Annotated in this window: 47 protein-coding genes (2 of these 47 only partly in view); 30 read left to right on the forward strand and 17 right to left on the reverse strand. The window is 58.7% G+C overall.

The window, feature by feature from the left end:
* Both MK208_RS07925 and MK208_RS07930 read right to left on the reverse strand, forming a co-directional pair.
* Positions 1 to 3,213, reverse strand: partial view of a translocation/assembly module TamB domain-containing protein gene (locus MK208_RS07925; RefSeq protein ID WP_294115667.1) — the 5' portion only. 216 nt of this gene lie to the left of the window's left edge; only the first 3,213 of its 3,429 coding nucleotides appear in the window; it begins with the start codon at positions 3,211 to 3,213; the stop codon falls past the left edge of the window.
* Complete coding sequence (locus MK208_RS07930) at positions 3,213 to 4,946, reverse strand: BamA/TamA family outer membrane protein (protein ID WP_294115669.1); 1,734 nt, start codon at positions 4,944 to 4,946, stop codon at positions 3,213 to 3,215. Before MK208_RS07930 ends, MK208_RS07925 begins: the two co-directional genes overlap by 1 nt.
* Before the next feature lie 275 nt (positions 4,947 to 5,221).
* On the opposite strand from MK208_RS07930, the gene MK208_RS07935 reads away from it, so the two are divergent.
* The 6 genes from MK208_RS07935 (at position 5,222) to MK208_RS07960 (ending at position 11,891) form a co-directional block, all read left to right on the forward strand.
* The gene (locus MK208_RS07935) at positions 5,222 to 5,923 is read left to right on the forward strand and encodes a lysophospholipid acyltransferase family protein (protein ID WP_294115670.1); all 702 of its coding nucleotides are present in this window, start codon (positions 5,222 to 5,224) and stop codon (positions 5,921 to 5,923) included.
* Between the two features lie 116 nt (positions 5,924 to 6,039).
* Complete coding sequence (locus MK208_RS07940) at positions 6,040 to 6,870, forward strand: flagellar motor protein MotB (RefSeq protein ID WP_294115672.1); 831 nt, start codon at positions 6,040 to 6,042, stop codon at positions 6,868 to 6,870.
* Positions 6,871 to 6,968: 98 nt separating this feature from the next.
* Complete coding sequence (locus MK208_RS07945; RefSeq protein WP_294115674.1) at positions 6,969 to 8,276, forward strand: flagellar hook-basal body complex protein; 1,308 nt, start codon at positions 6,969 to 6,971, stop codon at positions 8,274 to 8,276.
* 41 nt (positions 8,277 to 8,317) lie between these two features.
* On the forward strand, positions 8,318 to 9,775 hold the full coding sequence (flgK, locus tag MK208_RS07950; protein WP_294115676.1) for a flagellar hook-associated protein FlgK: 1,458 nt from the start codon (positions 8,318 to 8,320) through the stop codon (positions 9,773 to 9,775).
* Positions 9,772 to 10,782, forward strand: a complete 1,011-nt coding sequence (locus MK208_RS07955) for a flagellin (RefSeq protein ID WP_294115677.1) — start codon at positions 9,772 to 9,774, stop codon at positions 10,780 to 10,782. The genes flgK and MK208_RS07955 overlap by 4 nt, the downstream gene beginning before the upstream one ends.
* Before the next feature lie 8 nt (positions 10,783 to 10,790).
* Complete coding sequence (locus MK208_RS07960; protein WP_294115679.1) at positions 10,791 to 11,891, forward strand: flagellar basal body P-ring protein FlgI; 1,101 nt, start codon at positions 10,791 to 10,793, stop codon at positions 11,889 to 11,891.
* 306 nt (positions 11,892 to 12,197) lie between these two features.
* On the opposite strand, the gene MK208_RS07965 is transcribed toward MK208_RS07960, so the two are convergent.
* On the reverse strand, positions 12,198 to 14,477 hold the full coding sequence (locus MK208_RS07965; protein WP_294115683.1) for an ATP-binding protein: 2,280 nt from the start codon (positions 14,475 to 14,477) through the stop codon (positions 12,198 to 12,200).
* A 268-nt stretch (positions 14,478 to 14,745) separates the two neighbouring features.
* Here MK208_RS07965 and MK208_RS07970 point away from each other — a divergent pair, with 268 nt between their 5' ends.
* From MK208_RS07970 to MK208_RS07985, 4 genes are all read left to right on the forward strand, one after another.
* On the forward strand, positions 14,746 to 15,216 hold the full coding sequence (locus tag MK208_RS07970) for a MarR family transcriptional regulator (RefSeq protein WP_294115685.1): 471 nt from the start codon (positions 14,746 to 14,748) through the stop codon (positions 15,214 to 15,216).
* 32 nt (positions 15,217 to 15,248) lie between these two features.
* The gene (locus MK208_RS07975; protein WP_294115797.1) at positions 15,249 to 16,262 is read left to right on the forward strand and encodes an efflux RND transporter periplasmic adaptor subunit; all 1,014 of its coding nucleotides are present in this window, start codon (positions 15,249 to 15,251) and stop codon (positions 16,260 to 16,262) included.
* 11 nt (positions 16,263 to 16,273) lie between these two features.
* On the forward strand, positions 16,274 to 19,336 hold the full coding sequence (locus MK208_RS07980) for an efflux RND transporter permease subunit (protein WP_294115687.1): 3,063 nt from the start codon (positions 16,274 to 16,276) through the stop codon (positions 19,334 to 19,336).
* Positions 19,337 to 19,499: 163 nt separating this feature from the next.
* Positions 19,500 to 20,093, forward strand: coding sequence for a 3'-5' exonuclease (locus MK208_RS07985; protein WP_294115689.1), 594 nt, complete (start codon positions 19,500 to 19,502; stop codon positions 20,091 to 20,093).
* A 12-nt stretch (positions 20,094 to 20,105) separates the two neighbouring features.
* Here MK208_RS07985 and MK208_RS07990 read toward each other — a convergent pair whose 3' ends face one another.
* From MK208_RS07990 to pobA, 6 genes are read right to left on the reverse strand one after another with little or no spacing between them, the layout of a single operon-like run.
* Positions 20,106 to 21,173, reverse strand: a complete 1,068-nt coding sequence (locus MK208_RS07990) for a 3-carboxy-cis,cis-muconate cycloisomerase (RefSeq protein WP_294115691.1) — start codon at positions 21,171 to 21,173, stop codon at positions 20,106 to 20,108.
* 12 nt (positions 21,174 to 21,185) lie between these two features.
* The gene (locus MK208_RS07995) at positions 21,186 to 22,019 is read right to left on the reverse strand and encodes a 3-keto-5-aminohexanoate cleavage protein (RefSeq protein ID WP_294115693.1); all 834 of its coding nucleotides are present in this window, start codon (positions 22,017 to 22,019) and stop codon (positions 21,186 to 21,188) included.
* Positions 22,020 to 22,064: 45 nt separating this feature from the next.
* A complete protein-coding gene (pcaG, locus tag MK208_RS08000; protein WP_294115695.1) occupies positions 22,065 to 22,685 on the reverse strand; it encodes a protocatechuate 3,4-dioxygenase subunit alpha in 621 nt (206 codons plus the stop codon).
* 2 nt (positions 22,686 to 22,687) lie between these two features.
* Positions 22,688 to 23,416, reverse strand: coding sequence for a protocatechuate 3,4-dioxygenase subunit beta (gene pcaH, locus MK208_RS08005; RefSeq protein WP_294115696.1), 729 nt, complete (start codon positions 23,414 to 23,416; stop codon positions 22,688 to 22,690).
* A 36-nt stretch (positions 23,417 to 23,452) separates the two neighbouring features.
* Positions 23,453 to 23,824 (reverse strand): 4-carboxymuconolactone decarboxylase, encoded by a 372-nt coding sequence (gene pcaC / locus MK208_RS08010; protein WP_294115698.1) that lies wholly within the window; start codon positions 23,822 to 23,824, stop codon positions 23,453 to 23,455.
* A gap of 25 nt (positions 23,825 to 23,849) precedes the next feature.
* On the reverse strand, positions 23,850 to 25,019 hold the full coding sequence (gene pobA, locus MK208_RS08015) for a 4-hydroxybenzoate 3-monooxygenase (protein ID WP_294115700.1): 1,170 nt from the start codon (positions 25,017 to 25,019) through the stop codon (positions 23,850 to 23,852).
* 91 nt (positions 25,020 to 25,110) lie between these two features.
* Between pobA and pcaQ the strand changes: the two genes are divergently transcribed.
* Together pcaQ and MK208_RS08025 are read left to right on the forward strand one after the other, a co-directional pair.
* Positions 25,111 to 26,022: a pca operon transcription factor PcaQ gene (pcaQ, locus tag MK208_RS08020; protein ID WP_294115702.1), complete on the forward strand. Its 912-nt coding sequence runs from the start codon at positions 25,111 to 25,113 to the stop codon at positions 26,020 to 26,022.
* A 110-nt stretch (positions 26,023 to 26,132) separates the two neighbouring features.
* Entirely contained in the window at positions 26,133 to 26,360 is a 228-nt protein-coding gene (locus MK208_RS08025) for a hypothetical protein (RefSeq protein WP_294115704.1), read from the forward strand.
* A gap of 589 nt (positions 26,361 to 26,949) precedes the next feature.
* Here the strand turns inward: MK208_RS08025 and MK208_RS08030 are convergent.
* Positions 26,950 to 27,798, reverse strand: a complete 849-nt coding sequence (locus tag MK208_RS08030) for a LysR family transcriptional regulator (RefSeq protein ID WP_294115706.1) — start codon at positions 27,796 to 27,798, stop codon at positions 26,950 to 26,952.
* 99 nt (positions 27,799 to 27,897) lie between these two features.
* Here MK208_RS08030 and MK208_RS08035 point away from each other — a divergent pair, with 99 nt between their 5' ends.
* Genes MK208_RS08035 through MK208_RS08050 form a run of 4 tightly spaced genes read left to right on the forward strand, consistent with a single transcriptional unit; the run spans position 27,898 to position 30,704 of the window.
* Entirely contained in the window at positions 27,898 to 28,815 is a 918-nt protein-coding gene (locus MK208_RS08035; RefSeq protein ID WP_294115708.1) for a haloalkane dehalogenase, read from the forward strand.
* On the forward strand, positions 28,805 to 29,551 hold the full coding sequence (locus MK208_RS08040; protein ID WP_294115710.1) for a hypothetical protein: 747 nt from the start codon (positions 28,805 to 28,807) through the stop codon (positions 29,549 to 29,551). Before MK208_RS08035 ends, MK208_RS08040 begins: the two co-directional genes overlap by 11 nt.
* A 4-nt stretch (positions 29,552 to 29,555) precedes the next feature.
* On the forward strand, positions 29,556 to 30,155 hold the full coding sequence (locus tag MK208_RS08045) for a short chain dehydrogenase (protein ID WP_294115712.1): 600 nt from the start codon (positions 29,556 to 29,558) through the stop codon (positions 30,153 to 30,155).
* A gap of 21 nt (positions 30,156 to 30,176) precedes the next feature.
* Entirely contained in the window at positions 30,177 to 30,704 is a 528-nt protein-coding gene (locus MK208_RS08050) for a hypothetical protein (protein ID WP_294115714.1), read from the forward strand.
* Between the two features lie 1,152 nt (positions 30,705 to 31,856).
* Here the strand turns inward: MK208_RS08050 and gyrB are convergent.
* The 4 genes from gyrB to dnaA all read right to left on the reverse strand — a co-directional run bounded on the left by gyrB (position 31,857) and on the right by dnaA (position 38,208).
* Positions 31,857 to 34,274 (reverse strand): DNA topoisomerase (ATP-hydrolyzing) subunit B, encoded by a 2,418-nt coding sequence (gene gyrB / locus MK208_RS08055; RefSeq protein WP_294115716.1) that lies wholly within the window; start codon positions 34,272 to 34,274, stop codon positions 31,857 to 31,859.
* A gap of 94 nt (positions 34,275 to 34,368) precedes the next feature.
* Entirely contained in the window at positions 34,369 to 35,475 is a 1,107-nt protein-coding gene (gene recF / locus MK208_RS08060; RefSeq protein WP_294115718.1) for a DNA replication/repair protein RecF, read from the reverse strand.
* A gap of 56 nt (positions 35,476 to 35,531) precedes the next feature.
* Positions 35,532 to 36,650, reverse strand: a complete 1,119-nt coding sequence (gene dnaN / locus MK208_RS08065) for a DNA polymerase III subunit beta (protein ID WP_294115720.1) — start codon at positions 36,648 to 36,650, stop codon at positions 35,532 to 35,534.
* A 169-nt stretch (positions 36,651 to 36,819) separates the two neighbouring features.
* The gene (dnaA, locus tag MK208_RS08070; protein ID WP_294115722.1) at positions 36,820 to 38,208 is read right to left on the reverse strand and encodes a chromosomal replication initiator protein DnaA; all 1,389 of its coding nucleotides are present in this window, start codon (positions 38,206 to 38,208) and stop codon (positions 36,820 to 36,822) included.
* A 123-nt stretch (positions 38,209 to 38,331) separates the two neighbouring features.
* Here dnaA and MK208_RS08075 point away from each other — a divergent pair, with 123 nt between their 5' ends.
* The 3 genes from MK208_RS08075 to MK208_RS08085 all read left to right on the forward strand — a co-directional run bounded on the left by MK208_RS08075 (position 38,332) and on the right by MK208_RS08085 (position 40,568).
* Positions 38,332 to 38,454 (forward strand): hypothetical protein, encoded by a 123-nt coding sequence (locus tag MK208_RS08075; protein ID WP_294115724.1) that lies wholly within the window; start codon positions 38,332 to 38,334, stop codon positions 38,452 to 38,454.
* Between the two features lie 486 nt (positions 38,455 to 38,940).
* Positions 38,941 to 39,585: an endonuclease III gene (gene nth, locus MK208_RS08080; protein WP_294115726.1), complete on the forward strand. Its 645-nt coding sequence runs from the start codon at positions 38,941 to 38,943 to the stop codon at positions 39,583 to 39,585.
* Complete coding sequence (locus MK208_RS08085) at positions 39,582 to 40,568, forward strand: adenosine kinase (RefSeq protein WP_294115728.1); 987 nt, start codon at positions 39,582 to 39,584, stop codon at positions 40,566 to 40,568. The genes nth and MK208_RS08085 overlap by 4 nt, the downstream gene beginning before the upstream one ends.
* Before the next feature lie 279 nt (positions 40,569 to 40,847).
* Here the strand turns inward: MK208_RS08085 and MK208_RS08090 are convergent, their stop codons facing one another.
* Positions 40,848 to 41,468, reverse strand: coding sequence for a TetR/AcrR family transcriptional regulator (locus tag MK208_RS08090; RefSeq protein ID WP_294115730.1), 621 nt, complete (start codon positions 41,466 to 41,468; stop codon positions 40,848 to 40,850).
* A gap of 130 nt (positions 41,469 to 41,598) precedes the next feature.
* Here MK208_RS08090 and MK208_RS08095 point away from each other — a divergent pair, with 130 nt between their 5' ends.
* The 8 genes from MK208_RS08095 (at position 41,599) to MK208_RS08130 (ending at position 50,666) form a co-directional block, all read left to right on the forward strand.
* Positions 41,599 to 42,777 (forward strand): acyl-CoA dehydrogenase family protein, encoded by a 1,179-nt coding sequence (locus MK208_RS08095; protein ID WP_294115732.1) that lies wholly within the window; start codon positions 41,599 to 41,601, stop codon positions 42,775 to 42,777.
* A gap of 6 nt (positions 42,778 to 42,783) precedes the next feature.
* Positions 42,784 to 43,893 carry an acyl-CoA dehydrogenase family protein gene (locus MK208_RS08100; protein ID WP_294115734.1) on the forward strand — a complete coding sequence of 370 codons (1,110 nt, stop codon included), beginning with the start codon at positions 42,784 to 42,786 and terminating at the stop codon, positions 43,891 to 43,893.
* Between the two features lie 158 nt (positions 43,894 to 44,051).
* On the forward strand, positions 44,052 to 44,927 hold the full coding sequence (locus tag MK208_RS08105; RefSeq protein WP_294115736.1) for a branched-chain amino acid ABC transporter permease: 876 nt from the start codon (positions 44,052 to 44,054) through the stop codon (positions 44,925 to 44,927).
* 4 nt (positions 44,928 to 44,931) lie between these two features.
* On the forward strand, positions 44,932 to 46,017 hold the full coding sequence (locus MK208_RS08110) for a branched-chain amino acid ABC transporter permease (protein WP_294115738.1): 1,086 nt from the start codon (positions 44,932 to 44,934) through the stop codon (positions 46,015 to 46,017).
* The gene (locus MK208_RS08115) at positions 46,014 to 46,784 is read left to right on the forward strand and encodes an ABC transporter ATP-binding protein (protein ID WP_294115740.1); all 771 of its coding nucleotides are present in this window, start codon (positions 46,014 to 46,016) and stop codon (positions 46,782 to 46,784) included. Before MK208_RS08110 ends, MK208_RS08115 begins: the two co-directional genes overlap by 4 nt.
* Positions 46,784 to 47,557, forward strand: coding sequence for an ABC transporter ATP-binding protein (locus tag MK208_RS08120; protein ID WP_294115742.1), 774 nt, complete (start codon positions 46,784 to 46,786; stop codon positions 47,555 to 47,557). The genes MK208_RS08115 and MK208_RS08120 overlap by 1 nt, the downstream gene beginning before the upstream one ends.
* A gap of 14 nt (positions 47,558 to 47,571) precedes the next feature.
* Entirely contained in the window at positions 47,572 to 49,464 is a 1,893-nt protein-coding gene (locus MK208_RS08125) for a long-chain fatty acid--CoA ligase (protein ID WP_294115743.1), read from the forward strand.
* Between the two features lie 47 nt (positions 49,465 to 49,511).
* Positions 49,512 to 50,666, forward strand: a complete 1,155-nt coding sequence (locus tag MK208_RS08130; protein ID WP_294115745.1) for an ABC transporter substrate-binding protein — start codon at positions 49,512 to 49,514, stop codon at positions 50,664 to 50,666.
* Between the two features lie 901 nt (positions 50,667 to 51,567).
* On the opposite strand, the gene MK208_RS08135 is transcribed toward MK208_RS08130, so the two are convergent.
* A complete protein-coding gene (locus MK208_RS08135) occupies positions 51,568 to 52,272 on the reverse strand; it encodes a response regulator transcription factor (RefSeq protein WP_294115747.1) in 705 nt (234 codons plus the stop codon).
* Between the two features lie 8 nt (positions 52,273 to 52,280).
* On the reverse strand, positions 52,281 to 54,191 hold the full coding sequence (locus MK208_RS08140; RefSeq protein WP_294115749.1) for a PAS-domain containing protein: 1,911 nt from the start codon (positions 54,189 to 54,191) through the stop codon (positions 52,281 to 52,283).
* Between the two features lie 198 nt (positions 54,192 to 54,389).
* On the opposite strand from MK208_RS08140, the gene MK208_RS08145 reads away from it, so the two are divergent.
* The 3 genes in view from MK208_RS08145 to MK208_RS08155 are tightly spaced (at most 41 nt apart) and all read left to right on the forward strand, a layout consistent with a single transcriptional unit that may run on beyond the window.
* Entirely contained in the window at positions 54,390 to 56,546 is a 2,157-nt protein-coding gene (locus tag MK208_RS08145) for an AMP-binding protein (RefSeq protein WP_294115751.1), read from the forward strand.
* Positions 56,543 to 57,364: an ABC transporter ATP-binding protein gene (locus MK208_RS08150; RefSeq protein WP_168591110.1), complete on the forward strand. Its 822-nt coding sequence runs from the start codon at positions 56,543 to 56,545 to the stop codon at positions 57,362 to 57,364. Before MK208_RS08145 ends, MK208_RS08150 begins: the two co-directional genes overlap by 4 nt.
* A gap of 41 nt (positions 57,365 to 57,405) precedes the next feature.
* Positions 57,406 to 57,671, forward strand: partial view of a branched-chain amino acid ABC transporter permease gene (locus MK208_RS08155; protein ID WP_294115754.1) — the 5' portion only. It continues 739 nt past the right edge of the window; 266 of the gene's 1,005 nt are visible here — the first part of the coding sequence; its start codon is at positions 57,406 to 57,408; the stop codon falls past the right edge of the window.

Here is a 57,671-nt window from a genome sequence, read left to right on the forward strand (position 1 = left end):
CAAGCCTGAGTTTTCCCCCAAACGCGGGCCTTGTGGGCCTGCGCCGGAGAGTTGCGCCAAAGCGGCGGCCAGTTGCGCGGCCTGCAGCGCGGAGATGCTGGAGAGGTCGCGGCCAAACAGCAGTTGGGAGAGCACCTCGTCTTCGGGCAGGTCCGGATCGCTTTCCAGTTCAATCTTGGGGTCGTCGAGGCGGCCATCCAGAATCACGTAGATGGTGGCGTCGGGTTGCTCAGAAATTGCGACCACGCGCATTGTCGGGACCAAATCGCCCAACATAGAGATGCGGCCTTCGTCCAGTTCGAAGTTTTTGGACAGGAACGACAGACGGCCGCGGATCAGGTCGATCTCTCCATTGGGACGGATGTCATTGGTGGTGCCGCCAATTTGCATGCCGCCATTGAAGTCCGCATTCAGGCCAAGGCCACGCACAGCGATGCGTTCGCCGGTTTGAATGTTGATATCGAGCCCGAAGGGGGGGGCGGAAGAGCCGCCTTTTTCCTTGGCGATGAGGCCCGCGCGGTCGCGAGTCAGGCGCACTTTGGACGGCTCGTTGATGTGGCGGATGTCGGGGATCGGCCCTGCGCCTGCAAGTCCAACCGGCGTGACGTGGATGTCGGTTTTGCCGAGCACGATGTTACCCGCGATGTTGCCGCCACCGGTGAGGGGGCCGGAGAGGGTGATGGTGCCATCCACCTCGGTTTTCAGAAGTTGGCCTTGTTGGATGATGATGTCGGTCAGGGTGACCGGCAGGTTGGCGGAGAACGGCGGGGCGAGGGCGACGTTGCCATTCACGCCGATCTGGCCACCGCCCGAAAACTGCGTGGTGATGTTGAGGTCTGCCGCGCGGCCATTGAGGCCAACCGTGCCGCGAATGTCCTCAAAAGCGACCCGTAAATCCGGTAGCACAAACCGGGCGCCACCCAGAGTGACCGTACCGGTGACAGCTTGTGGTCCCAACGCGCCCCTGAGGCGCAGGTCATAGTTCGCGATGCCTTGAATGGAGTTGGGTTGTAGGAAGACGTTGGCGGCGGCGAGCGGCACGGTGCCACTTACTTCAAAATCGCTGGCGCTGCCTGCCGGATCAATCAGCCCCTTGCCTGTGCCGCGGGTGTCAAACGGGCCGGTGCCGTTGAAAGCAACTTGCCAGCCGTTGGAGGCTTGTTCCGCGGAGGCTTGGATGCGGGCTTTGCCCGGAAGTTCGGGCACAAACACCTGCACTTGGCCGATCTCCAGGTCCACGTCGGCTGCGCCATTGCCAGATTGCGGCAGGGTGGCGCGGATGGTGGCGGTGGTCTGAGCCGGGGCGGTGGCGGACAGGTCAAAGGCCCAGTCCGCACCAGTTTGCACGGCGCGGCCTTTGGCGGTGGCGGGGCCGTTCACGCCTTCGAGCAGCAGTGCGACCTCATTGAGTGAGGCCTCAAAGGTGAGGTCGCTGTTTTGGCTGGCAAGGGTGCCAGACCCGGACGCGGAGAGTTGGGCGGTTTTCACGTCTGCCTCGCGCAGGGTGATGCCAGTCTCGTCTCGTTTGGCCGAGATTTTCAGCGTGCTTTCACCCGCCAGCAAAGCGTCCGCGCGGTCGTCCGAAATGGCGAGGTCCTGTCCGGTGGCGCTGAGGGTCAGGTCGAAGCCTTGGGAAATTGGCAGTACCGCGCCGTTGAGCCCCGCGGACAGGCGGCCGCTGAGATCGCGCTTGGCGAAGGGGGAGAACAGCGAGATGTCGGCGACTTCCAGCGTGGCATCGGTGTCGATGGTCAGGTCCTGACCACTGCCGGTGACATGCACGTTGCCCTGCGATCCTAGACTGTTGGTGCGCAGGCTGTAGTTGGACAACTTGACCCCTTTGTCTTTTTCCCAGACCACGTCGCCTTGAAAGCCGCCGTTGGAGCCGACCACCGTTGCGAGATCCGGGTCAGACAGTTCCAATCCCCGCATGCCCATTTGAAGCTGCGCCTCAACATGTGGCGTGGGCTGTTCTTGAAGGGTGCCTTCGCCAAACAGGGCCACGCGGGCCAGCGTGAGCGTGTCGGTTTGCACCTCATCCATGGTGCCGCTGAGAGTCCAGCGATCACCGTCCGCATGGTTGAACTTCGCCGCCAGTTCGGCGCTTTGCACGTAATTCTTGGGGCCCTTGAGCGGCAGCAGCACGGGCTTGCCGGTATCGTCGCGCAGTTGGATGTCGAGATCAAAGCTGTCTGGCAGACCGTTTGCGTCTATCGCCATTTCGCCGTTCAGGTTTAGGGAGCGGGAGCTGAGCAGAAGCTGTTGCAGCGTGATGCGTCCATCCCCAAAGCGGCGCAGCAGGGTGCTGAAGCCGATGTTTTCCCCGAGGAAGTCTTTGTAGTCTGGCGCAAAGAGCGGCGCCATGTTGCCACCCAGATCGGCGCGCACCACTTGTGTAGCCGTATCTTCCGGTGTGGCACCGGGCTCGGTGGCCAGTTCCACAGAGCCTGCGAGGCGCTGTTCGCCGTCGCTGGTCAACAGAATGTCGGCGATGAAATCATCCAGTGGACCTTCGCCCAAAACAGTGAGCGCCATGGGCGGCTCGCCGGGGATTTTGGCCTGAGTCACCAGTAGTCCACCGGCGTCTTCGTGTACTTGCAGGTCTATGCGCAGTTGGCGCGTTTCATTGGAGAAGGCACCATCCAGAGCAAAGCGCGCGGCGGGGCCATCCAGCCGTGCGGCGGACAAGAGCGCCTCGCCGCTGCCGCCTTCGAGGATCAGGCGCGCGGTGAGGGAGAGGTTGAGCTCTTCGCCCAGAAAACTCTCACCCAGAGTGATGCGGTCAGCCTTCAGGGACTGAATGTTGATGCTTACAGGCAGTTCAGGCAGCGAAAAAGGTGTGGCTTCTGCCGTGGGTGGTGCGCTTGGATTTGGGGCCGGGGCGCGGGCGAGGATGATTTCGTTGGCGCTCAGCTCGTTGACGTTGATGTTGCCGCGCAGCACGGCGAGGCGGTTCCAGTTCAACGTCATGCCGCGCATGGTCAGCCAGGTGCCATCGGCGTCTGACATGCGAATCTCTTCGACCGTGGCGTTGGAGCTGATCGCGCCTTTGAGGCCGATCACCTCAACCGTGCGGCCTTCGCCGGACAGGGCATCCTCCAGGAAGTTGGTCAGCATGCCTTTGTCTTCGTCACTGGCCTCTTGCTGTTCCGCATCTTGAGCAGAAAGCGTCAGCGGCCAGATCAGGCAGAGGAGAAGCGCAAGATACCGCATCAGTAAGCGTGTCCAATCCCGATGTAGAGTTGCAGACCATCACCGGTGTCGCCTTCTACCGGCGCGGCAAGGTCAAGGCGCAGCGGGCCAAAGCCGGTGTTGTAGCGCACGCCCAGACCGGCACCCGAGTGCCATTTGCCGTCGCCGCTGAAGTCTGACTTCTCGCCGACAAACCCGGCGTCATAGAAGGCCACGGCGGAGAAGTGGTTGTTGATTTTCACCCGCATCTCGCCGGAGAGGCCCAAGAAGGACAGGCCGCCGCTATCGATGCCATTCACGGTCACAAAGTTGGACTGATAGGGCTGACCACGCACCGTGCCGCCGCCACCGGAGTAGAACAGCAGGTCGGGCGGGGTGTTGCGGATGGACGGCCCCAGGATGGTGCCAAATTGCAAACGGCCCGCGGCGATCACGCCGTTGTCGGCCCCAAAGCCACGATAGCCGCGCAGATCGCCTTTGAGGTAGAGGGCGCTGTCCGCTTCGGCGTAGCCATAATATGGGAAGGCGTTGCCTTCGATGTAGTAACCGCGTGTCGGGTTGGCGATGTTGTCGCGCCGGTCCATTTTGGTGGTCACCGGCACCCCAATCAGATGCAATTTGCGTTCGCCGTAGTTGTCGTCCACGTCAGAGAAATAAAGCCCCAGGCCAGCTGTGGTTTCAAAGCGGTCTGAGTGGATGGTTTTCACGCCAACGCCCAAAGACAGGCTGCGCAAGAAATAGAGGTCTTCGTCTTCTTGCTTGAGTTCGGCGCCCAATGTCAGCGCGGTGTTGGCGCCAAAAGTGGCCGGGCGGGAGTAGCGTGTGCCAAGGATGTAGTTCACGCCGCTGTTCTGCGCACCGAGATTTTCGATGGCAAAATCAAAACGCAGATTTTCCGCACCGCCATTGAGGTTGCGGTGCATCCAATAGGCCGAGAGGCTTAGGCCGTCGCGGCTTTCGAGTTCTGCACCAAAGCCAATTCGGCGTGGTGGGTTGTCCACCAGAGCGAGTTCCATATCCAGCGTGCCGTCTGGATTGGGCTCATCCGCTTCGCGCAGATCGATGGTGCGGAAGGTTTCGGTGCGGCGCAGACGCGATGTGACCTGGGCCACGGATTGCGGGCTGAAGGTTTCGCCTTCCGGCAGGTCGGCGATCTCACGCACCCGTTCCGGGCGCACGTTGGATTGATCGTCATAAATCAGTTTGCCAAAGGTTAGCTTGGGGCCGGGATCCATGGTCAGATCAACGTCCAGCGTGGCCTTGCGATGATCGGCGGTGATGCTCTGATCGCTGACTTTCGCTTTGGCGTGGCCTTCGTCGCGCCAGCCGTCTACCCCCGCGCGGGCGGCTTTTTCGATTTCCGGCAGGCTGGCGGGTTGGTTGGGGGCAAAGCCCTCTGGCAGCTCTGTGGCTGGAACTATCGGCGCGATTTTGGTGTTGCCAAACTTGAAGTTGGGACCGGGGTCGACCTGATACACCACCTGCGCAACCGAGGATTTGGTGGCGAAGGGGGAGATGTTGTGCGCCTCTTGCCCATCCACACGGATAGACACATTGGGGCTGAAGTGCCCCAAGGAATAGAGCGTGCTGACCAAGCGGCGATAATCGGATTGGGCGGCGGCAATAATGTCCTGCGGATCACTGCTGCCTTCTTCTTTGGCGGCAGAGGTCAGGGTCGCGGCCAGCAAGCGTTCTTGCAGAGCTTCGTCGCCGTTTGAGGTGGTCAGTTGGATGTCAAATGCCTGTGCAGGCATGGCCAGCCCGGCGCACAGGGTTGTGGCCAACAGCGTGGCCTTGCCCGAAAAAAGGACCCGTCGTGCGCCTGTCTGCAAAGCATCCCCCATGCGCGCCAAAAACTCTTCAAAATGCTCGGGCAACAGGCAGAACGTTGCCCCTTAGCGGTAGACTAGACCAAGCGTGACTCCGTGGCCAGACAGCATTCACATACTTCTCCGAGGATCGGCGAAGGGAAGCTATGCAAAGGCGATATCACCGCGTAAGACTGAGGCACATTGTCATGAGAATTCTTATGCCAGGGCTACAACAGTTTCTTCCCGTCGTCTTAGTACGAAGCCTTTTGTTTTATGTGCTTGCCGGTGTTGCGGCGGTGCCTTTTTTGTTGTGTTGGCCTGCGCTGCGCGGACCACGCAGGACCGTCTATGCCATTGTGGATCGCTATCTGCGGGTCCTGTTGTGGCTGCTGCGCAGAGTGTGCGGCATCCAGCTTCGGCTTGAGGGACGGGACAGCTTGCCCGAGGGACCTGTGTTGATCGCATCTCAGCATGAGAGCACGTGGGAGACGTTGTTTTTCCAAGTGCTGTTTGATCATCCGGTGATGTACGCCAAAGCGCCAATTTTTTCCTATCCGGTGTTTGGCCCGGTCGTGCGCAAGTTTGGTCATATTCCGGTGACGGCCGGGGCAAGCGCGGATGCAATGCGCGCGGGGTTTCGTGCGGGGGCAGCAGCGGCGAAAGATGGCCGGAGTTTGGTGATTTTTCCCAGTGGCACACGTCGTCAGGAAGCGCATGCCCTGCAAGCCGGGGTTGGGGTGCTGTATCAACTGGCCGGTGTGCCAGCAGTGCCGGTCCGGTTGAACTCTGGCGCGGTGTGGCCGCATGGCAGTTGGTTGAAGTTTCCAGGCACAGTCGAACTGCAGATTGGACCACCGATTGAGGCCGGTTTGGACCGGCGCGATTTTATGCAAATTTTGAGCGGATATTTGGCAGATTAGAGCGGTTTGCAGCCGTAGGAAAATCCCTAAAATTTCTCATGTATTCCATATGTTAAGGTGGGGGTAAGAGCTGGCGTTTAGGTGTCGTTGTCAGGGTGAGAAAAAGGGTGACGGCGATGGCTGATAGTTCCAACGGCGCTCCGGTGATCATTAAACGTAAGAAGGTCATCGCAGGCGACGGACACCACGGTGGGGCGTGGAAAATTGCATACGCGGATTTTGTGACCGCCATGATGGCATTCTTTTTGCTGATGTGGCTGATCAACGCGACAACCGAACAACAACGGCTGGGGATTGCAGAATTCTTCAGCCCAACGGTGCCATTGAACAAAGTGTCCGGTGGCGGCAACGCCATGTTTGGCGGTGACAGCGTGCAGGAGCATAATATCCTGTCGCAAACCGGCGTGGGTGGTTTGCCAACGGCGTTGAAAGAGAATCCGGATCCGGTTGAGTTTGAACAGCCCGGCAGCAAAGGCGAAAACGCCGAGTTTGAAACCGTCGAAGACATGCTGATTGGTGGCGGTGGTGAAAGCCTGCTGGCGGATAATTTGCTCAAGCATGTGGTGACTCGTTTGACCGACGAAGGTCTGGTGATCGAGATCTTTGATTCCGAAGACCAGCGGTTGTTTAAGCCCAAGAGCGCGGTGCCGATGCCCATTCTGGTTGATTTGGCCAAGGTGCTGGCAGAGGTGTCCAACATGGTGACCAATGACGTGGCGGTGGAAGGCCATGTGCGCACCAGTGTGATTACCGTGCGGGAAAATCCAAGTTGGCAGCTGTCATCGATTCGCGCAAATGAGCTGCGGAAGCTGATGGAGGCCCATGGTTTGGAGACTGAACGGGTGGCACGAGTGACGGGTCACGCGGATCGCGAACCGGTGTCTAATGTGCCGCGGGACCTGCGCAACAACAGGATTGAGATCATCCTGCTGAGAAAGGATCGCTGAAGCTAAAAGGAAATATGGTACGCCGTTAGGCCGCTGTTAATTCCGATTGTCGTAACCAAGCAGACGACGACCGAATTGATACAGCAGAAAGGCGTACCATGTCGATTTCCTCTTCGCTTAATGCCGGTGTGGCCGGGCTCAATGCCAATGCCACCCGTCTGGCGACCATCTCTGACAACATCGCGAACTCTGCGACCTATGGCTATCGCCGGGTTGAGACTGATTTCCAGTCTATGGTGACCGGTGCCAGTGGTGGTAAATATTCCGCAGGCGGCGTGCAGGCGACCTCCCGCCGTTTGATTGATGAAGGCGGCTCGTTGACGCCAACCACCAACCCGACCGATCTGGCGGTGCGTGGTCGTGGCTTCCTTCCTGTGGCCGCTGCCACATCGATCAAAGCAGGCGATACCAGCCCTCAGATGATGTTGGCCACAACTGGGTCTTTCCGTCCGGATGAGGATGGCTATCTGGTTTCTGAAGCGGGTCTGAGCTTGATGGGGTGGCCTGCGAACGCTGATGGCACGATTCCAAACTATCCGCGTGATACCGATACGGGGTTGAGCCCGATTCGCCTTTTGACATCTCAGTTGGTAGGTTCTCCGACGACCTCGGTTGATCTGGGTGTGAACTTGCCAGCAACCTCCACCGTGGCGGGTGCTGCGGGTACCATGGAAACGTTGAGCATCGAATATCACGGCAACCTTGGTCAGGCTGAAACTCTGAACATTGAGTTTACGCCAACCGTGCCAGCGGCAGGTGCTTCCAATGAGTGGAACATGGTGATCCGCGATTCGGCGTCCGGCGGCGCGATTATCGGCGACTACACCATGACCTTTGATGATGGTCGTACCTCCAGTGGCTTGTTGCAGAACGTCGTGTCCAATCCTCCCGGCGGTGCGTACGACCCGCTGACCGGCAGTGCAATTCTCAACGTGGCCGGTGGTCCGTTGGAGTTCAGCATTGGCATGATTGGTACCGAAGGTGGCATGAGTCAGTTGGGTGACGACTATGCACCACTCAACATCGATAAAGACGGCGCCCCCGTGGGCTCAATGACCTCTGTTGAGGTCGATAACAATGGCTATGTCTTTGCGTATTTTGACACTGGCATCACGCGCCGTATTGCGCAGATCCCGCTGGTGGATGTGCCAAATCCTAACGGCCTGGACATCTCTTTGGACTTCCAGACCTACGTGCCATCCAATGAAAGTGGTCCGTTCTTTATGTGGGATGCCGGCACCGGCCCGTCTGGTGAGCTTCTGTCTTATGTCCGCGAAGAATCGGCCACCGATGTGGCGGGTGAGCTGACCGATATGATCCAGACTCAGCGCGCCTACAGCACCAACGCCAAGGTCATTCAGACCGTGGATGAGATGCTGCAAGAAACCACCAATATCAAACGCTAACTAGCCGCGCCGAGGCCGTAGTTGGCCGGAAAGGATAAGCCATGAGCATTTCAAGCGCTCTGTCCAATGCACTTACTGGACTGACGGCCTCAGCGCGCCGGGCAGAAGTGGTGTCTTCCAACATCTCCAATGCCATGACCGAAGGCTATGGGCGGCGGTCCCTCAATCAATCTGCCGCCCTTTACGGCTATTCCGGTGGTGTGAAATTGGAGGGCACGTCGCGCCACGTGAACCCAGTGACCATCGCGGAACGTCGTTTGGCGGATGCGGGCTCCGCATTGGCAAACGGCACAAGCGCTTTTTACAATCGACTGGAAAGCATGGTGGGCACGCCAGATGATCCGACCAGTCTGTCTGGTGTGGTGGCGACCTTTGAAAGCTCCATGGCGATGGCCACGGGTGCGCCGGACAGTGACATTCGTCTGGCCAATATGTCTCAGGATGCTGAGCGCATCGCCAATGCGTTTAATGACGCCTCTGACGGCATTCAGAAAATGCGCACCGAGGCGGACACCAACATCGGCAATATGGTGGATAGTCTGAATTCCCTGCTGAAAGAAACCGAAGAGGTGAACCGCAAGATTTCTCTGGCGATCAACCAGGGTCAGGAAACCGCCTCGCTAGAAGATCAGCGCCAGGTTTTGATTGACCAGATTGGCGAGTTGGTGCCGGTGCGTTTGACCCCGCGTGATCGCGGTGGCGTGGCGCTCTATACGACCAATGGCGCGGTGTTGCTGGACGGCAAAGCGGCAACAATCGAGTTCACCGAGGTGGGCACAGTTGAGCCGCATATGACCGAGGCCAATGGCCTGCTGAACGGCATTTCGATCAACGGCTACCCGATGCGTATCGACAGCGACAAAGGTGCGCTGGCCGGTGGCGCCATTGGGGCTCAGTTTGCGATTCGCGATGAATTTGGCACCCAGGCTCAGGCTGATCTGGATGCTGCCGCGCGTAACCTTGTGGAGCGTTTTCAGGATCCGACGATGGATCCGACGCTCGGCGCAGGGGACCCGGGGATTTTCACCGACGCGGGTCTGGCGTTTACCGCCGCCAACGAGGTTGGCCTGGCCGGGCGTCTGGAGCTGAACAATCTGGTAGACATTGACGGTGCCGGGGAAACCTGGCGGTTGCGCGACGGTTTGGGCGCTGCAGCGCCGGGCGATTCCGGTGATGCAACCCATTTGAACCGTATGCTGGACGCGATGAAGGAGCAGGTTGTGCCTGTGTCGGGCGGCTATGGCAGCAAGGCTGTCTCCATGAGCGAGATGAGCGGCAAGTTCCTCTCCAGCGTGGCTGGTGCCCGTGTGCAGAGCGACCAGGATATGGCCTTTGCCTCTGCGCGCCTCAACTCACTTGAGGAGATGGAACTGCTCGATGGTGTGGACACCGATCAGGAGCTGCAAATGCTGATGCTGGTGGAGCAATCCTACGCCGCCAACGCCAAGCTGATTCAGGCCGTGGATGAAATGATGCAAGAACTGTTGAGGATCGGATGACCATTACATCGATAGGTGACATGGCGCAGCACATGATGAACACGCGCCGCACAACTTCGGTTAAGCAGGACCTCAACCGGCTGGCTTATGAGCTGGGCTCGGGCCGTAAGGCGGATGTGGCGAAGGCGTTAAAAGGCGATTTCAACATGCTTGCGGGTGTGGAGCGTCAGCTAACCGTTTTGGAAGGCTATGACATTGCGGCCAAAGACGCGTCGCTGTTTCTGGAAACCGCGCAGTCCACTCTGGATCAGATCCAAACCGTGACCGGTGATCTGGGCCGCGATCTGTTGTCTGCCTCCGAATCCGGCCTCTCGGCGTCTGTGGTCAGTGTGGCCAAAACCGCCCGCAATGATTTTGAGGCAATTGTCAGCGCGTTGAACGGGCGCGTGGCGGACCGCTCTCTTTTTGCGGGCACCGCCACCGATGGCGCGCCGTTGGTTGATGCCAACAGTATGATGACGCAGATTTCTGCAGCTGTTGCAGGGTCGGCCACCATTTCCGACATTGTGACCGCGGTGGATGACTATTTCATGTCCGCTGGAGGTGGCTTTGAAACCGGTGCCTACACCGGATCTCTCAACGATCTGGCACCGATGCGCCTGAACGACAACCAGTCGGCGGACTTTAATGTCCGCGCCGACAGCACAGAGCTGCGCGAAGCGATGCGCGATTCCGCACTGGCCGCGCTGGCCTTGGATCCGGGCCTGAACCTGGACCTCACCGAGCAGAAACAGCTGATGGAAATTGCCGGTGAGCGGCTTTTGACTGGTCAGGACAACCTGACAAGCGTGCGCGCGGACATCGGTTTTAACCAGGAACGTGTCGAGAATGCGATGGCGGAGAATTCTCTGTCGCGCAGCTCGATGCTGATGACGCAGAGCGATCTGCTCTCTGCGGACCAAACGGATGTGGCGGGCAAGCTGCAGGCCGTGCAGGTGCAACTTGAGATGGTCTACACGATCACGGCCCGTCTCTCCCAACTCACGTTGGCAAACTATGTAAGGTGAATGATCTCATGGGCTTAGCAAGAATGCTACTGCTCCTCGTACTGATGCCAGTCATGGCAGCAGCAGCGCCGATCCGGATCAAAGATCTGGTAGAATTTGACGGTGTACGAGGCAATGATCTGGTTGGCTACGGTTTGGTGGTTGGCCTGAACGGAACCGGGGACGGGCTGCGGAATGCGCCGTTTACCGAAGAAATTATGAGCAATATTCTCGAACGGTTGGGTGTGAACATCACCGGCGAGAACATGCGTCCCAAAAATGTGGCGGCGGTGTTTGTAACCGCAACGCTTCCGCCCTTTGCCCGCGCAGGCGGCACGGTGGATGTGACCATTTCGGCAATTGGCGATGCCAAAAGCCTTTTGGGCGGCACATTGGTAATGACGCCGATGAATGCTGCCGATGGTGAGATCTACGCAGTCGCCCAGGGCACGGTGATCGCAGGGGGCGTGGCAGCCGAAGGCGAGGCCGGCGGCGTCGTCAAGGGCGTGCCCACGTCGGGTGTGATCCCCTCCGGCGCCCGCATTGAGAGAGAGATCGACTTCGATTTTTCCACGCTGACCAACATGCGTCTGGCGTTGCGGGAGCCGGATTTCACAACAGCCGGTCGGATTGAGGAAGCGATCAACCGAAGCTATGGCCGCCGTGTGGCACTGATGCTGGATGCGGGCACCGTGCAGGTAGATATCGATCGCACCAATCAGCCCTCTCCAGCTCATGCGCTGAGCCAGATTGAAAACATCTCTGTGGAGCCCGAACGCAAGGCCCGCGTGGTGGTCGATCAACGTTCCGGCACCATTGTGATGGGCGACGATGTGCGGATTTCCCGTGTGGCGGTCTCCCAAGGTGGCCTAACGCTCAGGGTACAAGAAACCCCGTTGGTGGTGCAACCAAACCCGTTTGCCGATGGCGAAACCGTGGTGGTGCCGCGCACCGAGGCGGAGATTGATGAGGATGAAGGCATTGGCCTCGCCGAGGTGCCGATGGGCACGTCGCTGAGTGAAGTGATCGAAGGTCTGAACGCGCTGGGAGTGGCCCCGCGCGATATGATCGACATCCTCAAGAGCATCAAAGCGGCGGGTGCGCTGCACGCGGAGTTCATTGTGCGCTAAGCCACACAACAAGACACGCGCGAGGGGCGGCATGTTAGGGCATGTCGCCCTTTTTTGATGCGCGCAAGGCGGGCGCGCCGGCAGCCCGCCGGGAGGTGAGAAGCTCTGAGAGTGGGGCCGGAGATCTGGAGTGTCGCCAATCGGGGCGTGCCATTTTGTTGCCGTGCGCGGCTGGCTTAATTGCCTTCTGGAGTCAGAGACTAGGTTGTCTGGAAGTGGGAGGATAGGCGGCACTCAGTCGACAACACGCGTCCAAACAGGGCGTGCAGAGGGTTCATGAGCTGAGAATTTGACAAGGTAAGGCGATCAGGCTTGAAGCGCCGACTGTACGGCCGAGGAAGGCGTGTTGCGGTGACCCACGTGGCGCAGCAAGCAGTCGACCAGATCGGCGCGGCGGATGGGCTTGGTGAGGAAATCATCCATGCCAGCTTGCAAACAGGCGCGTTTTTCCGCCTCAAACGCATTGGCGGTCAGCGCCACGATGCGCGGCTGGTGAACGGCGCTGGCGCGAATGGCTTCTGTGGCTTCGATCCCGCTCATATTTGGCATCGACATGTCCATGAAGATCAGGTCTGGCGGTGTTTCCAGCGTGGCCTCTACGGCTTCATAGCCGTCATTGGCAAAGCTTAGAGTGATCGGCAGTTTCTCCAGGTATTTGGCGACCAGCAAGCGGTTGGTTCGGTTGTCCTCGGCCACAAGCACATTGAGGCCGGCGAGGTCCAAGGCGTCATAGTCCAGCACTTCGGTGGCCTTGGCTTCGGTCAATTGTGGCGCTCCTGCCGGAGGCAGCTCAACGGGCAGGCTCACCTGGAAGCGAGAGCCTTCGCCAAACTCGGAGGTGACGGAGATTTCCCCACCCATGCGTTCGGTCAGGATGCGACAGATCGAGAGGCCCAGACCGGTGCCGCCAAAACGGCGGGTGGTGGAGGTTTCGGCCTGAGTAAATTCGTCAAAAATGGCGGCAAGCTTGTCTTTGGGGATGCCGATGCCGGTGTCCTGCACGGCAAAGTTCAGGGTCAGCGCCGCCATGCTGTCATCTTCGTCGAGACCGTCCATCCATACATCTACGTCAATTTTACCAAATTCTGTGAATTTGGTGGCGTTGCCGATGATGTTGGTTGCAATCTGGCGCAGGCGCACGTCATCCGCAAAGAGGTGCGCGGGCACATCCTCGGCGATGTGCAGGTTAAGTCCAATGCCCTTGTCATAGGCGGCAGTTTCCAAAAGGCGCAGCGTTTCCCTGAAGCAGGCGCGGGTGTCAAATATGCTGTTGGTGATCTGCAACTTGCCTGCGTCCAGTTTGGACAGGTCGAGAATGTCGTTGATGATCGTCAGCAGGCTGCGCGAAGAGCCAATGATGGTTTTGGTGTAGTCATCCTGCTCTTCGGTCTGTTCGGTGTCCGACAGCAGGTCGGCCATGCCGATGATGCCGGTGAGCGGTGTCCGGATTTCATGGCTCATGTTGGCCAGGAAATCAGCCTTGGTGCGGGCTGCTTCTTCGGCGGCCTGGCGGGCCTTACGCATGGTGTTTGAGTGGTCTTTGATGGCTGTGATGTCGCGGGCGATGGTGACAAAGAACTCCACTTCGTCATCGGCGTTTTTCACCGGCAGCATCTGCATTTCACCCCAGCGTTCGCGGCCGTCTGCGAGCTTGTGACGCACCTCAATTTTTCCGTCTCCACCCGTCCGCATCGCCTTGGCTACTTTCTTGGTGATGTCGGTGTCCGCATTTGTGAGCTGAGCCAAAAGGCTGGTGGGCTTGCCAATGATGTCCTTGGCCGGGATGCCTGTCAGGGTGGTAAAAGCCTCGTTCACCCATTCGATTTCCTGCGCTGGATTGGACAGGATCACCGCGTCGTTGGTTTTGCGCGCCACCATGGACAGGCGCTGCAACTCGTTGCGATGCTTGCTGAGCGCGTCATTGGCGGCGGTGAGGTTTTTCTGGCTGTTTTGCAGGGCTTCGGTTTTGCGGAAGTTATCCACGCCGGCTTTGACAAAGGAAAAGCACATATAGCCCATGCTGATGACCACCATCAGTTCCGGCACATTCACATGCGGCATCGCCATTTCGCCGCCAAAGCGGATCGCTTGCAGCACCAGTAGAAATAGGGGTGTTAGGACAAACAGACCCATCTTGAAGATGGCCAATTTGGGGTTGGTCGGCAGGATGAGCGCGCCATTGACAATGCCCATGCCCAGCACCCCTGCGACTCCCATGATCGAAGCCTCTTTGCCGATCACGACCACGTAGAGCGTCGTAGCAAGGAACATCGAGATGGCTTGAAACGCGCCGCTCATCACCGCGGCCCGCAGAAGGGCGGCATGGCTTTCTCCGGCCCGCAGGCGTGCTGGAATACGCCGCAGCACCCACATGTCGACCGCTTCGCCGATGAGCAGCATGGCTGTGGCGCATCCCCCAACAACTGGTCCGGTGGCCAGAACGATCATCAACGCACCCAGGGAGTAAATCACGGTACGCTGTTTCAGAGCGCGCACACGCTCTGATGCATATTGCACCAATAGACCGCGCTGGCGGGCTGCCAGCTTGGCCGAGCGTCGCAACTGTTGTCCGGGGTCTGCCACCATAGTTCACGTACCACATAGTCTTTGGTGAAGCATGCATACCGTGACAGTGTTAATTTAATCACTCAGGTGAGGACGTAACGCTATGACTTCTAATAAAATTTTCGAGAAGCATGCGTGTTCTACCGGTGTCGTGTTGCAGGTATTGTCCCCCATATCAGTCGAATAGATGTGTCGACCCTGCATGCATTTTGCAGCCTTGCCCCTTGTTTGTTCATAAAGCTTCTGTATTTGGATATTTCAGAAACTGAAATACCCTAGGGATTCGCGCGTGCCCGACGACTTATTTTCCAACACCGATCTGCCGGATGAGTTTCTGGCGATCATCGGTGTCTTTGCCCTGTTCAACCAGATTGAGGCGGAGCTGGAAGACATCAACATCGACCCGCCCCTCACCAAAATGGAACGGCGGATTCTGGTGTTTATGGACCGGCCCAAACGCATGGGGGTTTTGGCGGAGGACACCTTCTGTATTCCCTCGGCGATCACACCGGTGGCGGACGCGTTGGAAGCGCGCGGGTTTGTTGAGAGAAACCGTGATCCAAAGGACCGGCGCGCGCTTGTGTTAGAATTGACCCCGGATGGGCTGGCCGCGCGAGCCACGTTGATGGACGCAGTCAAGCTCCGGTTCCGCGAGATTTGCGGCATGACCGTCGATGAAATCTCCCAGTTTGCCAAATTGGCTGTAAAGGCCATGCCCGGTGCTGTTGCGGCCGGGTTGTTGGAGGAAAAAGAATGCTGAAACAGTTTGGAAAAGTCTGCGCCACAGCGGCGATGATCTCGGTGAGTGGCGCGGTCGCAGCCCTAGCACAAGACGTGTTGAAGCCGGTGAAACTCATGGTGGTGAGCGAAGCGCCGGTGGCCTTTGAGCGGCAGTTCTTTGGTCAGGTGAAGGCGCGTCAGTCAGTGGATTTGGCGTTTCAGGTTGGCGGGCAGATTGTCGACTTCCCGGTGACCGAAGGTCTGAATATTGGCGAAGGCGATGTGATTGCGCGGCTGGATCTGGAGATCTTTGAGCTGCAACTCAATCAGGCGATTTTGCAGAAAGAACAGGCAGATCGCACGGTGGAGCGTCTCAACAAGCTGCGCGGCAACACGGTGAGCCAAGTGACTCTGGACGACGCGGAAACGCAGGCGTCTTTGGCGCAGATTGCGGTGAAGAACGCCGAGTGGTCTTTGCGCCATGCCACGTTGACAGCGCCGTTTGATGCGCTGGTGTCCAGCCGCAATGTGGAGCTGTTCACCACCGTGAGCGCGGGCAGCCCGGTGGTACGGATTCACGACCTGAGCGAACTGCGCATTGAAGTGGATGTGCCGGAGATCCTGTTCCAACGCGCGGGCAATGAGCAGAACGTGACCATCAAGGCGCGTTTCCCCGGAAATGACGAGGAGTTTGACCTGCAAATCCGCGAATTTGATGCGGAGACCAGCAGCGTGGGCCAGACTTTCCGCATCACCTTTGGCATGACACCGCCAGAAGGCAAAGTGATCCTGCCGGGCTCGTCCGTAACCGTGACTGTGAGCGCGGCGGAACCCTCCTCTGGCATTTTGGTGCCGCCAACGGCGATTGTGGTGGATGACAAAGGCGCAACTGGTGTGATGCGGTTTGACCCAAAGGGCGGCGACGAAGGCAAAGTGACCTGGGTGGCCGTGGAAAGCGAACCGGCCACAGCGGGCATGGTACGTATCAATGCGGGCCTGAACGACGGTGACGAAGTGGTGCTGACCGGTGGCGGTGCCTTGAGTGACGGCCAAGCCGTGCGCCGCTTTGTCGGCTTTGTCAACTGAGGGCGCGGGCGATGGTCAATATTGCACGCGGATCCATTGATCGGCCGATCTATACATGGATGATCATCCTGATCTTCCTGATCGGCGGTGCGGTCAGCTTTTTGAACCTGGGACGGCTGGAAGACCCGGCCTTCACCATCAAACAGGCGGTTGTTGTCACCCAATACCCGGGCGCCACATCGGAGCAGGTGGCGATTGAGGTGTCCGAACCTCTGGAATCTGCCATTCAGAAGATGGAAGAGGTGGATTACATCACCTCGATCAACCAGCCGGGTGTGTCGCAGATCGATGTGCACATCAAATCGACCTATGACGGCAATGAACTGCCCGAGGTTTGGACACGGCTGCGGGCCAAGGTGGCGGACGCGGGGCGGCATCTGCCCACCGGGGTGAGCACGCCACTGGTGAATGACAGCTTTGGCGATGTGTTTGGCATCTTCCTTGGCGTGACCGCCGAGGGCTTTTCCGACGCGGAGAAACATGAGCTGGCAACGTTCCTGCGGCGAGAATTGCTGACCGTGGACGGCGTGGCGGATGTGGATATTCAAGGCCTGCCGGAAGAGGCGATCTTTGTGGAGCCGAATCTGGCGTTGTCGGTGAACCAGAACATCTCGTTGAACGCGATCGCGGGTGCGATTGCCAATGCGGATGCGGTGAATGCGGCCGGGACCGTGACAATCGACGGTGCCCGCACCCGTATCATGCGGCCCGATGGGTCCGACACGGTATCGGAAATCGCGGGACTGTCGCTGGGCCAGGATGGCAAGGTTGTGAACCTTGTTGACACCAGCCGCGTGTTCCGGGATCGGGTGGACAATCCGCGTCAGATCATTCGCTTCAACGGGGAAGAGGCCTTCACGCTTGGTGTCGCTGGCATTGCCACGGAAAACATCGTGGTGGTGGGCAAGCGCGTCGATGAAAAGCTGGCGCAGATGGCCGGGGACATTCCCGCAGGTGTCGAGCTGCACCCGATCTATCAACAGCACGTGGTGGTGGAGAAAGCCTCCAACGACTTCCTTGTCAACCTTGCGATGTCGGTGGCCATTGTGGTTGCCGTGCTGGCAGTCTTCATGGGTTGGCGCGCCGCCGTGGTGGTGGGGGTGACCCTGTTCCTGACGGTGGTGGGCACCTTCCTTTTTATGGGGCTGTTTTCAATCGAGATGGAGCGGATTTCCCTTGGCGCGCTGATCATTGCGATGGGCATGTTGGTGGACAACGCGATTGTGGTCGCCGAGGGCATGCAGATTTCGATGCTGCAGGGCAAGAACAGCCGAGAGGCGGCGGATGAGGCCTCGGGCAAGACGCAAATTCCGCTTCTGGGGGCGACTATCATTGGCATCATGGCCTTTGCGGGCATCGGCCTGAGCCCGGATGCGACCGGGGAATTCCTGTTCTCGCTGTTTGCAGTGATTGGCATTTCGCTTTTGTTGAGCTGGGTGCTGGCACTGACCGTGACGCCGATGCTTGGCCACTACCTGTTTAAACAAGGCAACGGTGGCGAGGGCGACGCTTATGGTGGGCTGATTTTCCGCATGTATGGCGCAAGCCTGCGACTGGCGTTGAAGCTGCGGTGGTTGGTGATTGTGGGGCTCATTGCCGTCACGGCGGTGTGCTACGCGGGCTTTGGCCTGATGAAGCAGCAGTTCTTCCCGGACAGCAATACGCCGCTGTTTTTTGTGCACTACAAGCTGCAGCAGGGCACGCCCATTGCGACCACGTCGGATCAGATGGCGGTGCTCGAAGAGTGGTTGGCGGAGCGCGACGATGTGGTGAGCTACGCCACCTTTGTCGGTCAAGGTGCGACCCGGTTTATGCTGACCTATGAGTCCGAGAAGGCCAACCCAAGCTATGGCCACATCATTGTACGGGCTGAAAACCTTGAGGCGATCCCGCCGCTGCAAAAGGACCTGGAAGCCTTTGGTGCAGAGGCCTTGCCTGAAGGTGAGTTCCGCACCAAGCGACTGGTCTTTGGCCCAGGTGGCGGCGACCCAATTCAGGTGCGTTTCTCCGGTAGTGATCCTGTGGTGCTGCGCCAATTGGCGACCCAAGCGGCGGAGGTGCTGACACAAACCACCGAGGACATCACCAGCGTGCGCACCAACTGGCGTGAGCAGGAATTGGTGATCAAACCGATCTACGCAACAGAGCGGGCGCAGACCGCCGGTGTGGACCGCGAAGACATCGCTGACATGTTCCAATTTGCCACCGACGGGCTGACCACGGGCGAGTTCCGCGAGAACGAACGTCTGATCCCGATTATCCTGCGACGACAGGCGGACGGGGCTTTTGGGTTGGTGGATCAGGTGGTTTACTCCACCACCTCCAACAGCTTTGTGCCAGTGGAACAGATGGTCGATGGCTTTGTGCATGAGACGCAAAACACCCTGATCCATCGGCGCGACCGCGTGGCGACCATCACGGTAGGGGCGGACATCCGCTCTGGCCTGACGGCGGCACAGGTACAGGCGCAGGTCACAGGGCCAATTGAGGCGATGGACATTCCGGTCGGCTACAAGATGGAATGGGGCGGTGAGTTGGAAAACAGTTCGGAAGCACAGGAAAGCCTGGGCAAACAACTGCCGCTGAGCCTGTTGATCATGGTGCTGATTTCGGTGCTGTTGTTCAACGCCATCCGTCAGCCGATCATCATCTGGCTTTTGGTGCCGATGTCGGTGAACGGCGTGGTGCTGGGGCTGTTGGGTACGGATATGCCGTTTACGTTCACCGCTTTGCTTGGCCTGTTGAGCCTGTCGGGCATGTTGATCAAAAACGGCATCGTGCTGGTTGAGGAAATCGACTTTGTGCGCGACGAAGGCCTGCCGATGCGCGACGCTATTGTGAAGGCAAGCGTGTCGCGTTTGCGGCCGGTGATGCTGGCAGCGGTCACAACCATCCTTGGCATGGCGCCGTTGTTGACTGATGCGTTCTTTGTGTCGATGGCGATCACCATCATGGGCGGCCTGGCTTTTGCCACCATCCTGACGCTGATTGCGGCGCCGGTGTTCTATCTGGTGTTCTTTGGCAAAGAAGAGCGGCGCGAGAAGAAAGCGGCGGCGGCAGCCGCGCCCGCCTGACGCGCAACGCTACTAAAATAGAGAGGCCGTCCAATGTGGGCGGCCTTTTGTTTTTGGCGCTAAGCTGGCATAGGGGCGGTCCCGGCCCGCGAGAAGTCACAAGACAAAGACATGTTGCGCAGCAGTTTGAGAGTGATGGCACCGCAAAGACAGGAGGCACGCTGTGTTTCTGCCTGATGCCCCTTTGCCCGATGGGCTGTTCCGTTTCATTGCGCTGGATGTGGAAACCGCCAACCGCGATGCGGCCTCGATCAGCCAGATTGGCTTGGCCTGCGTGCGCAGCGATGGCGGGATTGAGACGTTTTCGACCTACATCAACCCGGATCAGGAATTTGCCGACTTCAACACCGAGCTGACAGGGATTGATGCGGGCACCGTGCGGGACGCGCCGAGTTTCGCGCAGGCCTGGCAGCGGATGATGCCGCTGTTGTCGCGGCATTTGATGGTGCAGCACAGCGGGTTTGACCAGAAGGCCATCACAGCCGCCTGTCGTGCGGCGGGGCTAAACGGGCCAAAGATGGAATGGGCCGATAGCGTGAAGATCGCGCGCAAGGCCTGGCCCGAATTTCGCGGCAATGGTGGGCATGGGCTTGGTCACCTGAAAAAGGCGCTGGGGCTTGAGTTTCATCACCACGACGCGGGTGAAGACGCACGGGCGGCGGCGGAGGTGGTGCTGTTGGCCGAAGAGCGGCTGAAATGCACAATTGAAGAGATCACCGGTAAGATCAAACACCTGCAACTGACGTTTGAGTTCTGAGACTTTAGAGTCTTACCGCGCAGATTGTCCCATACTCTCAATGCTTTGGATAAGTTGGTCGGCGTGTCGCAAGGCCGTGGCTGTGGTGGTCACCATCGCGGGCAAGACCATCCATTCCAACGACCACGCGCTGCCGGAACGCTCCTGTTCATGCACGAGGGCGTGGTGCATCGCTGGCAGTTGCGTGGCGTTGTAGCGCGCCAAGGTGATCAGCAATTCCGCCCGCACCGGGTTTTGTTTATGCGGCATGGCAGAGCTGGTGCCGCCGCCGGAGAAGCGCGCTTCCTCCACGCCTTGCTGCGCCATTAGAGCAAGATCCTGCCCCATCTTGCCCAAGCTGCCGGTCACCATTGAGAGCCAATTGGCGTAGTCGGTTAGGCTTTCGCGCGTGACGTGCCAGGCGCGGTCGGGGTTGGAGAGGTTGAGGTTTTTGGCCAGCGCAGTGGCGACGGCGTCGCCATGCGGCGCGAGGCTGGTGCGATTGCCCACCGGGCCACCAAATTGCAGGGTTTCGACGAGCGGGCGCAACGCTTTGAGGCGGTCTATGTGAGACGCTGGCGGATTGCACCAAGTGGCAATGCGGTCTGATACCGAGATGGGCAAAGCGGTCTGCATGCGCGTGCGGCCCATCATGGTGGCCTCGCCCCATTTGCCTATGAGCGCGTCGAGCGCTGTCAGCAGTCCCGCAAGTTGCGCCTCAAACCGCGTGTTCGCGTCGCGCAGGATCAGCGAGACCGCCGTGTCGATCAGATCCTGACTGGTGGCACCAGTGTGAATGGCTGGGAGCGCGGAGGGTCGCGCGTGGGCTTTGAGTTGACGCACAAACTCCGGCACGGGCAGGCCATCCTGCACCACATTTTCGGCGACCTTCGCGAGGTCCGGTTGGAAGCTGTTGATGTCTTCCACCGCTTCCGCCGCGACGGCGTGATCTACCACGCCAGCCTCTGCGAGCGCCTCGGCCAAGGCGCGTTCAAACTGGATAAACCCGTCGACAAACCGCGCGGTGTCCCACAGCGCCTCGCTCTCAGGATCAGAGAACAGCGGGCCAAACAGATGGGCGGCGTGGGTCATCGGGTTCATCGTCAGGGCCGATCAGGTTGCGGCACGCAGGCCAAGGATGTCGCGCGCTTGCGCAGGCGTCGCCAGGGGGCGTTCGTATTTCTCACACAGCTCAGCGGCGCGGGCGATCAGGGCGGCGTTTGAGGGCGCCAGCGTGTTGCGGTCCAGACGCACGTTGTCTTCCAGACCGGCTCGGGTGTGGCCGCCTGCGGCGATGGCCCATTCGTTTACGGTGATCTGCGCCGCGCCAATGCCCGCCGCGCACCATTCGGCGTTGGGGGCGCGGTCCTGCATGATTTTCACGTAGAACTCAAACACCTCGCGATCCACCGGCATGGCGTTTTTCACGCCCATGACAAACTGCACATAAAGCTGGCCGTATAGCGTGCCCGCCTCATGATGACGGATGGCCTGCAGGATGTGGCTCAGGTCAAAGGCCTCGATTTCCGGTGTGATTTCATACGTCTGCATCTCGCTGGAGAGCCAGGAAATCAGCTCCGGCGGGTTTTCATAGACCCGCGTGGGGAAGTTGTTGGAACCGACAGAAAGCGAGGCCATTTCGGGCCGCAGCGGCAGCATGCCACCGCGCGCTTGGCCTGCGCCAGAGCGTCCACCGGTGGAGAATTGGATGATCACGCCGGGGCAGTGTTTTTCCAACCCCTCTTTCAGCAAGGCAAACTTCTCCGGATCACTGGACGGTGTTTCATCATCGTTGCGCACATGGGCGTGGATGATCGAGGCGCCTGCCTCGACAGCCGCATGGCTGCTTTCGATCTGTTCGCTGACCGTGGTGGGCACAGCAGGGTTGTCCGCCTTGGTGGGCACGGAACCGGTGATGGCGCAGCACAGGATGCAGGGTTTGCTCATGGTGATCTCGTTTGATTGGCCCCGTCCAAAAGACAGGGGCGGTCGTCAGATGTCAAAGAAGACAGTTTCGTTGTCGCCCTGAAGCGTGATGTCGAACCGATAGACGGGGGAGCCGTCGCGCATTTCGCGTTTGGCAATCAAGGTGGCGCGGCGGTTTTCCCATTCGATGACGTTGAGCACAGGGTCCGTGGCGTTGGCCTCAGCCTCGTCGTCAAAATAGAGCCGCGTGTTCAGGCCGACGTTGATGCCCCGGGCCACGATCCACAACGAGATATGTGGCGCCATCAGGTGTCCGTTGCGGCCCATGACACGCCCGGGTTTGATGGTGTCAAAGCCCCATTCGCCGGTGTCAAAATCGGTGATCACGCGGCCCCAGCCTTTGAAGCCTTCTTCGGTCTCACCGGCCTGTTCCGGATGCGGGTAAAGGCCCTCTGAATTAGCCTGCCAGGCTTCCAGCATCACGTCTTTCACCGGGCTGCCAGTGCCGTCGATCACCAGCCCTTCGATGCGAATGCGCTCGCCTTTGGCATTGGGGCCGGCGATGTCCCAGCCCAATTCGCGTTCGTAGATGTCAAACCCTGCCGCGCCGGGGGCAAGGCCGATGTGCACGTATGGCCCAGCCGTTTGGGAGGGCGTTTCTTTAAGGTAGTCGAGCTTCTGCACCATGCTCAATTGCCCTCCATGCGGTTTTCGAACAGGGTGGAGCGCCGTCCGCGCAGCACGATGTCAAACTTATAGGCGATGCTGTCCAGCGGCACCGAGGCGTTCATATCAAGCGCGGCAATCAACTGACCACGTGCGGCTTTATCCGGGATGGTGTTCACAATCGGGCATTTGGCGATCAGCGGGTCGCCCTCAAAATACAGCTGCGTGATCAGGCGTTGGGCAAAGGCGGTGCCAAACACCGACACATGAATATGCGCCGGCCGCCAGTTGTTGACCCAATTGCGCCAGGGGTAGGCGCCGGGTTTCACGGTACGGAAATAGTAGTAGCCGTTGTCGTCGGTGGTGGTGCGGCCGCAGCCGCCAAAGTTGGGATCAATGGGCGCGAGATAGGCGTCTTTCTTATGGCGATAGCGCCCTCCAGCGTTGGCCTGCCAGATCTCCACCAAAGTGTTGGGCACGGGGCGGGCGTTTTCATCCAGCACGCGGCCATGCACAATGATGCGCTCGCCAATCGCGCTTTCGCCGGGTTTGGCGTAGTTGTGCAGCAGGTCGCGGTCCATCTCGGTCACGTCGCCATGGCCAAAGCGTGGCCCGGTGATCTCGCTGACGGTTTGTTCCAGACTGATCAGAGCGTTTTGCGGGGACCGCGCCACGGAGGTTTTGTAGTCCTGCGAAAATGCAGGCGGGTGCCATTCCCGGTCACGCTGATAAAATTCTGCGGGTTTGCTCATAGTGTTGCTCCTCCCCTGCGCGCATAGAATGCGCGATCAGCCCATCTCTGCAAAGGTCTGTTTCGCCAGTTTGATGGCGTGGTTGGCTTTGGGCACACCACAGTAAATCGCCACGTGCTGAAACACCTCCATCACGTCTTCCTGGCTGGCCCCGGTGTTGGCGGTGGCGCGGATGTGCATCGGGATTTCGTCAAAGTTGCCAGTGGCCGCGAGCAAGGCCAGGGTCAGCATGGAACGTTCCCGCAGGCTGATCGCGTCACTGGCCCAGACCGTGCCCCAGGCCGCTTCGGTGATCAGGGTCTGAAAAGGCGTGTCCAGCGCGGTTTTGTTGGCCTCCGCGCGATCGACATGGGCGTCACCCAGCACTTTGCGGCGGACCTTCATACCGGTGGCGAATTTGTCAGACATGGCGTGTCTCCTTTGTCTGGCCCAATCAGTAGGGCAGACCCACATAGTTCTGGGCAAACACTTTTTGTGCAGCGTCGTTGCTGCGCAGGAAATCGATCTCGGCGCGCTGCATCTTCAGATCAAACTCGGATTGATCCGGATATCGGTGCAGCAGATTGGTGGTCGACCAGCTGAACCGCTCAGCCTTCCAGATACGCGCCAGCGCCCGTTCGGAATAGGCGTCGATGCCCGCGGTATCCTTGTCCTGATAGACCTGCACGAGACCGTGGTAGAGGTAGTGGATGTCGGATGCGGCGGTGTTCAGCCCCTTGGCGCCGGTGGGCGGCACGATGTGGGCGGCATCGCCACAGAGAAACAGACGGCCCCAGCGCATCGGTTCGGTCACAAAGCTGCGCAAGGGCGCGATGGATTTTTCAATTGAGCGGCCGGTCACCAAGGCTTCTGCGTGGCGGGTAGGAATGCGGCGTTTGAGTTCGGTCCAGAAGGCAGCGTCGCTCCAATCGTCGGGCGAGTCGCTGAGCGAGCATTGGATGTAATACCGGCTGAGGTTGGCGTTGCGCATGGAACAGAGGGCAAAGCCGCGCTCCGACCAGCTGTAGATCAACTCGTCATGCACGGGGGGCGTTTCGGACAGCACGCCCAGCCAGCCAAAGGGGTAGACCTTTTCATATTCGCGACGCACCGAGGTAGGGATAGTCTGGCGACTGACGCCGTGGAAGCCATCACAGCCGGCGATGTAGTCACAGTCGATCCGGTGCTCGCTGCCGTCCACGTGGTAGGTCACGTAAGGCGCGTCACTTTTGGCGTCGTGGATCACCACGTCCTCGACATTGAACACCAGATTGCCGCCCTCAGCCTCACGTGCGTCATAGAGGTCGCGGGTCAGCTCGGTCTGGCCATAGACCATGACGTCTTTCCCGGTGTGCGCGTGAAAAGAGATGCCAAACTCTTCTTCGCCATAGGCAATCACCGTGCCATGGTGGGTGAAGCCTTCGGCATCCATGCGGGCGCCGACACCGGCCTCGCGCATCAGATCCACAAAGCCTGTTTCCAGAATGCCCGCGCGGATGCGCCCCAGCACGTAGTCGCGGGTTTTGCGCTCCAGAACAATGCTGTCGATGCCTTTGCGGTGCAGCAGTTGTGAGAGCAAAAGCCCAGACGGGCCGCCGCCGATAATGCAAACCTGAGTGCGCATGAAAGTCCTCCTGTTGGCAGTTTGACTTCCCAAAAGCGAAAAGTAAAATGAGCTATTGTCAGTTTTAGTTATCAAAAACGAGCATCAAGTCATGATCGATCGGCGCATCAAGTTCCGTCACATCCAGTGTTTTGCCGAGATTGTGCGGCACAACAGCTTAAAATCGGCGGCACAGCATCTGAACCTGACACAGCCCGCGATTTCCAAGACGCTGAAGGAGCTGGAAGAGGTTGTTGGGGCCGATCTGGTGGTGCGCAATCGCGGTGGCGTCAGCCTGACCAAACAGGGCGAGGTGTTTTTACACTTTGCCCAGATGAGCCTCGCGGCTTTGCAGCAGGGGCTCAACGGGGTGGCGCAGATGGAAGCGGCGGGGCGGGTCAGCCTCTCTGTTGGCGCTTTGCCCAGTGTGGCAGCGCGGCTGATGCCGGAAGTGGTGCAGGCCTTTTCAGAGCTGGCGCCGGATGTGATGCTGCATATTCATGACGGGCCTCATGGCTATCTGATCGAAGAACTGCGCCGGGGGCAGCTGGATATGGTGATCGGGCGCATGGGCGCGCCAGAGGTGATGCGGGGGATCGCGTTCACCCAGCTGTATGATGAGCATGTTGAGTTCGTCGTGCGCCGGGGGCATCCGCTTCTTGCGCAACCCGACATTCATCGTTTGGAAGATTGGCCGGTGATCTTTCCGCCGGCGGCCGCGGCAATCCGTCCATTGGTGGAGCGGGCGCTGGTGGCGCAGGGCGTTGGGGAGATTGGCCGGAAAGTCGAAAGCGTGTCCGGGGCTTTTGGTCGGAACCATGCGCTTTCCCATGACGCGGTGTGGATCATCTCGCATGGGGTGGTGGCCAAAGAACTGGAAAGCGGTGCGCTGGTGCGACTGCCGTTTGACACCTCGCTCACCAAAGGGCCGGTTGGTTTGATGGCCCGCACAGAAGGGCAACTATCTGCCGCTGAATCTCTTTTCCGGCGGGTTTTGACAGAGGTCGCGGGGCGCATTGGCTAGTTGGCCTGGCCGGTTTTAGTGATCCGGCGTTTTTCCGCCTGTCAGCTTTTGATTTTGGCAAAAAAACCACCATATTATGGGGGACAACAAAAAACGAATGAGGTGATTGCATGAAACTTATTTTGATCCCGGCAATGGTAGGTAGCTTGGCCGTTCTGTCCGCATGTGCCGGTGGTGTAACCGAAAAAGACATCGGTTGTGCTGGCGCTACTATTACAGGTGCAGTGGTCGGCGGTGCTTTGGGCAACCAGCTCGGCGGCGGCTCCGGTAAAGACATCCTGACAGCCGGCGGTGCTGTGGCCGGTGGTGCAATCGCGAACAACGCTGCAGGCTGCTAAACTGGTCTGACGCAGACATGAGACACAAGAAATGGCTGACACGCTTTGCAGCGTGCCAGCCATTTCTTGTTGTGTGCATCGATTGAAAGACACCGCGAACGCGTTCGCGGCAGCGTCCAGAATTCAAGAGAAATTTTTGCAGAAGATACCCATAGAAGCGCGCATTGAACGCCAAAAGAGTTCGCGAAACTCTCACACACGATCGTTTGGTTGGCCTTCAAACAAAAGGCATTTCTCCGCTCGGCAAAACGATCCGATTTTCTAAGGTCTTGATTGCAAAATCAGTGACTATTGGGGAGCGCGAAATTCGGGCTAAAAAGCGAGAGTTTCCGCGGAGTTTAGGCCTAGCGGAAAGGCGTGATCGGCAAATTTCGGTGTCAGCGATGCTCTCATTGCCACTTTTCTTTCCCGCGGAAGCAAGCGTAGCGAAGAAATGCTGACGTCAGATAGACTGTCCAAACGGAGCTCCGATTGGCTCTTTCAGAAATGAGCCGTCTGGGTTTGCGAAACTCGGTGCTGCAAAATCAACAGGCGCCGTGTGTTATCGGGTCGCAGTCCACTCAATGTAGCCGGAATGCCGCTTGAATGCTCAGAGCTGCTCCCAAATTCTGCGTCCTACTGTGCCCAAGTGGTGGCCTGCGCGTTTGGTCAGGCAAATGGGTAAGGATAGCTCACCGAGCGTGGACAGCTTCTCAAGGCTGCCATCAGAAACCTCCTGTTCGACCATGTGATCAGGAAGACGTCCCCAACCTAAGCCTGCCAAGATCAACTCCTTCTTCGTCGCCATGTCGGTTACGAACCATTTGGGAGCGTCGCCTAACAGTCCGGTATCAGGTGCCTTTTCATCGCTGGATTTGACGACCACCTGAGGGTGGCGTCCGAGCTCTGTTTTGCTGACCAGCGCAGGATTCGAACCTACCAGTTCAGGGGCTGCCACCAATGGGAAGCTCATCTGAGTGATTTGGCGGTAGTCGATGAACGGGCTGCGTGTCGGGGCTGCGAAGATCGCGATGTCGACCTTTTCAGCCATCAATTGCCGTTCACCCGAGGCCGTTTCGATCTCCAGATGCAATGTGGTCGAGGGAAATTCGCGCTTCAGCTCCTTCAGCAATTTGGCCAGACGCGGAATGGGGAAGTTGCTGCTAACGCCAATGCGCAACTCGGTTTCCACTTCTCCCTTCAGGTCCCGCACGAAATCTTCGAATTGCTGCGCCTGGTCCAGCAAATGACGGATCTGCGCAAGCAACGCCCTGCCCTCACGTGTCAGCGTCGGGCGATAGGTCGACCTGTCAAAAATCTGGACCTGATAGAAATCCTCCACTTGCTTGACCGAATAAGACACAGCAGATCTCGCCTTGTTCAGCTTTTCGCTGGCCAGTTGGAAACTGCCGGTGTCGCAGATCGTAGCAACAACGTTGAGATGGTCGAGATTTGTCATCGTCTAATTTTATGACGGAGTTGGTCGGAAAGCTATGCTTTTTCCTGACGTATTGTGGGCGTATTCCGATGTCAGACGACAGCTACGCGGACATCCGACATGACCAATGCAACCATCTCCCCCGATTTCCCTTTCGCGTCGCGGTTTGTCGAGGTGATGGGCAGCCGGATTCACTATGTTGAAGACGGTACGGGCGATCCCATCCTATTTGTCCATGGCAACCCGGCCTCCTCTTACATCTGGCGCAACATCATTCCCCACGTCACGCCATATGCCCGTGCTATTGCTGTAGATCTGATCGGGTTCGGCAAGTCCGACAAGCCCGACATTTCTTACGGTTTTGACGATAGCTACGCTTATCTCGAGGGGTTCATCGAGGCTCTGGGCCTGACCGATATTACCCTTGTGGTGCAGGATTGGGGGTCTGGCCTTGGGTTCCACTACGCAAATCAGCACCGTGACAAGATCAAGGGCATCGTCTTCATGGAGGCGATGCATCGCGAGATCGATTTTGCCGCCATGGCGCGCAGCGACAAGCTGCTGATGCGTCTGATCCGCGCGCCCTTTGCCAGCTGGCTGATGCTTGGCGTTATGAACAGTTTCGTGAAGCAAATGCTGCCCGATTGGATCAAGCGCGATCTGAGCCAACAGGAAATGGCCGCCTACCTCGCACCGTTTCCCACGGTCAAAAGCCGCAAGCCGGTTTACGTTTTCCCGCGCGACGTTCCGGTCGAAGGTAAGCCTGAGCATATTTCACGCGCAGTGGAGGCGTATTCTAACTGGCTGACGGAAACTCCTATTCCTAAGCTGTTTTTTCACGCTGATCCGGGTGTGTTGATCCGCCAAAAAGACGTGGCTTGGATCAAGGATAACTTTCGCAACCTGACCAGCGTTGATTTGGGGGAAGGCCTGCATTTCCTACAGGAAGACTACCCGCATGAGATCGGACGCGCTCTGGCCGGTTGGTATCTCAACCTGAACAACGCGCAAACCGAAGGAACACGTCATGCCGTATGACTTCCCCTCTGCCACACCACATGGTGAGATCACCGAGATCTTTCCTGATATTTTTCACGTGACCGGCAGCGTCGACATGGTGCCGGGTATGCGCATCAGTCGCGCGATGACCATTCTGCGCGACGGCGACGCCCTAACCCTGATCAGCCCGATACGCCTGTCCGAAGAGGGCCTGGCCGCGCTTCAGGCACTTGGGCAAGTCACGCATATCGTCAAATTGGGCGGTTATCACCTGGGTGCACAGAACGGGTTAGACGATCCCTTCTACGTGCGCCGCTACGGTGCAACGCTCTGGGCATTGGCGGGGATGGACCACAAGGGCGGCCTGAAACCGGACCACATTCTGCAGGTGGGGGGTGAGATGCCCGCACCGGGCTTGTCGCTTTTCACCTACGAGACATCGACCTTGCCGGAAGGCATGTTCCTGCTGGAGCGCGAGGACGGCATCCTGATCACCGCAGACAGCTTGCAGAACTGGACCAAGCCGGACGCCTTTTTCAGCGAGATCGCAGCTGAGCGCATGGGCCAGGCCGGGTTCTTCAAGCCTGCCAATATCGGCCCTGAGTGGCTGCGCTTTTGCACGCCGGACCCGCAAGAGTTCAACAGGGTGGCGGCGTTGCACTTCCGGCACCTTCTGCCATCCCACGGCACACCGTTTCTGGGCAGCGCCAAAGACGCGCTGTTGAAAACCTTCTCGACAACCCTTGGGCTAAAACCGCCCTACACATCGGAGTAACCCCATGAAAATCCTTCTTATTGGAGCGTCCGGCATGATCGGGCGCGCGGTCTCGCACGCCCTGTCGGCCGGCCATGACCTGATCACCGCCTCGCGCAGCTCCGGCGACCTGCATGTCGACATCTCCGACCCCGCCAGCCTGCGCGCGCTGTTTGCAAAGACAGGTCGGGTGGATGCGATTATCAGCGCGGCGGGCGACGGGGTGATGGCCCCGCTGGCCACCATGAGCGATGACGATTTCAATCGGACCGTGGACACGCAGATGAAAGGCCAGTTGAACGTGCTGCGTCTGGGTCTGAGTGCGGTCGCGCCGGGCGGATCAATCACACTCACCTCCGGCGTAGCCGCTCAAAACCCCATGCCATCCACCAGCGCAATTGCGGCCTCCTGCGCCGCGATCGAGGCATTCACCCGAACCGCAGCCACCGAAGTAGAGACCGTGCGGCTGAACGTGGTTTCGCCGATCTTTGTTAAGGAAAGCATGGAGCTTTTCGGTCTGCCCACAGATGGCGGCCTGTCTGCCGCCGACACCGCCAAAAGCTATCTCGCGGCCGTGGCCGGTGACATGCATGGCCAGATCCTGGCCACTCCCGACTTTGCCTGATCCCGAAAAAGGACTGCCAACATGAAACTCTCAATCCTCAAGCCCCTTGCCACTGCGCTTGCGCTGATTACAGCCACTGCCAGCCACGCCGCCGACACCGCAACACCCGTTATGGAGCAATTGACTGGCACCTGGTTTGTCGAGGTTACTGGTGTGCTACCCGATGGCGGTGCCTATCAGAACATCATGAATGTGGATGCCGGCGGCACCGCAGACATTGTGGGCGGCTGGATGTTCGGCGCCGGTGGGATGAAGTTCACTGACAGCCCGGCCAGCATCACCAAGGTCGACGGCAACGGCTTTGAAATCCACATGTTTGCCTTTCTCGCCGATGCCGTAACAGGCGCCCCCAAAGGTATGAACGTCACCGTCTATCGAGGCGAGATGCAGGATGGTGCTGACGCGTTCAAAGCTGAGGCGGATCTCTATTACTTGCCGTGCTCGGTTGACCACTGCCCGGCCCCAAACACCAAAACGCTCGGCTCGCCCGCCACGGTCGCGCAAGTTGTTGGCACGAGGCTCGCACTTCCCGGAACCCCGCAACGCTGATTCAAACCAATCATGACAGGCTCGGAAGAACCCGCTTTTTGGCGCGGTGGTGCCTGTCATACCGCCTCCCCTCATCAGGTGCTGAACAAACCGTCAGCGTTTACTGGGGCTTCTGAACGGCATCCGGTTCGCGGAGAAACAACTTTTTCCATTTGCAAGATATTCGCTTGACCTGGAACAGCTTGAACCCTTCCAACGGTGCGTGAGTTGTTGACGTTAACTCGCAAGTCACTGCCCTCAGATTGAACAGCGCCCGCGTTGGCTGGGTTAATCGAGTTTCCCTCTAGCGCAGCTTATTGCGCAGATGGGAGGTCAGACCCCACGCATGCTGATGGGAATAGGACTGCTGATAGGGCTATTAGGTGGTTCATGGAATGCTTCCGAAAAATTTTGGCGGATCTGCTTTGGGTTGATATTGGGTGACGTCATGGATCTCCCCACGTTCCGGCTCCCCAATTTGGTGAGTACCTGTTCAGAGTTTCATCCCAATGGAGATCAACTTCTTACCAATACGTTATGCGGAGGATCAGGGATGGAAACCGCCATGAAAATTGGGGAAGTAAAACTCTGCGTCCAAGCGTTTCACCGATGGAACAAGGCAGACGCAACCTGTCCTAGTTTTGGCTTCCAGAAGCGGGCACCGATTATGAAGAGGCAACGATAGGTGGCCCTATCGGAAGGGGAAAGCGCTTTTAACAGGTCGAATGGGTGCCCCAAAGCCAGGCTTTAGGGGAGCGCGCGGGGCCAACAAGGCTCAGAATCTGACGCCGACGGTTGTTTGGGGCGACCCTAGGTCGTTGCCGTCAATCACCGGGTCAAGACGAAGAATGGCGCGGCGTGTCGGAGTTTCTCGAAAACCTCTCTGCCAATCTCCATTTGGTCGATCGTGCCTTTGATGCCAACTGATTGCACCACCGCCTGAGGACAAGCCAGTTGGCGCCAGTCATGCGTCCGAAATGTCCCTACAAATCCCCGGTCGAGTTCGACGGCGAAGTCTCCAGTTTCTACATAAGTCTGAAAGGTAACTTGGGCGTAGCCACGTGGTTGCCAAGGCAGCCAACAGATTCTCAGCTTTCAAAACAATCGCCGCGCCCATGATAGGGCTGCGACGAACGTCGGCAGCCCTAGTCATATCTTGCTGTGTGCATCGACTTAGAAGTCGAGGTTTTCCACGCTCAGTGCGTTTTTCTGAATGAACTCGCGGCGCGGCTCCACAACATCGCCCATCAACTTGGTGAAGAGGTCATCCGCCTCGGCTATGTCCTCGACCTTCACCTGCAGCAAGGTGCGGGCATCCGGGTCTAGTGTGGTTTCCCAAAGCTGATCCGGGTTCATTTCGCCCAGACCTTTGTAGCGCTGCAGCGTCAGGCCCTTTTCGCCCTCTGCCAGGATCGCCGCCAGAAGGTCTAGCGGGCCGTTGATGACTTGGCTGCGGTCTTTGCGCACCAGCGTTGCGGAGGTGTTGTAGACCTCTTGCAGGCTTTCGGTGAAGGTGCCGGATTTGCGTGCCTCGCCGGACCGCAGCATCGGGCCGTCCAGTGTGCGCACTTCTTCCACACCCCGCAGAATACGGGCCAGCTTGATGCCGTGATCCTGAGTGATGCGGCCAGTCCAGCCGCGCTCATATTCCAGGGCAATCAAATCCAGACGGGCGGCAACTTTGTCAGCCACACCCTGCAGATCCGCATCCACCGCGCCGGGCACAAAGGCGCCCGCGATGGCGGCCTGTTCCAGAATGTGGCGTGGATAATGGGTTGGGAAGGCGTCCAGCACTTGCTTGAGTTGGCGGGCCTCGGTCACAACACGCGCCAGATCCTGGCCGGTCATTTCTGCGCCGGAGCCCAGCTTCAGTACGGCACCCTCGATGCCCTGGTTCACCAGATAATCGTCCAGCGCCGCCTGGTCTTTCAGGTAAACTTCCGACTTGCCGCGCGCCACTTTGTACAGCGGCGGTTGCGCGATGTAGAGGTGACCCATTTCGATCAACTCCGGCATCTGACGGTAGAAGAAGGTCAGCAGCAGGGTTCGAATGTGCGCGCCATCGACGTCCGCATCGGTCATGATCACCACTTTGTGGTAGCGCAGCTTGTCCACATTGAACTCATCGCGGCCAATGCCGGTGCCAAGCGCCATCACCAGGTTGCCGATCTCTTGGCTCGACAGCATCCGGTCAAACCGGGCACGCTCAACGTTCAGGATCTTACCGCGCAACGGCAGGATCGCCTGGGTTTTCCGGTCACGTCCAGTTTGGGCAGAGCCACCAGCGGAGTCACCCTCCACCAGGAAGACTTCGGTTTTGGATGGGTCTTTCTCGGAGCAATCTTTGAGCTTGCCAGCCAGGAAGTTCACATCCATTGCGGTTTTGCGGCGGGTCAGCTCACGTGCCTTACGCGCGGCTTCACGGGCATGGGCCGCTTCTACAATCTTGGAGACGATCATCTTGGCGGTTTGCGGGTTTTCTTCAAACCACTCGGCCAGTTTTTCCCCCAGCAAGCCTTCGACCGCCGGGCGCACTTCGGAGCTCACCAGCTTGTCTTTGGTCTGCGAGCTGAACTTCGGGTCCGGCACTTTCACCGACAGCACACAGGTCAGGCCTTCGCGGGCGTCGTCGCCGGTGAAGCTGACCTTTTCTTTTTTCGCGATGCCGCTTTCCTGCGCGTATTTCTGCAAGGTCCGGGTCAGCGCGCCACGGAAGCCTGCGATATGCGTGCCGCCATCGCGCTGCGGAATGTTGTTGGTGAACGGCAACACATTCTCGTGGTAGCTGTCGTTCCACCACATTGCGACCTCAACCCCGATGTCGTCCTTTTCGCCTTTCACATAGATCGGCGCTTCCATTAGCGGGGTTTTGTGACGGTCGATGTATTTTACAAACTCATTCACGCCGCCGTCGTAAAACAGTTCGGTGCGCAGCGCTTCGGCAGGGCGTTCATCTTCGATGATGATGCGCACGCCGGAGTTCAGGAAGGCCAGCTCGCGCAGACGCTTTTCCAGCGTCTCAAATGAGTATTCGATGTTGGAGAACGTGTCGGTGGAGGCCATGAAGCGGACCTCAGTCCCGGTGCGATCACCACAGTCGCCGACCACTTCGAGGTGATGCGTACAGTCGCCATGCTCAAACTTGGCGTAGTGCTCTTTGCCGTTGCGCCAGATGCGCAGTTCCAGCCAGACCGACAGGGCGTTCACAACCGAAACGCCCACGCCGTGCAGACCGCCGGAGACCTTGTAGGAGTTGCTGTCAAACTTACCACCGGCGTGCAGCTGGGTCATGATGACCTCCGCCGCGGACACGCCTTCTTCCGGATGAATATCCACCGGAATCCCGCGTCCGTTGTCGCTCACCGACACCGAGCTGTCGGCGTGGATTTTCACGGTAACAGCGTCCGCATGACCGGCCAGCGCCTCGTCGATGCCGTTGTCCACGACCTCATAGACCATGTGGTGCAGACCCGAGCCATCGTCGGTGTCCCCGATATACATGCCCGGACGCTTCCGCACCGCTTCCAAGCCTTTGAGAACTTTAATGGAATCCGCGCCATATTGCTCGGGATTTTGCGCGTTGTCAGACATACATGTCGCCCTTTTTCATTTCCGGATTTTATATCGGGTTTGGGCGGGGATGTCACGCAAATGACAGGTATTTTTGTGATCTTACACAGGGGGATCAACGCGGTGTCGATAAGCTGGAAATCCCAGCCTCATCCGTGACTTCGACATATTGGGCCCGGTCTCCCAAAGCCTCAAACAAACCGACCTCCGTGCCGGTCATCCAGGCCTGCGCCCCAAGGGCACAAATCTCGTCATAGAGCGCCGCGCGGCGGTCGGGATCTAGGTGTGCTGCGACCTCATCCAAGAGCAGGATAGGTGCGGCGCCAATGTCGTCTTTCAGCGCCCGCGCATTGGCCAGGATCAGCGACACCAGCAGGGCTTTCTGTTCGCCGGTAGAACAATCTTTGGCGGGCACGCCTTTCTCACGAAAGGTGCCCAACATGTCGGTGCGATGTGGCCCCACCAACGTGCGCCCGGCGGCAATATCGCGGAATCGGCTCTCAGCCAAGGCCTCCAATAGGTCGGCCTCCGTCGCGGGCATCGCGCCTTCGCTTTGCATCAGTTCCAACTCCGCCACTGGGAAAGCAGTCTGCGTGGCCGCCTGCGCGTCCAGCAGGCGCTCCATACTGGCTTCGCGGGCTTGATGAATGCGAGCACCGGCCTCGGCCATCTGCCGCTCCAGCGCGACATACCAATGGGCATCGCTGATCTGCTCTTTCAGCAGGCGGTTGCGCTCCCGCATCGCCTTTTCATAGGCGAGACTGGCCTCGGCATGTTCCGGGTAGAAGCTGAGAGTCATGCGGTCGAGAAACCGCCGCCGCCCCTCGGCCCCTTCGATCCACAGTCGATCCATTGCTGGGATCAGCCACAACACCCGGCAAATCCGCCCCAACTGCGTCTGTGGCGCGGCTTTGTTGTCGACATGCACCTGCCGCGCGGCGCCGTTCTCCGAGCGGATGTCGATCTCGTAGGTTTGGTTGGTGGCTTGCAGCAGGCCGGAGAGTTTCCAGCCAATCGCCTCTGGTCGGCGTGTCATGTCTTCGGCACTGGCCCGGCGAATGCCCCGACCCGGTGAAAACAGCGACACCGCCTCAAGGATATTGGTCTTGCCCGCGCCATTGGGGCCAAACAAGGCCACAGGACGCGCATCACAGGTGAGCGCGCCCTTTTTGTGGGATCGGAAATGAGACAGGCTCAGGGATTTCAGAAACAGCTCAGACACGGGCCCGGCTTTCTCTTTCTTCAAATACCTGCGCCGCAGGCAACCGCGTCAGCGGTTTATACCCGCATCGGCATCACGACATAGACAGCGGAGGTGTCACCCCCTTCGCGCATCAGAGTCGGGTCACCGGCAGAGTTGAACATGAACACGGCGTTTTCGCGGTCCACCTGGCTGGCGATCTCCAGCAGGTATTTGGCGTTAAAGCCAATTTCCAGACGCTCGTCGTTATACGCCACAACCAGCTCTTCTTCCGCTGCGCCGCTGTCCGGCGAGTTCACCGACAGCACCAGACGGTCTTCGTCCAGCTGCAGTTTCACCGCGCGGGACCGCTCAGAAGAAACGGTCGCCACACGGTCCACGGCTTTGGCAAACTCGGCCGCGTCCACTTCCAGCTTGCGGGTATTGCCCTGCGGAATCACCCGGGTGTAGTCGGGGAAGGTGCCGTCGATCACTTTGGATGTCAGGGTGATGTTAGGGGTGGCAAAACGCACTTTGGTTTCGCTGACCGACACGGCGATTTCCATATCATCGTCGTCCAACAGCTTGCGCAGCTCGCCCACGGTTTTGCGCGGCACAATCACGCCGGGCATATCGGTGGCACCTGCTGGCAAGTCGGTGTCAATCCGCGCCAGACGGTGACCGTCGGTGGCCACAGCGCGCAGCGCTTTGCCGTCTTCACCATCAGCCACATGCATGTACACGCCGTTCAGGTAATAGCGGGTCTCTTCCGTGGAGATCGCAAACTTGGACTTGTCAAACAGACGGCGCAGCGCAGGCGCGGGGGCGGAGAAGTTGGACGAATACTCAGAAGAGGCCATCACCGGGAAGTCTTCGCGTGGCAGGGTCGCCAGCGAGAAGTTTGAGCGGCCGGCTTCCACGGTCAAGCGACCTGCGGCGCTGTCGTCGGTGAGGGTCACCAGCGCGCCGTCGGGCAGCTTGCGCACAATCTCGTGCAGGGTGGTGGCCGCCACAGTGGTGGCACCGGCGCGCTCGACCATGGCATTGGCCTTGTCGACCACTTCAATGTCCAAATCGGTGGCGCGGAATTGCACGGTGTCGCCTTCGGCTTCGATCAGCACGTTGGCAAGGATTGGAATGGTGTTGCGGCGTTCCACAACCGATTGCGCTTGGCTCACTGCTTTCAGCAGCACGGCGCGTTCAATACTGATTTTCATCCCATCACCCTCCGATTACCGGGACAGGCACCTTAACGAGGTGGTCTCACGGTACAAGTCTTTTCCTAGGTTTGTCTGTGAAGTCGCAGGGAGCGTCAAGCGCCAAGCGACCAAAAGAAAACACCGCGCCCAAGGGACGCGGCGTTTTGGTCACGTTTCACACGAAAACCTAGGCTTCCAATGTGCGGCGCAGCAGCTCGAGGTCCTCGGCAATCTGTCCATCAGAGTTGCGCAGCTCCTCGATGCGCTTCACGCCGTGCATCACTGTGGTGTGGTCGCGTCCACCAAAGCGGCGGCCAATTTCGGGCAAGGAACGGCTGGTCAGCTGCTTACAGAGGTACATCGCCACCTGACGCGGGCGGGCAAAGGTGCGCACGCGCTTGGGACCAATCATGTCGGACAGACGGATGTTGTAATGCTCTGCCACTTTGCGCTGGATCTCTTCGACAGAGATTTTGCGTTCCGAGGCCCGCAGCACATCGGACAGACAGTCTTGGGTGAGCTCCATGGTGATTTCACGACCGACCAGCGAGGCAAAGGCAAACAGACGGGTCATGGCGCCTTCGAGCACACGCACGTTGGTGGAGATGCGGTGGGCGAGGAATTCCAGCACGCCGTCCTGAAGTTGCAGCTCAGGATACTGCTCGCGGTAGGTGTCGACCTTGTTTTGCAAAATGCCAAGGCGCAACTCGTAGTCGGTTGGGTGCAGGTCTACCACCAGACCGCATTGCAGGCGGCTCTTGATGCGTTCTTCGAGGTCTTTGATCTCACCCGGGGCCCGGTCGGCGGAGATGATGATCTGTTTGTTCTGATCCACCAGCGCGTTGAAGGTGTGGAAGAACTCTTCCTGGGTGCTGTCTTTGCCCGCGATGAACTGAACATCGTCGACCATCAGCACATCCACAGAGCGGAACAGCTCTTTGAAGTCCATCATCTTGCGGTCGCGCAGGGCTTGCACAAAGCGGTACATGAACTGTTCTGCGGACAGATACAGCACGTTCAGATCCGGACGCTGGGCCTGAAGCTCCCAGGCAATCGCATGCATGAGGTGGGTTTTACCCAAACCTACGCCGCCATAAAGGAACAGCGGGTTAAAGGTCACCGGGCCGCCTTCGCCCACGCGGCGCGCGGCGGCATTGGCCAGTTCGTTTGGTTTGCCCACGACAAAATTGTCAAAGGTGAAGCGGGCATCCAGCGGCGCGCCGGTCATGCCCATGTCGCCGTTGTCAGAGGCCGCGCTCACGGCTGGCTTTGCGGCAGCGCTGGCTTTTTGCACAGCGGCTTTTGGTGCGGCCGCGGCACGCGGTGCAGTGGTCTTGGCGGCCACTTTGAACTGCAAGCGCTGCACGTCTGCGCCGTTCTGGTTCAGCTGATGCAGGATCAGATCGCCATAATTTTGCGATACGTAGTTGCCGATGAAATTGGTCGGCACATGAAAGGTGGCCACGCCATCTTTCAGTTCGGAAAAATTGACAGGCTCAATCCAGGTTTTGAAATTATTTTGACCCACAGTCTTGAGTAGGCCTTGTCGGATGTCGCCCCATGCGTCGTCAGTCATCTGTCCCCGTATTCCTTCACACGTCTTTAGTGCCGGGCTGTGCCCGGTCTCTGCCTTTATGTCCCGTGACACATCCCGCCAAGGTGCCGCGAATGGCAAAGCTGCGTCAGGCAAAACACAACCATGCCGGAGGTCCCTACTCTCCGGTTGCGTGTTGCCATCGGCGCGCTGATGCGCTGCTTTGTGGAACAGGTGAACACCCCGGAAACCATGGCAACCGCACTCTCAATAAGCGCGGTCTGCTAAGTCACCCAGTATGGCAAAGCCACCGTGTGTCGGCGTCTGTCCCCCCGAAGGCGAAATGAATCGCTGAGAGAACCTAACAAGCTGGTGCCAAATCCGGCAACTGAACTTCGATCTTGACTCAGGCATTCGCCAAAAAGAATCTATCCACAGGTTATTAAGTGCCTGTAATAAAACAATCTTAACGAAAAATTTGATCCGTTCTAAGGCGAGGCATTCACAAGATTATCCCCGGACGTTGTGGATGGAAAAACCGCTCTGACTCGGCTCTAAAACCCCGATTTTGTCTGCCTTTTGCGGGCAGTGGCCACATCTGGTTGTTGCGCCTCTGCCACAGCCGTTTTGCCGACCGGCGAGTCGCAAAAAAGGAATCGCCCACAGTTTCAGCACGACTCACTTACATCGGTTTGACCCTCTGGGTTGATCGACGTCCGCCCGCTCCCTATCCGGCTCTTGCTTGCACCAGCCTGTCCGTGCATTAACAGCCAGATGGCAAAGCAACTGGATTACCATACCATCCGGGAGATCTTCTCCCGGTTTGAGGCAGCCGAAGCCGAACCCAAAGGGGAGCTGGACCATACCAACGCTTACACGCTGGTGGTGGCTGTGGCCCTGTCGGCGCAGGCCACGGATGTGGGCGTGAACCGCGCCACCAAAGAGCTGTTCAAAATTGCGGACACCCCGCAGAAGATGCTCGACCTTGGCGAAGAAGAGGTGATCGAGCATATCAAGACCATTGGGCTCTATCGCAATAAGGCCAAGAATGTGATCAAACTCAGCCGCATCCTGGTGGATGACTACGGCGGAGAGGTGCCCAACTCCCGCGCGGCGTTAGAAAGCCTGCCGGGTGTGGGGCGTAAGACCGCCAATGTTGTGCTGAATATGTGGTGGCGTTATCCGGCGCAGGCCGTGGACACGCATATCTTCCGCTTTGGCAATCGCTCCGGTGTGTGCCCCGGAAAAGATGTGGTGGCGGTGGAACGGGCCATCGAAGACCAAATTCCCGTGGACTTTCAGCTCCATGCCCATCATTGGATGATCCTGCACGGCCGCTACGTGTGCAAAGCACGCAAGCCCCTGTGTGGCACCTGTCTCATCCGTGATCTCTGCCTATTCGAGGACAAAAACTTATGACGCAATACCAAGTGGTTGGCATCGGCAATGCCGTTGTTGATGTGATCAGCCAATCTGACGACAGCTTTCTGGACCTGATGGGCATTCAAAAAGGCATCATGCAACTGGTGGAAAAAGAGCGTGGCGAAATGCTCTATGCGGCGATGACCAACCGCAAGCAGGCGCCGGGCGGTTCTGTCGCCAACACGCTGGCGGGCCTAGGGGCACTGGGCCTGTCGACTGGGTTTATCGGACGGGTGAGTGATGATGCGCTGGGGCAGTTTTACGCCAGCGAAATGCAAGCGGACGGCACCGATTTTGTGAACCCGTTGGTTGAGGACGATGAGCTGCCGACGTCCCGGTCGATGATCTTTGTCTCCCCGGACGGCGAGCGCTCGATGAACACCTATCTGGGCATCTCGTCCGAAGTGGGGCCGGACGATGTATCCGATGACGTGGCCGGCAAGGCGCAGCTGCTGTTCCTTGAAGGCTACCTCTATGACAAGCCCAAAGGCAAAGCCGCTTTTGAGCGGGCCGCGAAGCTCTGCCAGGACGGCGGCGGTAAAGCTGGCATTGCTCTGTCTGATCCCTTCTGCGTGGAACGTCATCGCGATGATTTCCGCCGGTTGGTGAAAGAACTCGACTTTGTGATTGGCAATGAACACGAATGGCAGTCGCTCTATCAAACCGACCTGAGCGCGGCTCTTGAACAGGCGGCCCAGGACTGCGGCATGGTTGTGTGCACCCGGTCTGGTCAGGACGTTGTGCTGCTGAGCGGTGACGAAGAGGCCACCGTGCCGGTGAATGAAATTGTGCCTGTGGACGCCACCGGTGCGGGTGATCAGTTTGCTTGTGGTTTCCTCTATGGTGTGGCCACTGGCCAGTCGCTGGAAGTGTCGGGCAAAATGGGCTGCATCGCGGCGGCAGAGGTTATCAGCCACTATGGCGCGCGGCCTGAGGCGGACATCAAAGCGCTGTTTCAGAAGGCCGGTTTGATCGGTTAGAGAGCTATCTCAAAGTTCTGCGCTGGTGGTGAAGTAAGACGCCTACGGCGGGGATATTTGGGGAATGAGAAAACAAAAGGCACCCTGATACCTGCCGGTCGACATTGCGCGATGCTTACAGGGTATCAGGGTGTCTTCTCATTCACGGCCATCGGCTTCCCAGCCTGTTCCGCAAGAACATCTTGGCAACTTTTGGTTAAGGGCGCCTTAACGTGCTTCTCATTCCTGCAATATCCCGGGATGAAATGGGCCATCCGGCCCAAGAGGGGCTGGCCCCTCTCATCGCAGTGACGCGAGTGCCATATCTGCCAATTGGGCGCTGAGTTCTGCCACAAAAGTCTCTGGCTCATCTGCGCGCGGGCGATACCAGAACACCGGTGCGTTGATCAGAAGCAGCAGCGATTGCATCGCGATGGAGGTGTTTTGCGTGCGGAAGCTACCGTCTTGCATGCCGGCTTGCAGGACGTTCCGAAACAGGTTCTCGTACGCCTTACGCTCCTGTTGGATTTGCGCAAACAGCTCCCGTTCCAGAGCAGTGGTCGATTTCTGTTGCACGCCGACATAGGACTGAATGATCACCTTGTGATAGGGCAGCGTGCGCAGGACCTCGGGAATATGGGTCAGGACCATCTGCCGTAGGTTCTCTTCCGGTGCGGCGTCCGGGGCAATCACCGGCGGCACTTTTTGCAGTACAAAATCCGCCGCGCGTAGGCAGACTTCGGCCAGAAGCACACCTTTGGAAGGGAAGTGATGATAAATCCGCCCCTTCGTGGACCCAAGCTGACGCGCCACGTCGTCAATTGACGCGGTGTCCGCCCCCAACCGCATAAAGACCTCGGCGGCGGCATCCAAAATCTCGGCCTTTGAGGCGCTCATCGCTGGTTTCTTGGTGTCCGCCATGGGGCCTCACAGGATCTGACTAACGCAACGTCGCGCCATTCGCCTCCGTTGACAGCATACTCAGTAGTATGTTTGCCTCGCAGGTGCAATCTCCGACCCAAGGGGCGGAGGCCTTGGGAGGGGCATTTGCATGGACATCGACACATTTCGCAGCGAGACCCGCGCGTGGCTGGAGGTCAATTGCCCGGCGGAGATGCGCACGCCGATGGGCGAGGACGACATCTGTTGGGGTGGGCGCAAGTTTGTGTTTCGCTCGCCAGCGCAGAAGCAGTGGTTGGAGGCTATGGCTGCCAAAGGGTGGACAGTGCCAGCCTGGCCTAAATCCTACGGCGGCGGCGGGCTTTCTGGTGACGAACAAAAGATTTTGGCCGAAGAGATGCAGCGCATCAATGCGCGGCCGCCCTTACAAAGCTTTGGAATCTGGATGTTGGGGCCGGCTTTGTTGCAGTTCGGCTCTGAAGAACAGAAACGCCACTACCTGCCCCTAATTGCGCGCGGCGAAATCCGTTGGTGTCAGGGGTACTCCGAGCCCGGTGCAGGCTCCGATCTGGCGGGGTTGCAGACCAAGGGCGTGGATAGGGGAGACCACTTTGAGGTCACCGGGCAGAAGATCTGGACCTCCTATGCCGACAAGGCGGATTGGATTTTCTGCTTGGTGCGCACGGAGCCGGAGGAGAAGAAACACACCGGCATTTCCTTCCTGCTCTTTGACATGGAAAGCGCAGGTGTCTCCACCAAACCGATCAAGCTGATCTCTGGTGCCTCGCCGTTTTGCGAGACCTTCTTTGATGGTGTGAAAGTGCCCAAAGATCAGATTGTCGGCGCACGCGGGCAGGGCTGGACGATTGCCAAATACCTGCTGACCCATGAGCGGGAAATGATTGGCGCGGCGGACTCGGCGCTTTTTGCCAAGTCGGATCTTGCGGCAGATGCGCTTGCAGCCATTGGTTTGGACGACACAGGCCGGTTGGATGATCCCATGCTGCGCGCGGAGATGGGGCAGTTTCTGGTCGATGAACTCTGTTTTGATGCGCATCTGGATATGACCGGCGCCTACATGCGCGCGGGGCATGAATTGGGTGCGCGGTCTGCCGAGTTGAAGTACCTCGGGACCGAATTAAATAAGCGCCGCCAAAGCCTGCGCGTGGCGGCTGGCGGCAGCGACGATTTGGTCTGGGAGGGCGCGGCCAATGATGCGGGGCAGGCGGCCAAAGACTGGCTGCGCTCCAAGGCCAATACCATCGAGGGCGGCACCTCGGAAGTGATGTTGTCGATCCTGTCCAAAGCCGTTTTGAAACTGCCGGGGTAAAGGCGCATGGAACTTTTGAGCGAAGACCAACAGCTGATTGCCGATTCTGCGGCGGGGTTTCTGCGCGATGGGCATGGCATTGCCGCGTTTCGTGCGCTGAGAGAGGTTGGCGATGATGCGAACAGCGCGATTTTGGCGGACCTCGCCGAGATGGGCTGGATGGGGATCGTGATTCCAGAGGCCCTCGGTGGCGTCGGGTTGGGTTACCGCGCGGCGGGGCTTATTGCCGAAGAGCTGGGGCGTAACTTGACGGTCAGCCCTTTTGTGTCTTCCGCCATTTTAGCTGGCACCGCGCTGGCTTCGGCTGGAGGCGACCTGGCCCAAAACTGGGCACCCAAAATTGCCACCGGCGACGCCGTGGTTGCGTTGGCGATGGATGAAGCGGCCAAACACCGTCCGGAGCGGATTGCCACAGCCGTAACAGGCGCGCCTGGCGCGCTGAAATTGAATGGGCGCAAAACCTACGTAGTGGATGGTGGAGTCGCGGATCGTCTGATTGTAACCGCCAAGCGCGGTGATGACTTGTGCTTGGTGATGTGTGATCCCCTTGCAGTTGGCGTAACGCGCGCGCCGCAGGTGATGCTGGACCATTGCAACACAGCGGCCGTGATCTTTGAAGATGTAGAGATTGCTGGGGCGGACATCCTTGCGCAGGGGGCGGCAGCAGACCAGATTTTGGCCAAGACGCTTGCGGCGGGGCGCGCGATTGCGGCGGCGGAGCAGCTTGGGGTAGCCAAAGCGGCGGCAGAGCAGACCTATGACTATCTGCGCACGCGCAAACAGTTTGGCGTTTTGATTGGGCAGTTTCAGGCGCTGCAACATCGGGCAGCGGATTTGTATTGCGAGTTGGCGCAGGTCTCTTCGCTGATCGCAGCGGCGTTGAACGCATTGGATGAAGACAGTGCTGAGGTCGAAACCCTGACCCGTGCGGCCAAGGCCAAGATGGCGCGGGTTGGGCGGCAGGCCACCGAAGAAGGTGTGCAGATGCATGGCGGCATTGGCATGACCGATGAGATGGACCTGGGGCTCTTAATGAAACGCGACCGCGCCTTGACCGAGTTTCTGGGCGACGCAGGCTATCACACCGAATGGATTTTGCGGCAGCGCGGCATCTAGTTTGGGTTGAGTGCATTTAACGTACGATGGCGTATGGAAAAAGAGGGGTGACGTAACGGAGCTTTGCGCAAGCGGGGAAATGGAGACTTGACGCAAAAGCCTTCGCTCCGAAGACTGAGCATAGAAAAAGCCGGTCCTAACCGGCACGGGAGGATACATTGGAAGTTGTGCAACTGCTCGTCAGCGGGCTTGCGAATGGCTGTGTCTACGGCTTGATCGCGCTTGGCTTCGTGCTGATCTACAAGGCGACTGAACAGGTGAATTTCGCCCAGGGCGATTTCATGATGCTCGGCGCCTTTGTGTGTTTGGGGCTGACAAACGCCCACTACATGGGGCTGCCGTTTTGGATCGCGGCGCCTCTGGCCATCGCGATCATGGCGGTGCTGGGCTATTTGCTCGACTTCTTTGTGCTGCGCCACTTATTTGGCCAAAGCCAGACAGCGGTGGTGATCCTGACCATCGCGTTGGGCTTTGTCATTCGCTTTGTCGCTGGTGTGATCTGGAGCCATGAGCCACAGACCTTGGAAAGCCCGCTGGCCATTGGCGACTTCAACATCGGCGGTGTGGTGTTGGGCATGGCGGACATTGCGGTGATCGTGGTGACGGTGCTGCTCACCTATTTCCTCTATCAGTTCTTCCAGCGCACCAAGCTGGGCTTGGCGATGCAGGCCGCAAGCCAAAACCAGATGGCGGCTTACTTCATGGGCATTCCAGTGAAGCGCGTGCAGGGCATGATTTGGGGTCTGTCCGGCGCAGTGGCCGCGGTCGCGGGTATTCTCTTTGCCTCCAAAGGCGCGATTGATCCCAACGCGGGCTTGCTGGGCATCAAGGCCTTTGCCGCTGCGGTGATTGGCGGGTTTGGGTCGCTACCCGGTGCGCTGATGGGCGGGCTGATTGTAGGTGTGATCGAGCCCTTTGCCTCCCGCTACTTCCCGGCAGGTTACAGCCAGATTGCGCCCTATACGCTCCTTCTTTTTGTGCTGGTGTTCCGCCCACATGGCCTGTTCTCGCAGGTCCGGGTCAAGAAGGTCTGAGCGCATGCGGATACATTTCAAAACATCCTACGAACATGACATCCGGCTTTTTCCCGACTGGTGGAGCTTTTGTGTCTACGCAACGCTTATTGTGATCGCGGTGGCCCTGCCGTGGCTGATGGATGACTTCTTCCTCGGTGAAGTCACCAACGTGCTGATCTGGGCCATCGCGGGCCTTGGCCTGATGCTGCTGACCGGGCAAACCGGTCAGGCCAGCCTTGGCCATGCGGCCTTTTTGGCGCTGGGCTGTTACTCCTGCATCATCTTTATGGAGCAGGGTTGGCCATTCCTGATCGCCTTCCCAGCGGCGGGCATTCTGACTGGCGTGGTCGGCACCATCATCGCCATCCCGGCGATCCGCTTGCATGGCATTTACCTTGCTATTGCGACCATCGCGCTGTCCATTTTGGCCGATGACATCATTGTGCTGATGGAGCCGATCACCGATGGCGTGTCCGGCAAGTTTGCTCCGATGATCAATATCTTCGGCATCGAGATCGAACGCTGGACCACACCGGACCGCTTCTACTGGCTGGTGCTGGCCGTCACGATCCTCTGCACGCTGGCCTATCGCAACCTACTGCGCTCGCCCTTGGGGCGCGCCATGGCGGCTGTGCGAGATAGTGAAGTCTCAGCCACCGCCATGGGTGTGCATATCGCGCGCACCAAAGCGGCGGCTTTTGGCATCTCCTGCGCGATCACCGGATTGGCCGGGGCGCTGATGGGATTCTATGCGGGGGCGTTTAACAACGAGACCTTCTCCATCGTGATCTCCATCACCCTTCTGATGATGATTGTGATCGGCGGGCTTGGCTCCATTCACGGCGCGTTTTTTGGCGCGGTGGTGGTGGCGTTCTTGCCGCAATTCCTGTCGATGACCAAAGACCTGATCGGCGGCAGTTCGGTGGCCATTCCTGGTCTGGAAACCGGCGTGTTTGGCATGATCCTGATCCTCTTCATCCTGTTTGAACCGATGGGCATCTACGGCCGCTGGATGAAAATCCGCATCTGGTTTGAGCTCTTCCCCTTTGCGCGCAAAGACATGTTCAAGCGTCAGAAGAGCTATCTGAAGACGGAGCGTTTGAGATGAGCACTTTGCTGGAAATCAACAACGCGACGCTCAAGTTTGGTGGCGTTGTCGCGGTCAACGATCTGACGTTTTCGGTGGAAGAGGGTGAGGTCTACGCCATCGTAGGCCCCAACGGCGCGGGCAAATCCACGGTCTTCAACCTGATCTCGCGCTTTTACAATCCGTACGCTGGATCAATCACCTTTGATGGCCATAACCTCTTGGATCGCAATGCAGATTCCGTGGCCGACCTCGGCATCGCGCGCACGTTCCAGAACATTGAGCTGTTTGACCACGCCACGGTTCTGCAAAACCTGCTGGTGGGTCGGCACCGTCATCGCAAGACCAATTTGGTGCAGGAAATGCTCTTCACGCCCAAGGTGCGGCAGGAAGAGAAGCGCCATCGCGAGGCTGTTGAAGAGGTCATCGATTTTCTCGATCTGCAGCCCTACCGCGACAAGATGATCGCGGGGCTGCCTTATGGGGTGCGCAAGGTGGTCGAACTGGGCCGCGCGCTGGCGTCTGGGCCGCGGCTTTTGCTGCTTGATGAACCGGCCTCTGGTCTCTCGGTCGAGGAAACCCAAGACATGCGCTGGTGGATTGATGACATCCGCAAACAGATGGGCATCACCGTTTTGATGGTGGAACACGACATGGGGCTGGTCTCCGGCGTGTCCGACCGTGTGCTGGCGCTGGCCGATGGGGCCAAGCTCGCCGAAGGCACGCCGCAGCAGGTGCAATCCGACCCGGCCGTGATTGAGGCCTATCTTGGCGCGGGGGCGGCGTGATGGGCGAAACAGTGCTTGATATCAAGAACATCGAGAGCTTCTACGGCCCAATCATGGCGATCCGTGGCGTGTCGCTGAAGGTCGAAAAGGGGCAGGTGGTGACCGTGCTGGGCGCCAATGGTGCAGGCAAGTCGACGCTCCTGAAAACCATCTCCGGCATCATGGACCCCGAAAAGGGTCAGGTGGTGTTTGAGGGCCGCGAAATCCAAGGCATGGAGCCCCACAAAGTGGTCGGCCAAGGCATCGTACATGTGCCCGAGGGCCGTGAGGTCTTCCCGCTTCTGACGGTGGACGAAAACCTGTCGCTTGGCGCCTACACGCGCAGTGACAAGGCGGAGATCGAGAAAGATCGGCAGATGGTCTTTGACTACTTCCCGATCTTGGCCGAACGCCGCCACCAAGAGGCGGGCACGCTGTCCGGTGGACAACAACAGATGCTCGCCATTGGGCGCGGCCTGATGCTGCGTCCCAAGATCATGCTGCTGGATGAACCATCCTTGGGTCTGTCACCGCTGTTGGTGCAGGAAATCTTCGCCATCCTCAAACGCCTGAACAAAGATGAAGGCGTGACCATGATGCTCGTGGAGCAAAACGCCAAGGTTGCGCTGGAACTGGCGGATGTGGGCTACGTGATGGAAGTCGGCCGTATTGTGATGGACGACACCGCCGAACGCCTGATGGAGAGCGAAGACATCAAAGCCTTCTATCTGGGTCATCAGGAAGAAGGCGCGCGCGGGGAACGGCGCTGGAAACGCAAGAAAACATGGCGCTGAGGGGAGGCAGGATCATGAACATTCACACCACATCCCAGCCGCCGGAGCAGGTCGAAATCAACGGCGTGATTGTCTCTGCCACACCGGGGCAGAAACCTGCGCTTGTGGACGGATGCGACACGGTTGTTGGCCTGTTCCAGAAACGCTGTGAACAGCTGCGCGACCGCACCGCGCACCGCGAAAAAGACCTCGGTATCTGGCAGAGCTATTCCTGGGCCGACTACTGGACCCATGCCAAATGGATCGGCCTTGGCCTCCGGGCCTTGGGGTTGGAGCGCGGCGAGGTGGTTTCGATCCTTTCCGAAGACCGCAAGGAATGGCTTTATGCCGACATGGGCATCCAATGTGTCGGCGGCATTGCGTCGGGCGTTTACACCACCGACAGCGCCAGCCAGTTGGAATACCTTCTGCGCGACAGCGGCAGCCGCTTCCTGTTTGTGGAAAATGACGAGCAGCTCGACAAATTTCTGGAGATCGAAGACCAAGCCAGCCATGTGGTGAAGGTCATCATCTTGGACCAAGACGGGCTGCATGACCTGCGCCACGACAAATGTGTGTTTCTGGACGACCTCTATGAAACCGGGCGTGCCTATGAGGCGGAAAACCACGGGGTCTTTGAAGAAGAAATCAAAAAGGCAAAACCAGAAGACACGGGTCTGCTGATCTACACCTCTGGCACTACCGGCATGCCCAAAGGCGCGATGCTGTCGCAGGAAAACGTGATCGCCGCCTGTGTGTCCGGCGCCCATGCGCTGCCGACGATGGACAAGGATGAACAGCTCTGCTTCCTGCCGCTGTGCCACATCCTGGAGCGCAACGTCAGCGCCTATTTCCCGATTGCAGGCAAATCCACCGTGAACTTTGCCGAAAGCCCGGAGACGGTTTTTGACAACCTGCAAGAAGTCTCCCCCGCCCATTTCACCGCTGTGCCGCGCGTTTGGGAGAAGATCTATTCTCGCGTGCTGGTGCTCGCGCAAGAGGCCACGACCATTGGACGGTTGTGTTTCAATCTGGCCGTCAAAGCCGGACTAAAACGCGCGGATTACCTGCTCGCGCGCAAGCCGGTCCCAAGCGGGGTGCAGCTCAATTACGCGATCTGGGATTTCCTGGTGCTGCGCAATCTGCGCCGGATGCTTGGCATGGACAAAATGCGCCGCGGTGGCACCGGCGCGGCCCCGATCAGCCCGGAACTGATCCGCTGGTATTGGGCGATTGGCGTGCAGCTATTGGAAGGCTACGGCATGACCGAAAACGCCGGTCTGGCCTCCATCAACCTGCCGGACGACAACAAACTGGGCAGTGTGGGCAAAGCCGTGCCGGGGTTTCAGGTGCGTCTTGCCGAGGACGGCGAAATTCAGACCTTTGGCCTGAACAACTTCCAGGGCTACTGGCGCAACAATGAGAAAACAGCGGAGACCTTCACCGAGGATGGCTGGCTGCGCACGGGGGACGTGGGCAAGCTGGACGAGGACGGCTTTGTCACCATCACCGGGCGGCTCAAGGACATCATCATCACCGCTGGCGGCAAAAACATCACTCCGGCGGAGATCGAAAGCCGTCTGAAGTTCAGCCACTACATCTCGGATGCGGTGGTGATTGGTGATGCGCGCAAATACCTGACGTGCCTGATTATGATCGATCAGGAGAATGTGGAGAAATACGCCCAGGATCGCAAAGTACCGTTCTCGGATTTTGCCTCGCTCTGTGCCGCTCAAGATGTGGTCGACCTCATCAAGGGCGAAGTGGACGACGTGAACAAAGAGTTCGCGCGGGTGGAACAGATCAAGGAGTTCCGCCTGATCAACGTCTTGCTGACGGCGGAGGATGAAGAACTGACCGCGACTATGAAGCTCAAGCGCAGCTTTGTGGAGAAGAAACACGCGGGACTCATAGAGGAAATGTATTAACATCGATTTCATGTGGCCCCAGACCACACTTCAAACGGGAGGAAACTATGAAGAAACTGACGACTGTACTGGCAGTTGGCGCGGCGGCGCTGGCTTCCCAGGTCGCTGCGGACACGCAAGGCGTGAGCGACCGCGAGGTGGTGATTGGGTCCGTAAACGATCTGTCCGGCATCTTTGCCGCGGTGGGCGTTCCGGCGGTCAATGGCGCCAATATGCGCTTTGACGAAGTGAACGCCGCCGGTGGCGTGCACGGGCGTCAGATCCGGTTTGTTGTGGAGGACAACGGCTACCAGATTCCGCGCGCGATGCAGGGCTACAACAAGCTTCTGAACCGGGACAAAGCCTTTGCCATGCTGCTGTCTTTGGGCACGCCGATGAACGTGGCCGGCTTCAAACTGCTCGATCCCAAAGGCATTCCAAATGTTGGCCCCCTGTCGGCAGCGCGGCAGATGCTGCAGGAGCCGATGGACAACAAATTCATTGGTTTCTCAAGCTATTACGACCAAGTGCAGGTTGGCGCGAAATACCTTGCGGAAGAGTTTGAGGCCAAAAACCTCTGCACCATGTACATCCCGTCCGACTTTGGCAAAGAGATTGCCGAGTCCACCAAAGACCTTGCCGAGAGCATGGGGCTGAGCATGGCGGGGGAAACCACACACAAGCCGGATGAGCTGGATTTTGTCGGCTCTCTGACCAAGCTTAAGGCGGCGGAATGTGACGTGATCACCATGGCGCTGGGCGTGCGTCAGGGCATCACGGTTGTGGGCACCGCCAAGAAGCTAGGCTGGACCGATGTGAAATTCCTCAACACCTCCGCAGGCTTCCTGGAGCCGGTGGCGATGGTGCCGAGCGGCGTGACCGATGGGCTCTATGCAGCGGCCGGTTGGCGCGATCTCTATGAGCGTGCGGCCGATCCTGTGCCGGGCAAATTCATCGCAGACTACAAAGCCAAGTTTGATCAGCCTGCATCTGGCTTTGCGATGCTCGGCTATTCCGCAGCCGACACCGTCGTGCGCGCGCTGGAAGCGGCCGGGCCTGACCTGACCCACGAAAGCTTTATCGCCGCCATGGAGACGCTTGACTATACGGACGAGCTCACTGGGTCGCAGACCACCTACGGTCCGGACGACCACCGCGGCGCGGATGAGGTTGTGATTTCCGTGGTGGAAAATGGCGGCTGGAAGACGGTTGCTGTGAAGTAAGCAGGTTGTTTGGATGAGACAAAGGCTCCCGGAGGTATTCGGGAGCCTTTTTTGTGGAAAGCGAAGATCGGTGGGGCGGACTAAGTGGGCGCGGCGATTTTCAAAATTCTCCTCCGTCGAAGGTCTCGTATCCCGGACTGTGCGCTCGTCCATCGTCAACCCTGTTATCGTAGCCGGATTTTTCAACTTCTGAATTGTAAGAGAATGACACAAGACCAAACAAAAACAGAGTTAAGGCAACAAAGTAGATCCACCAAGGCCCGGAAAGTTGAAAAGTTATTCCACCAACGATCGGGCCAAGGAGAGTTATAGCGATTTTAGGCCAAAGTTTCTTCATGAACAAAGCTTACCTCCCTTAAACCGAAAGCCATAAGAATTCTTTTCAGATTGTCACCATGGGCTCAAAGCTGGCTATCAGAGCAACGCGCTCATTTTCAATCCAGGTGTATTCAGCCAGCCAAAGTGCGGTCCGGATCAGCACCGTAGATGCCCGGGCCAGCGCATGACCGCCCCCATGGGCGTGCGCTCTTGCAGCGGTTTCGAGAGCTTGCGAAGTCGGGAGACGTGTGGCGGACATAAAGTGCCAATCGGTTCGGTCAGCGGCGCCCACCCGCGGTCGAGCGCTGTCCCACTGTTGCACAGAAAAATTCCCCGCAGCCGATGGTCTGGTCTGCGGGGAAGGCGGGAGTGAACTTGTTCTTGCACAGTCCCCATAAAGACCGCGCGCCTGTCCCTAAATTGTCCGCGGCCCTTCCGTGAGTGGATGTGCCCACGCCGCACAGGTTGGAAGGAGGATTCAACCCGGGCGCTCTGGCGACCACCTGCTCCCAGACATACCTTATTTTGCGACGTTTGGCTACATATTGTGTCGATTTTGTAACCGCTGTGTAGATGCAGCGGGTTACTGCCAGGTCACATCGCCCAAAAAGATATAGCCTGCGCCGTAGATGGTTTTGATAAGACGCGGGTTTTTCGGGTCTTCCTTGAGCTTGGTACGCAGGCGGGAAATCCGCACATCCATGGCACGATCAAAGCTTTCGCCCGCCGCGCCGCCCAAGGTCTCTTGCATCTGCGCCCGGCTGATCAGCCGCTTGGGGCTGTCGAGAAACAGCCGCAGCACCTCGCCTTCCGCATGGCTGAAGGTGGTTTCCGCGCCGGTTTCATCGACCAAAACGTAGCGATCAAAATAGGCGGTCCAGCCGTTAAACACGGCGGTGTTGGCCGCCACCGGCGCGGCGGGTTTCTCTTTGCGAAGTCGGGCGCGCACACGTGCCACCACTTCGGTGGGGTCAAACGGCTTGATGATGTAGTCGTCCGCACCCAACTCCAGCCCGGTGATCCGGTCCTGCACTTGCGCGCGACCGGAGATGATGATCACCGCTGCGCCCAGTTCCAGCGCCAGCCGATGCACCAGCGACAGCCCGTCTTTGTCTGGCAGGCCAAGGTCCACGAGGCAGACATCCGGCGTGGTGGACTTGAGCGCGGCCTCAAACTCGGTGGCGCGGGAAAACGCCATGGTGCGAAAACCAGCGTCCTCCAAAGCGTCCGCCAAAATCATGCGGATTTCCGGTTCATCGTCCAGGATGGTGACAAGCGGGGCGGTCATGGCGGGGCTCACTTCGGATGCAGAAATTGGTCAAGCTGCGCCGCCGTGAAGGGCTTGGGCAGCACCGGCGCGCGTGCGGCGCCTTCGATATAGAGATCATGGCTCTGGGGCAAGCTGGTCATCAGGTAGGTGGGTACTCGGTCACGGCCCAACTCACGGATCAGGTCCACACCAGTCGCATCGCCTTCCAGCGAAATATCTGACAACACCAGCGTGATATCTGGCAGCTGGTCCAGCAACACGCGGGCTTCGTCCACGCTGGCGGCTTCGATCACCGTGTGCTTCATATCGGTCAGCATATCGCGGATCAGCCCGCGCAGGTCCGGGTTGTCCTCCACCAACAGCGCCAGACCCGGGGTGGAATCCTGCACCGCGCGGCGCAGCGGCAGACGCAGCACCACCTGCCCGCCGGTCTCGGTGTTGGCAATCTTGATGTCGCCGCCCACCAGCTTGGTCATGTCATAAACCATCGCCAGCCCAAGGCCGGAGCCATCCGCGCCTTTGGTAGTAAAAAACGGGTCCAGCGCATGTTCCAAAGCCTCTTCAGAGAACCCCGGCCCGGTGTCGCGCACAGTGAATTGCACCCAGGTGTTCTGCACCAGCTCCGCAATCAACAGGATTGTCCCGCCCTGACCACAAGCATGAGCCGCGTTCAGCAGGAGGTTCACCAGCGAATCGTGCAGCATGGCTGGGTCCAGCAATACCGCGCCCTCTGGAATGCTGTTCTCAATGATGAGCGCAACCTCGTCGCCTACTGTTGGCTGCGCCAAGGTTTCCAGCTCAGACAAAAAACCCGTCATGTCGGTGGGCGCCAGTTTTGGCACCCGTGGCCCGGTCACATTGGCGAGGTTGTCCAGCAGCGTGCCGCCGCGCCGCGCCGCCCCCAAGGTGGCCTCGATCAGCGAACTGGCGTCTTCGGGCAGGTCCATTTTCTGCAACTTGGCCTGCGTGCCCAGAATGATGGTCAGCAGGTTGGAGAAGTCATGCGCCAGACCGCTGGTCATCTGCGCCGCAATCTCGCGCCGCCGGGTTTGTTGCAGGGCCACCCGTGCTTGGGTTTCCTCGGTCACGTCCATCGACAGCACGTAGACACCGCGCGCCGCGCCTTCGTTGTCATCCGGCGTAAACGCCGCCCGAATGCGCCGCGTGCTGGGGTGTTCGTTGAATTCAAACACCGATGGCTCGCCTTTGAAGGCCTTGTCCATATGCGGCTTGATATGGCTGTAGGCGTTTTCGCCCAAGGCCTCACTGGCGTGCATGCCGACGATGTCAGAAGGCCGTCCCGGGATCACCGCGCTCAGACGGCGGTTGGAGTAGGTATAAAGCCGGTCCGGCCCGACATGGGCGATATGCGCCGGCATCATCTCAGCCGTCAGCCGCATCCGCGCCTCGCTATCCGTCAGCTGCCGCTTCACCTCTTCCAGCGCCTGCACGGTGGCTTCCAACTCACGGTTTGTGGCGGACAGCTCCTCGGCGTATTGCAGCAACTGATCCGACAGCTCCTCAGAACGGGACCGCAAAAGCGCCTCTTGCCGCTTGGTCGAGGTGATGTCGGTATAAACCGCAACCCAGCCGCCCTCTGGCAGGGGCGACCCTTCGACAGAAACCCAACGCCCGTCTGCGCGTTTGCGCTCAAAATAGTGCGGCTCAAAATTTAGCGCGCGGTCGACGCGCTCTTTGATGAAGGCCTCTTTGTCCTCATCCCGGATGTCGCCGTACTCGCCATTTTCGATCAGAAAGCGGATGGTCTCAGAAAACGGTGCCCCTGGTTGGGATAACACGCGCGGAATGGAAAACATCTCCCGAAACCGCGCATTGGCGACCACCAGCTTCAGGTCGCTGTCATAGATCGACATCGCCTGTTTGATCAGGTTCAGACCGGCAACAGTCATGGCCTGTGTGGCTGCGGCTCGCTCCATTTCGGCTCTCCTTCTCCTCTACCGCTAACACTCAATTTGGGGGTGCGAAAAGGGGCAAATGGCGCTTGTTACAATTCGTAAGGATTGGGAAAACTTTAAGAAAAAGTTGACCAACAGGGTGAAACACGCACCACTAGAGGTGGAGAATCGCTCACGCGGTTTTGGCCCGTTTCGGCGGGCTTAAGGGAGGAAAAGAATTTGGCACAGTCGTCACAGGCGACCGGCGGACTGACGTCCATTCCGGCGCTGTTGCAGCGGAACGCCGCCCAGTTTGCAGACAAGGATGCATACCGGGAGAAAGAGTTCGGGATCTGGCAGACCTGGACTTGGGCAATGACCGAGAAAGAGATCGAAGCGCTGGCGCTTGGTCTGATCAATCTGGGTGTGAAAGAGGGTGACTTTGTCGCCATCATCGGGCGCAACCGCCCGTATTTCTATTGGTCGATGGTTGCCGCCCAATCCGTGGGCGCGGTGCCTGTGCCGGTCTATCAGGACAGCGCGGCTGAAGAGATGGAATACATTCTGGGCCACTGTGGCGCGAAATACGCCATCGTTGAGGATCAGGAGCAGGTCGACAAGATCATCGAGATCCAGGAAAAGCTGCACACCTTTGAGCATATGGTCTACATCGACCCGCGTGGGTTGCGGAAGTACGACCACCGCCAGCTGCATGAGTTCAGCCACATTCAGGCGCAGGGCCGTGCCGCCCATGACGAGCTGATCGGCGAGCTGAAATCCCGCCGTGAAAAGCTCGACTACGACAGCACCTGCGTGATGCTCTACACCTCCGGCACCACCGGCAAACCCAAAGGTGTGGTGCTCTCCAACCGCAACGTGATCGAAAGCTCCAAAAACTCTGCGGAGTTTGACGCGCTGACCGGTGACGAAGAAATCCTGTCTTACCTGCCGATGGCCTGGGTTGGGGACTTCATCTTCTCCGTGGGGCAGGCGTATTGGTGCGGCTTTTGTGTGAACTGCCCGGAATCGGCAGACACCATGATGACCGACCTGCGCGAAATTGGTCCAACCTACTACTTCGCGCCGCCGCGGATTTTTGAGACCTCGCTGACCAATGTGATGATCCGGATGGAAGACAGCGGCGATCTGAAATACGCGCTGTTCCATCACTTCATGGACTTCGCGAAGACCGCTGGCGAGAAATACGGCATGCCCAAGCGCAGCCTGGCCAAGCCGGACATGAAGCGCCGCATCAAAAACGGCTGGCGTTATGCGATGGGCCTGGGTTTTGCGATGGAAACCATCGTGGAAAACGGCATCCGCATGGCCTTCACCAAACTGCGTCACGGCAGCAAGGCGCGCGAGCATTTCAAAGCCAAAGATCCAATCCTGCTGAACCTCTATCGCGGCAACCTGCGCGACTACTTCAAGTATCGCATGGGCAACGTGCTGGTGTATGGCCCGCTGAAAGACACGCTGGGCTTTGGCCGCGTGCGTGTGGGCTACACCGCTGGTGAAGCGATTGGTCCAGAAATCTTTGAATTCTACCGCTCGCTCGGCATCAACCTGAAGCAGCTCTACGGACAGACCGAAGCCACCGTCTTCATCACGGCACAGCCGGATGGTGAGGTGCGCGCGGACACTGTGGGCGTGCCAAGCCCTGACGTGGAAATCAAAATCGACGACAACGGAGAAATCCACTACCGCAGCCCGGGCACTTTTGTTGAGTACTACAACAACCCGGAAAGTACCGCCTCCACCAAGGACGCGGAAGGCTGGGTGGCAACGGGCGACGCGGGCTTCTTTGAAGAGAAAAGCGGCCACCTGCGCATCATCGACCGCGCCAAGGACGTTGGCAAAATGGCCGATGGCTCCATGTTTGCGCCTAAGTATGTTGAGAACAAACTGAAGTTCTACCCTGACATTCTTGAGGCCGTGCTGTTCGGCAATGGCAAGGACCGCTGCGTGGCCTTCATCAACATTGACCTGACGGCGGTGGGCAACTGGGCGGAACGCAACAATATCGCCTACGCCTCTTATCAAGAACTGGCGGGTCACCCGAAGGTGCTCGACAGCATTCAGGAACATGTGGAGGCGGTAAACCGCTCTGTGGCGGATGACCCGATGCTGGCAGGCTGTCAGATCCACCGCTTCCTGGTTCTGCACAAAGAGCTGGATGCGGATGACGGCGAAATGACCCGGACCCGTAAGGTGCGCCGTGTCATTGTGGCCGATAAGTTCAAAGACCTCGTGGACGGGCTTTATGACGGTTCCACCAGTGTCTCCACCACCACCGAGGTGACCTATGAAGATGGCCGCAAAGGCAGCATCAGCGCGACCCTCGAACTGCGCGACGCCCAAGTTGTGCCAGTAGCAAGCAAGATGGCAGCGGAATGAACGACATGAGCAACGATAGCTACGTCACGGACGACGGCCGCACCATCGGCCCAACCGTGATGGAAATGAAAAACATCACGTTGCGCTTTGGTGGTGTGAAAGCGATCACCGACATCAGCTTTGACATCCGCGAAGGCGAGATCCGCGCGATCATTGGTCCAAACGGTGCAGGCAAGTCGTCGATGCTGAACGTCATCTCCGGCTTCTACGTGCCGCAGGAAGGTGAGGTTTGGTACAAAGGTGCAAAGCGCCCGCCGATGAAACCTTATGAGGTGGCGCAGCAGGGCATCGCCCGGACCTTCCAGAACATCGCGCTGTTTGAAGGCATGACTGTTTTGGACAACGTCATGACTGGACGTCTTCGTCAGATGAAAGCCAATATGTTTGAACAGGCCATCTGGAAAGGCAAAGCTGAGCGCGAAGAGGTTGAAAACCGCGAAGTGGTTGAGAAGATCATCGACTTCCTCGAAATTCAGGCGATCCGCAAAACCCCGGTTGGGCGTCTGCCATATGGTCTGAAGAAACGTGTGGAACTCGCCCGTGCGCTGGCGGCGGAACCCTCGATCCTTCTGCTGGACGAGCCAATGGCGGGCATGAACGTTGAGGAAAAAGAGGACATGTCCCGCTTTATCCTCGACATGAACGATGAATTTGGCACCACCATCGCACTGATCGAGCACGACATGGGCGTGGTGATGGACCTGTCCGACCGCGTGGTCGTGATGGACTACGGTAAAAAGATCGGCGACGGCACGCCGGACGAAGTGCGCAACAACCAAGACGTCATCGACGCCTATCTGGGAGTGGCACATGACTAAGCAACTTTCTGAAATCACACTGAAAACCGGAGGCGCGAGCGATGCCTGAACAACTCGCATTTGCAATGGAGGTCTTCCTCAACGGCCTCATGGCGGGCGTGCTCTATGCGCTTGTCGCGCTGGGCTTCGTCTTGATCTACAAGGCCTCCGGGATCTTCAACTTTGCCCAGGGTGTGATGGCGCTGTTTGCCGCGATGACCCTGGTGGGTATCCAGAACGGCCAAGTGCCCTTTGCCCACCTGATCAACGCGATCTTTGGCACCCATGTGCACACCTTCGGCTGGAACGTGCCCTCTGTCTTTGCGCT

It is taken from the genome of Shimia sp. (assembly GCF_022448905.1).
GTDB lineage: Bacteria > Pseudomonadota > Alphaproteobacteria > Rhodobacterales > Rhodobacteraceae > Shimia.

What these genes read in the sequence shown, in the direction of transcription:
- MK208_RS07930 (WP_294115669.1), bottom strand. Translation starts at nt 4,946, where the DNA reads ATGCCTGCACAGGCATTTGACATCCAACTGACCACCTCAAACGGCGAC.
- MK208_RS07935 (WP_294115670.1), top strand. Translation starts at nt 5,222, where the DNA reads ATGCCAGGGCTACAACAGTTTCTTCCCGTCGTCTTAGTACGAAGCCTT.
- MK208_RS07940 (WP_294115672.1), top strand. Translation starts at nt 6,040, where the DNA reads ATGGCTGATAGTTCCAACGGCGCTCCGGTGATCATTAAACGTAAGAAG.
- MK208_RS07945 (WP_294115674.1), top strand. Translation starts at nt 6,969, where the DNA reads ATGTCGATTTCCTCTTCGCTTAATGCCGGTGTGGCCGGGCTCAATGCC.
- flgK (WP_294115676.1), top strand. Translation starts at nt 8,318, where the DNA reads ATGAGCATTTCAAGCGCTCTGTCCAATGCACTTACTGGACTGACGGCC.
- MK208_RS07955 (WP_294115677.1), top strand. Translation starts at nt 9,772, where the DNA reads ATGACCATTACATCGATAGGTGACATGGCGCAGCACATGATGAACACG.
- MK208_RS07960 (WP_294115679.1), top strand. Translation starts at nt 10,791, where the DNA reads ATGGGCTTAGCAAGAATGCTACTGCTCCTCGTACTGATGCCAGTCATG.
- MK208_RS07965 (WP_294115683.1), bottom strand. Translation starts at nt 14,477, where the DNA reads ATGGTGGCAGACCCCGGACAACAGTTGCGACGCTCGGCCAAGCTGGCA.
- MK208_RS07975 (WP_294115797.1), top strand. Translation starts at nt 15,249, where the DNA reads ATGATCTCGGTGAGTGGCGCGGTCGCAGCCCTAGCACAAGACGTGTTG.
- MK208_RS07980 (WP_294115687.1), top strand. Translation starts at nt 16,274, where the DNA reads ATGGTCAATATTGCACGCGGATCCATTGATCGGCCGATCTATACATGG.
- MK208_RS07990 (WP_294115691.1), bottom strand. Translation starts at nt 21,173, where the DNA reads ATGAACCCGATGACCCACGCCGCCCATCTGTTTGGCCCGCTGTTCTCT.
- MK208_RS07995 (WP_294115693.1), bottom strand. Translation starts at nt 22,019, where the DNA reads ATGAGCAAACCCTGCATCCTGTGCTGCGCCATCACCGGTTCCGTGCCC.
- pcaG (WP_294115695.1), bottom strand. Translation starts at nt 22,685, where the DNA reads ATGGTGCAGAAGCTCGACTACCTTAAAGAAACGCCCTCCCAAACGGCT.
- pcaH (WP_294115696.1), bottom strand. Translation starts at nt 23,416, where the DNA reads ATGAGCAAACCCGCAGAATTTTATCAGCGTGACCGGGAATGGCACCCG.
- pcaC (WP_294115698.1), bottom strand. Translation starts at nt 23,824, where the DNA reads ATGTCTGACAAATTCGCCACCGGTATGAAGGTCCGCCGCAAAGTGCTG.
- pobA (WP_294115700.1), bottom strand. Translation starts at nt 25,019, where the DNA reads ATGCGCACTCAGGTTTGCATTATCGGCGGCGGCCCGTCTGGGCTTTTG.
- pcaQ (WP_294115702.1), top strand. Translation starts at nt 25,111, where the DNA reads ATGATCGATCGGCGCATCAAGTTCCGTCACATCCAGTGTTTTGCCGAG.
- MK208_RS08025 (WP_294115704.1), top strand. Translation starts at nt 26,133, where the DNA reads ATGAAACTTATTTTGATCCCGGCAATGGTAGGTAGCTTGGCCGTTCTG.
- MK208_RS08030 (WP_294115706.1), bottom strand. Translation starts at nt 27,798, where the DNA reads ATGACAAATCTCGACCATCTCAACGTTGTTGCTACGATCTGCGACACC.
- MK208_RS08035 (WP_294115708.1), top strand. Translation starts at nt 27,898, where the DNA reads ATGACCAATGCAACCATCTCCCCCGATTTCCCTTTCGCGTCGCGGTTT.
- MK208_RS08040 (WP_294115710.1), top strand. Translation starts at nt 28,805, where the DNA reads ATGCCGTATGACTTCCCCTCTGCCACACCACATGGTGAGATCACCGAG.
- MK208_RS08045 (WP_294115712.1), top strand. Translation starts at nt 29,556, where the DNA reads ATGAAAATCCTTCTTATTGGAGCGTCCGGCATGATCGGGCGCGCGGTC.
- MK208_RS08050 (WP_294115714.1), top strand. Translation starts at nt 30,177, where the DNA reads ATGAAACTCTCAATCCTCAAGCCCCTTGCCACTGCGCTTGCGCTGATT.
- gyrB (WP_294115716.1), bottom strand. Translation starts at nt 34,274, where the DNA reads ATGTCTGACAACGCGCAAAATCCCGAGCAATATGGCGCGGATTCCATT.
- dnaN (WP_294115720.1), bottom strand. Translation starts at nt 36,650, where the DNA reads ATGAAAATCAGTATTGAACGCGCCGTGCTGCTGAAAGCAGTGAGCCAA.
- dnaA (WP_294115722.1), bottom strand. Translation starts at nt 38,208, where the DNA reads ATGACTGACGACGCATGGGGCGACATCCGACAAGGCCTACTCAAGACT.
- MK208_RS08075 (WP_294115724.1), top strand. Translation starts at nt 38,332, where the DNA reads ATGCCGGAGGTCCCTACTCTCCGGTTGCGTGTTGCCATCGGCGCGCTG.
- nth (WP_294115726.1), top strand. Translation starts at nt 38,941, where the DNA reads ATGGCAAAGCAACTGGATTACCATACCATCCGGGAGATCTTCTCCCGG.
- MK208_RS08085 (WP_294115728.1), top strand. Translation starts at nt 39,582, where the DNA reads ATGACGCAATACCAAGTGGTTGGCATCGGCAATGCCGTTGTTGATGTG.
- MK208_RS08090 (WP_294115730.1), bottom strand. Translation starts at nt 41,468, where the DNA reads ATGGCGGACACCAAGAAACCAGCGATGAGCGCCTCAAAGGCCGAGATT.
- MK208_RS08095 (WP_294115732.1), top strand. Translation starts at nt 41,599, where the DNA reads ATGGACATCGACACATTTCGCAGCGAGACCCGCGCGTGGCTGGAGGTC.
- MK208_RS08100 (WP_294115734.1), top strand. Translation starts at nt 42,784, where the DNA reads ATGGAACTTTTGAGCGAAGACCAACAGCTGATTGCCGATTCTGCGGCG.
- MK208_RS08110 (WP_294115738.1), top strand. Translation starts at nt 44,932, where the DNA reads ATGCGGATACATTTCAAAACATCCTACGAACATGACATCCGGCTTTTT.
- MK208_RS08115 (WP_294115740.1), top strand. Translation starts at nt 46,014, where the DNA reads ATGAGCACTTTGCTGGAAATCAACAACGCGACGCTCAAGTTTGGTGGC.
- MK208_RS08120 (WP_294115742.1), top strand. Translation starts at nt 46,784, where the DNA reads ATGGGCGAAACAGTGCTTGATATCAAGAACATCGAGAGCTTCTACGGC.
- MK208_RS08125 (WP_294115743.1), top strand. Translation starts at nt 47,572, where the DNA reads ATGAACATTCACACCACATCCCAGCCGCCGGAGCAGGTCGAAATCAAC.
- MK208_RS08130 (WP_294115745.1), top strand. Translation starts at nt 49,512, where the DNA reads ATGAAGAAACTGACGACTGTACTGGCAGTTGGCGCGGCGGCGCTGGCT.
- MK208_RS08135 (WP_294115747.1), bottom strand. Translation starts at nt 52,272, where the DNA reads ATGACCGCCCCGCTTGTCACCATCCTGGACGATGAACCGGAAATCCGC.
- MK208_RS08140 (WP_294115749.1), bottom strand. Translation starts at nt 54,191, where the DNA reads ATGGAGCGAGCCGCAGCCACACAGGCCATGACTGTTGCCGGTCTGAAC.
- MK208_RS08150 (WP_168591110.1), top strand. Translation starts at nt 56,543, where the DNA reads ATGAACGACATGAGCAACGATAGCTACGTCACGGACGACGGCCGCACC.